The 57,671-nt window shown below is 64.6% G+C and carries 43 protein-coding genes (1 of these 43 running past the window's edge); 21 read left to right on the top strand and 22 right to left on the bottom strand.

Translation table 11 applies throughout. The features are described 5' to 3' along the window. Positions 1-1,012: the 5' portion of an efflux RND transporter periplasmic adaptor subunit gene (locus tag BGP00_RS10915; RefSeq protein WP_292689290.1), read on the bottom strand. The gene continues 161 nt to the left of window position 1, outside the view; 1,012 of the gene's 1,173 nt are visible here — the first part of the coding sequence; it begins with the start codon at positions 1,010-1,012; the stop codon falls past the left edge of the window. Next, positions 1,005-1,850, bottom strand: coding sequence for a hypothetical protein (locus tag BGP00_RS10910; RefSeq protein ID WP_292689289.1), 846 nt, complete (start codon positions 1,848-1,850; stop codon positions 1,005-1,007). The genes BGP00_RS10915 and BGP00_RS10910 overlap by 8 nt, the downstream gene beginning before the upstream one ends. A 172-nt stretch (positions 1,851-2,022) precedes the next feature. Here BGP00_RS10910 and BGP00_RS10905 point away from each other — a divergent pair, with 172 nt between their 5' ends. The 3 genes from BGP00_RS10905 to BGP00_RS10895 are packed head-to-tail and all read left to right on the top strand — an operon-like array spanning position 2,023 to position 7,467. Next, positions 2,023-2,814, top strand: coding sequence for a hypothetical protein (locus tag BGP00_RS10905; RefSeq protein WP_292689288.1), 792 nt, complete (start codon positions 2,023-2,025; stop codon positions 2,812-2,814). Next, positions 2,699-4,279 carry a DNA polymerase Y family protein gene (locus tag BGP00_RS10900; protein WP_310013187.1) on the top strand — a complete coding sequence of 527 codons (1,581 nt, stop codon included), beginning with the start codon at positions 2,699-2,701 and terminating at the stop codon, positions 4,277-4,279. Before BGP00_RS10905 ends, BGP00_RS10900 begins: the two co-directional genes overlap by 116 nt. Further along, the gene (locus BGP00_RS10895) at positions 4,276-7,467 is read left to right on the top strand and encodes an error-prone DNA polymerase (protein ID WP_292689287.1); all 3,192 of its coding nucleotides are present in this window, start codon (positions 4,276-4,278) and stop codon (positions 7,465-7,467) included. Before BGP00_RS10900 ends, BGP00_RS10895 begins: the two co-directional genes overlap by 4 nt. On the opposite strand, the gene BGP00_RS10890 is transcribed toward BGP00_RS10895, so the two are convergent. Then, positions 7,450-8,328 (bottom strand): LysR substrate-binding domain-containing protein, encoded by an 879-nt coding sequence (locus BGP00_RS10890; RefSeq protein WP_292689286.1) that lies wholly within the window; start codon positions 8,326-8,328, stop codon positions 7,450-7,452. The two genes, BGP00_RS10895 and BGP00_RS10890, sit on opposite strands and share 18 nt — an antisense overlap. A 75-nt stretch (positions 8,329-8,403) precedes the next feature. Between BGP00_RS10890 and BGP00_RS10885 the strand changes: the two genes are divergently transcribed. From BGP00_RS10885 to BGP00_RS10860, 6 genes are all read left to right on the top strand, one after another. Beyond that, positions 8,404-9,396, top strand: a complete 993-nt coding sequence (locus BGP00_RS10885; protein ID WP_292689285.1) for a putative sulfate exporter family transporter — start codon at positions 8,404-8,406, stop codon at positions 9,394-9,396. A 48-nt stretch (positions 9,397-9,444) separates the two neighbouring features. Further along, positions 9,445-10,122, top strand: coding sequence for a response regulator transcription factor (locus BGP00_RS10880; protein WP_168602482.1), 678 nt, complete (start codon positions 9,445-9,447; stop codon positions 10,120-10,122). A 2-nt stretch (positions 10,123-10,124) separates the two neighbouring features. Further along, positions 10,125-11,510, top strand: a complete 1,386-nt coding sequence (locus BGP00_RS10875) for a HAMP domain-containing sensor histidine kinase (RefSeq protein ID WP_292689284.1) — start codon at positions 10,125-10,127, stop codon at positions 11,508-11,510. 125 nt (positions 11,511-11,635) lie between these two features. Continuing rightward, entirely contained in the window at positions 11,636-14,827 is a 3,192-nt protein-coding gene (locus BGP00_RS10870) for an efflux RND transporter permease subunit (protein WP_168602480.1), read from the top strand. Then, complete coding sequence (locus tag BGP00_RS10865) at positions 14,820-15,974, top strand: efflux RND transporter periplasmic adaptor subunit (RefSeq protein ID WP_292689283.1); 1,155 nt, start codon at positions 14,820-14,822, stop codon at positions 15,972-15,974. Before BGP00_RS10870 ends, BGP00_RS10865 begins: the two co-directional genes overlap by 8 nt. Further along, positions 15,961-17,364: an efflux transporter outer membrane subunit gene (locus tag BGP00_RS10860; RefSeq protein ID WP_292689282.1), complete on the top strand. Its 1,404-nt coding sequence runs from the start codon at positions 15,961-15,963 to the stop codon at positions 17,362-17,364. Before BGP00_RS10865 ends, BGP00_RS10860 begins: the two co-directional genes overlap by 14 nt. Here BGP00_RS10860 and BGP00_RS10855 read toward each other — a convergent pair. From BGP00_RS10855 to BGP00_RS10785, 15 genes are all read right to left on the bottom strand, one after another. Beyond that, positions 17,361-19,133: a chemotaxis protein gene (locus BGP00_RS10855; protein ID WP_292689281.1), complete on the bottom strand. Its 1,773-nt coding sequence runs from the start codon at positions 19,131-19,133 to the stop codon at positions 17,361-17,363. The two genes, BGP00_RS10860 and BGP00_RS10855, sit on opposite strands and share 4 nt — an antisense overlap. Positions 19,134-19,143: 10 nt before the next feature. Beyond that, a complete protein-coding gene (locus tag BGP00_RS10850) occupies positions 19,144-20,214 on the bottom strand; it encodes a chemotaxis response regulator protein-glutamate methylesterase (RefSeq protein ID WP_292689280.1) in 1,071 nt (356 codons plus the stop codon). A gap of 5 nt (positions 20,215-20,219) precedes the next feature. Further along, positions 20,220-21,098: a CheR family methyltransferase gene (locus tag BGP00_RS10845; RefSeq protein ID WP_282599683.1), complete on the bottom strand. Its 879-nt coding sequence runs from the start codon at positions 21,096-21,098 to the stop codon at positions 20,220-20,222. Next, complete coding sequence (locus BGP00_RS10840; RefSeq protein WP_168602475.1) at positions 21,095-21,592, bottom strand: chemotaxis protein CheW; 498 nt, start codon at positions 21,590-21,592, stop codon at positions 21,095-21,097. The genes BGP00_RS10845 and BGP00_RS10840 overlap by 4 nt, the downstream gene beginning before the upstream one ends. Further along, positions 21,589-23,400 carry a methyl-accepting chemotaxis protein gene (locus BGP00_RS10835; RefSeq protein ID WP_292689279.1) on the bottom strand — a complete coding sequence of 604 codons (1,812 nt, stop codon included), beginning with the start codon at positions 23,398-23,400 and terminating at the stop codon, positions 21,589-21,591. Before BGP00_RS10835 ends, BGP00_RS10840 begins: the two co-directional genes overlap by 4 nt. Before the next feature lie 54 nt (positions 23,401-23,454). Further along, the gene (locus BGP00_RS10830) at positions 23,455-23,928 is read right to left on the bottom strand and encodes a chemotaxis protein CheW (RefSeq protein ID WP_292689278.1); all 474 of its coding nucleotides are present in this window, start codon (positions 23,926-23,928) and stop codon (positions 23,455-23,457) included. Further along, the gene (locus tag BGP00_RS10825) at positions 23,925-25,901 is read right to left on the bottom strand and encodes a chemotaxis protein CheA (RefSeq protein WP_292689277.1); all 1,977 of its coding nucleotides are present in this window, start codon (positions 25,899-25,901) and stop codon (positions 23,925-23,927) included. The genes BGP00_RS10830 and BGP00_RS10825 overlap by 4 nt, the downstream gene beginning before the upstream one ends. After that, positions 25,898-26,266: a response regulator gene (locus tag BGP00_RS10820; RefSeq protein WP_168602471.1), complete on the bottom strand. Its 369-nt coding sequence runs from the start codon at positions 26,264-26,266 to the stop codon at positions 25,898-25,900. Before BGP00_RS10820 ends, BGP00_RS10825 begins: the two co-directional genes overlap by 4 nt. After that, positions 26,263-26,571: an STAS domain-containing protein gene (locus tag BGP00_RS10815; protein ID WP_292689276.1), complete on the bottom strand. Its 309-nt coding sequence runs from the start codon at positions 26,569-26,571 to the stop codon at positions 26,263-26,265. Before BGP00_RS10815 ends, BGP00_RS10820 begins: the two co-directional genes overlap by 4 nt. Positions 26,572-26,736: 165 nt before the next feature. Then, positions 26,737-28,935 (bottom strand): EAL domain-containing protein, encoded by a 2,199-nt coding sequence (locus BGP00_RS10810; protein WP_292689275.1) that lies wholly within the window; start codon positions 28,933-28,935, stop codon positions 26,737-26,739. Then, a complete protein-coding gene (locus BGP00_RS10805) occupies positions 28,932-30,842 on the bottom strand; it encodes an ATP-binding protein (RefSeq protein ID WP_292689274.1) in 1,911 nt (636 codons plus the stop codon). The genes BGP00_RS10810 and BGP00_RS10805 overlap by 4 nt, the downstream gene beginning before the upstream one ends. Positions 30,843-31,010: 168 nt before the next feature. Further along, positions 31,011-31,736 (bottom strand): phosphatase PAP2 family protein, encoded by a 726-nt coding sequence (locus BGP00_RS10800; RefSeq protein WP_292689273.1) that lies wholly within the window; start codon positions 31,734-31,736, stop codon positions 31,011-31,013. Between the two features lie 14 nt (positions 31,737-31,750). Next, a complete protein-coding gene (locus BGP00_RS10795) occupies positions 31,751-32,776 on the bottom strand; it encodes a PQQ-binding-like beta-propeller repeat protein (RefSeq protein WP_292689272.1) in 1,026 nt (341 codons plus the stop codon). Positions 32,777-32,908: 132 nt separating this feature from the next. Further along, a complete protein-coding gene (locus BGP00_RS10790; protein WP_292689271.1) occupies positions 32,909-33,538 on the bottom strand; it encodes a response regulator transcription factor in 630 nt (209 codons plus the stop codon). Further along, positions 33,535-35,145 carry an ATP-binding protein gene (locus BGP00_RS10785; protein WP_292689270.1) on the bottom strand — a complete coding sequence of 537 codons (1,611 nt, stop codon included), beginning with the start codon at positions 35,143-35,145 and terminating at the stop codon, positions 33,535-33,537. The genes BGP00_RS10790 and BGP00_RS10785 overlap by 4 nt, the downstream gene beginning before the upstream one ends. A gap of 305 nt (positions 35,146-35,450) precedes the next feature. On the opposite strand from BGP00_RS10785, the gene BGP00_RS10780 reads away from it, so the two are divergent. Together BGP00_RS10780 and BGP00_RS10775 are read left to right on the top strand one after the other, a co-directional pair. Next, the gene (locus BGP00_RS10780; protein WP_292689703.1) at positions 35,451-37,781 is read left to right on the top strand and encodes a TonB-dependent receptor; all 2,331 of its coding nucleotides are present in this window, start codon (positions 35,451-35,453) and stop codon (positions 37,779-37,781) included. A gap of 215 nt (positions 37,782-37,996) precedes the next feature. After that, on the top strand, positions 37,997-38,266 hold the full coding sequence (locus BGP00_RS10775) for a hypothetical protein (protein ID WP_168602464.1): 270 nt from the start codon (positions 37,997-37,999) through the stop codon (positions 38,264-38,266). A 16-nt stretch (positions 38,267-38,282) separates the two neighbouring features. Here the strand turns inward: BGP00_RS10775 and BGP00_RS10770 are convergent, their stop codons facing one another. Continuing rightward, on the bottom strand, positions 38,283-40,298 hold the full coding sequence (locus BGP00_RS10770) for a hypothetical protein (protein ID WP_292689268.1): 2,016 nt from the start codon (positions 40,296-40,298) through the stop codon (positions 38,283-38,285). 99 nt (positions 40,299-40,397) lie between these two features. Here BGP00_RS10770 and BGP00_RS10765 point away from each other — a divergent pair, with 99 nt between their 5' ends. Together BGP00_RS10765 and BGP00_RS10760 are read left to right on the top strand one after the other, a co-directional pair. Next, the gene (locus tag BGP00_RS10765; protein WP_292689266.1) at positions 40,398-40,751 is read left to right on the top strand and encodes a hypothetical protein; all 354 of its coding nucleotides are present in this window, start codon (positions 40,398-40,400) and stop codon (positions 40,749-40,751) included. A gap of 322 nt (positions 40,752-41,073) precedes the next feature. Further along, entirely contained in the window at positions 41,074-41,991 is a 918-nt protein-coding gene (locus BGP00_RS10760) for a LysR family transcriptional regulator (protein WP_292689264.1), read from the top strand. Here the strand turns inward: BGP00_RS10760 and BGP00_RS10755 are convergent. After that, positions 41,981-43,195: a cation:dicarboxylase symporter family transporter gene (locus BGP00_RS10755; protein ID WP_292689262.1), complete on the bottom strand. Its 1,215-nt coding sequence runs from the start codon at positions 43,193-43,195 to the stop codon at positions 41,981-41,983. The two genes, BGP00_RS10760 and BGP00_RS10755, sit on opposite strands and share 11 nt — an antisense overlap. Before the next feature lie 167 nt (positions 43,196-43,362). On the opposite strand from BGP00_RS10755, the gene BGP00_RS10750 reads away from it, so the two are divergent. From BGP00_RS10750 to BGP00_RS10730, 5 genes are all read left to right on the top strand, one after another. Continuing rightward, a complete protein-coding gene (locus tag BGP00_RS10750; protein WP_292689260.1) occupies positions 43,363-44,235 on the top strand; it encodes a substrate-binding domain-containing protein in 873 nt (290 codons plus the stop codon). After that, a complete protein-coding gene (locus BGP00_RS10745; protein WP_292689259.1) occupies positions 44,232-45,542 on the top strand; it encodes an MFS transporter in 1,311 nt (436 codons plus the stop codon). Before BGP00_RS10750 ends, BGP00_RS10745 begins: the two co-directional genes overlap by 4 nt. Before the next feature lie 35 nt (positions 45,543-45,577). Then, entirely contained in the window at positions 45,578-48,439 is a 2,862-nt protein-coding gene (locus tag BGP00_RS10740; protein WP_292689257.1) for a TonB-dependent receptor, read from the top strand. A gap of 59 nt (positions 48,440-48,498) precedes the next feature. Further along, complete coding sequence (locus BGP00_RS10735) at positions 48,499-48,708, top strand: hypothetical protein (RefSeq protein ID WP_292689255.1); 210 nt, start codon at positions 48,499-48,501, stop codon at positions 48,706-48,708. 85 nt (positions 48,709-48,793) lie between these two features. After that, positions 48,794-50,167, top strand: coding sequence for an MFS transporter (locus BGP00_RS10730; RefSeq protein WP_292689254.1), 1,374 nt, complete (start codon positions 48,794-48,796; stop codon positions 50,165-50,167). Positions 50,168-50,586: 419 nt separating this feature from the next. Here the strand turns inward: BGP00_RS10730 and BGP00_RS10725 are convergent, their stop codons facing one another. Both BGP00_RS10725 and BGP00_RS10720 read right to left on the bottom strand, forming a co-directional pair. After that, the gene (locus BGP00_RS10725; RefSeq protein ID WP_292689252.1) at positions 50,587-53,520 is read right to left on the bottom strand and encodes a TonB-dependent receptor; all 2,934 of its coding nucleotides are present in this window, start codon (positions 53,518-53,520) and stop codon (positions 50,587-50,589) included. 174 nt (positions 53,521-53,694) lie between these two features. Beyond that, positions 53,695-55,089 carry an MFS transporter gene (locus BGP00_RS10720; RefSeq protein ID WP_292689250.1) on the bottom strand — a complete coding sequence of 465 codons (1,395 nt, stop codon included), beginning with the start codon at positions 55,087-55,089 and terminating at the stop codon, positions 53,695-53,697. Positions 55,090-55,344: 255 nt separating this feature from the next. On the opposite strand from BGP00_RS10720, the gene BGP00_RS10715 reads away from it, so the two are divergent. From BGP00_RS10715 to BGP00_RS10705, 3 genes are all read left to right on the top strand, one after another. Further along, positions 55,345-56,358, top strand: a complete 1,014-nt coding sequence (locus BGP00_RS10715) for a TauD/TfdA family dioxygenase (protein ID WP_292689248.1) — start codon at positions 55,345-55,347, stop codon at positions 56,356-56,358. 40 nt (positions 56,359-56,398) lie between these two features. Further along, positions 56,399-57,313 carry a fumarylacetoacetate hydrolase family protein gene (locus BGP00_RS10710; protein ID WP_292689247.1) on the top strand — a complete coding sequence of 305 codons (915 nt, stop codon included), beginning with the start codon at positions 56,399-56,401 and terminating at the stop codon, positions 57,311-57,313. Positions 57,314-57,377: 64 nt separating this feature from the next. Further along, positions 57,378-57,671, top strand: a 294-nt coding sequence (locus BGP00_RS10705) for a hypothetical protein (RefSeq protein WP_292925750.1), incomplete at its 3' end; no start/stop codon positions are given.

Below are 57,671 nucleotides of genomic sequence, written 5' to 3'. Positions count from 1 at the left end.
GGCTGCGTTCCTCGCCATGCAGGCTGAAAGTCAACGCGGCATTGGGAACCAGCAGGACATTCTCGCGCTCGGCCAGATCGATTTGCGCCAGCGCCTCAAGGCCGGGCAGCAACCCCTCGCCCGCTTTTTCCGGCGGCGGCAACGCGAATACCGCCTCGCGCCCGCCATGGGGCAGACGGTCAATGCGGACCAATGTGGCCTTGCGCTCAACGTCGCTTTTGCCATCGACCAGCACCCGCGCCCCGGCCTTGGCCGCCATGCGCCCGGCATCGCTTTCGGTGATCGGCACGGATATGCTCAGCTTTTCGGGATTGGCCGCGATGGTGCAAAGCGGTTGCCCGGCATGGACCCATTGCCCCGGCCCCACCGAACAGCTCACCAGATAGCCCGCGAAAGGCGCCCGCGCGATCGCATTGGCCATGGATGCCTGATCCATCTCGATCTGCCGCTCGCCCTGCGCAATGGCGTCCTGCGCGCGGGACAGGTCGATCTGCGCGCGTGAAACGTCGGCGCGCGCACCCTCCATCTCGTTGAGCGAAGGCACCCGCCCGCCCGATTTGCGCCACACGCCCTCATAGCGATCCAGCCACGTCTGATGCTCGCGCAGGGTGATCTGGGCGCGCTGTGCGGCCTCCTTGGCGCTCTCCAGCGCGGCCTGATTGCTCTCCAGACTGCGCGCCAGCGCCTGCGTGTCGAGCACCACCAGTTCCTGCCCCGCCGCCACGCGCATTCCGCCCGGCGAGGCAAGGCTGACCACCACACCATCCTGCGCGGCGGCAATCGTCACTTCGCCCTCGCCATGCAATGTGCCGCGCAGCGAGAGTGTGGGCGTCAGATCGCCGCGCTCAACGGGGGCCGAGAAATAGGGCGAATCCGTCCCCACAAGAAAGCGCGTGAACAACCAGAGCGCCGCAAACCCGGCCAACACCACCAGCAGCAGCACGGTCAACCCGCGCCGCCGCCGGGGCGTCTGCGCGCCCAACAGGCTGTCGGTCGGCGATAATTCAGCCACAATGCGCCTCCTCGGCCAGGGCCTTTTCGCTCCATTGGCGGATGGTGGCAAGGGCGGCGGTGTGATTGGCCATGATCTGCGCCTCACGCGCGGCCAAGGCATTGGCCTCGGCCACATAGAGCGTGGCGAAACTGGCCGCCCCGCCGCGATAGGCGATGCGGGCATTGGTCAAGGCCGCCTCGGCCTGCGCCAGCAAAAGATTAGGAGGTGCCGGATTGCCGATCGGCATGGCCGAGGTCTTGTCCAGCCTTGCGCGCAGAGCCGCGCCGTCCTGTCCGGTCAGACGCGCCAGATCAGCCAGCGCGCGCTCCAGCCCGGCGCGGGCGGCCTCCTCGTCGCTGGCATTCAGGCCCACCATCACGCCTGCCATATCCTCGTCCAGCGCGGGCACCAGACCGGCCTCGCGGCGGAAACGAGCGATTTCGGCATTGTCGGCCCATGGCGCCAGCATCGCATGGCGCGCGGCCAGACGGTCGGCCCAAGCACGCAGCCGCAGATAGGCCCCGGCCACCGCCTCGGCCTTTTGCAGGCGCTGCACCATACGCTCATGCTCCTGGGCGCGGCGTTTTTCGGCGCTTTGGTGATGCAGCACGGCCCGGATGCCGCCGCCGATGCCCCGCTGCGGCGCGTCACAAACCGGCGGCAGGGCGCTCAACGCCTGGGCCACCATTTCATCCAGCAGCGCATCGCCCGATTGATGCCACCAATCCCCCGCCGCCGATGGCTCAGCCTGGGCCGGGGCCTGCGTATGAAGCCCCGCCTGCGGCGTACAGGCCGCGCAGGCGAGGAGGAGCGCCGGAACCAGCCCTTGGAAACGGGTCCGTTCGTGAAGAAACATGAACTTGTGCACCTTCGCTGCTTAGCAGAAGCGGGGATGGACCGTAGGGAAAGCCCGCTCCATCCATCGCGCGTAGGCAACGCTTTAGCGGTCAACCTGTGGCAAATCCTTGGTTTGCAATGGGGCAAGCGGGGGCTTGATCTTCATCCTGATTGGAACATAATAAGAACATATGAGAATCATAAACGCCCCCTCTCCCTTGCCCGATGCGCCGCCCATCCGCCGGTGGAGCAGCGGCATGGAGGCCATGGACGCCGCGCTGGGCGGCGGGCTGGCCCATGGCTGCCTGCATGAAATCTATGCGGCCGAGGTGGGCGATGGGGCGGCGGCGGCGGGTTTCACACTGGCCGCCGCGATGGGGATGTGCGGAGGCGGCATGGACGGGGCGCGGCCCCTGCTCTGGCTGCGTTCGCGCCGGGCGGTGGGCGCGCTGGGTGTGTTTCAGGGTGCGGGCTGGGCCGAGCTGGGCGGCGCGCCCGATGGCGGGCTGGTCGGCGTGGTGGGCGATACGATGGGGCTGCTGCGCGCTGCGGTCGATGGCTTGCGCTGTGCAGCGCTGGGGGCGGTGGTGGTGGAAAGCTGGGGGACGATGCGCGAGCTGGATCTGACGGCAAGCCGCCGGTTCGCGCTGGCGGCGGAGCAGTCGGGCGTGCCCTTGCTGCTGCTGCGCGTGGATGCCGCCCCATCGCCCAGCGCCGCGCGTACGCGCTGGCAGGTAAGCGCCGCGCCCTCCTGCGCCCTGCCACAGGCCGGGCCGGGCGATGCGCCGGGCGCGCCCTGTTTCGATGTGACCTTGTTGCGCCAGCGTTCCGGCCCCTCGGGCCAGAGCTGGCGGCTGGAGTGGGACCGTGAAAAATGCCAATTCCGTGACGGGCAATTCCGTGAAGCGCTATCTGGCGCTGTGGTTCCCGTTCCTCTCGACAGACCGGCTGGTGATCGAGCAGGAAAACGGCACGCTGCATGACGCGCCTTTGGCCATGGTGGCCAAGGTGCGCGGGGCCTTGCGGCTGGGCGCGGTGAATGGCGCCGCGCGGGATCGGGGCATGGCGGTGGGCATGGCGCTGGCCGATGCGCGGGCGGTTTTGCCCGATCTGATCGTGGCCGAAATGGATGAGCAGGCCGATGCGCATTGGCTGATGCGTCTGGCGCGGCGCTGCGGCGCGTGGTCGCCCCATGTGATGGTCACGCCGCCCGATGGGCTGGTGATGGAAAGCACCGGGGTCGATCATCTGTTCGGCGGCGAGGCCGGTCTGGCCGCGCAGGTCGAGGATGCGATGGCCGATATCGGCATGACCACGCGGGTCGCCATGGCCGCCACATCCGAGGCGGCGCAGGCTCTGGTTCGTTATGGGGTGCATAATGGCCAGGGGCCGGTGGATGATGAAGGCGGCGCCATCCGCGCCCTGCCGATTGCCGCGCTGGGGCTGGAGGATGAGGCGGCTCTGGCGCTGTCGCGCGCGGGGCTGAAAACGGTAGGCGATGTGGCGGGGCGCTCGATGGCCGCCATCGCCGCGCGTTTCGGAGGCGAAGCCGTAACCGCCCTGCGCCGCCTGCTGGGCGAGGAACAGGCGCCGATTGCGCCCATCATCCGCCCCCGCCCGCTGCGTTTCGAGCGGCGTTTTCCCGAGCCCATCGGCCTGCAATCCTCCATCGCGGCCTGTTTCCTCGACCTGATGCATCAGGCCGCGGGCGAGATGGCGCAGCGCGATCTGGGCGGACGGCGCTTTGCCCTCACCCTGTTTCGCAGCGATGGGGCGCGGCATCGGCTGATGATCGAAACCGGCCTGCCCACGCGCGATCCGGCGCTGGTACTGCGCCTGTTCGATGAACGGATCGCGGCGCTGGCCGATCCGCTCGACCCCGGCTTTGGCTATGACCGGATCACGCTGCTGGTGCCGCTGGCCGAACCGCTGTTGGCCAGCCAGAGCGCGCTGGATGGCGAGGAGAAGCAGGAAGCCGCGCTGGCCGAATTGATCGACCGGCTGAGCACGAGGCTGGGGCCGGATGCGCTGCGCCGCCTTGTGCCGCAGGACAGCCATATGCCGGAACAGGCGCAATATGCCGTAGCCGCGATCCATCACGCGCCGATCCCATGGCCCGCCCCCGCGCAGGGAGAGCCGCCCTTGCGCCCCCTGTTCCTGTTCGATCCGCCGCAACAGGTTGATGTCATTGCCGAAGTGCCCGACGGCCCGCCCCATCGTTTCCGCTGGCGGGGTACGCTTTATGAGGTGAGCCGGTTTGAAGGGCCCGAGCGCATCGCCGCGCAATGGTGGCGGCGCAAAGAGGGCGAGATCCCCGGCATGGGCGGATTGACCCGCGACTATTACCGGGTCGAGGATCGGCACGGGCGGCGCTACTGGATTTTCCGCCATGGCTTGTATGAGGAAAAGCCCGATCCGCATTGGTATATGCATGGGCTTTTCGCATGAGCGCGCCTGCTTTTGCCGAGTTGATCGCGGCCAGCAATTACAGCTTTCTGCGCGGAGCCTCGCATCCGGCCGAAATGGTGGCGCGGGCCGTCAAACTGGAGATGGCCGGACTGGGCATCGCCGACCGCAACAGCGTGGCGGGCGTGGTGCGCGCGCATAAGGCGTGGAAGGATCTGGGGCGCGAGAGTTGCGGGCTGAAACTGGTGGTGGGCGCGCGGCTGGTCTTTGCCGATGAAACGCCCGACATCATTGCCTATCCGGCCACGCGCCATGGCTGGGGGCGGCTGACGCGGCTGCTGACTTTGGGCAATCGGCGGGCGGAAAAGGGCGATTGCATCCTGCGCCTGCCCGATCTGCTCGATCATGCCGAAGACCTGCTGCTGATCGCGACAGGTCAGGATCGCGGCGTGCTCGAACGCTTGCAGGAGGCGCGGCCCGGCGCGGTCTGGCTGGCCGCGCATATGCTGCGCGGCGGGGCCGATGCGCGGCGACTGGCGGCGGCGCAGGCTTTGTCGGCGGCCACCGGCGTGCCCCTGCTGGCCAGCAATGATGCGCTTTACGACAGTCCGCAGGCGCGGCCTCTGCACGATATCCTCACCTGTATCCGCGAGGGCGTGACGATCCAGAGCGCCGGCCGCCGCCTTGCCATCAATGCCGAGCGCCATCTGAAAAGCCCCGCCGAAATGGCGCGTCTGTTCCGCGCCTGTCCGGTGGCGGTGGAGGCGAGCATGGACCTGCTCTCACGCGTGCAGTTCAGGCTGGATGAGCTGCACTATGAATATCCGCATGAGCCGGTGCCCGATGGGTGGCAGCCGCAGGGTTGGCTGGAACATCTGGTGATGCGGGGCATCAAAAACCACTTCGCCAATGGCCTGCCCAAGAAGTATTTCACTGTATTACAGGAGGAATTTAGCCTCATCCGATCACGCAACTACGCGCCCTATTTCCTGACCGTGCATGATATCGTGCATCACGCGCGCAGCCTCGATCCCCCCATCCTGTGTCAGGGGCGCGGCAGCGCGGCCAATTCGCTGGTCTGCTATTTTCTGGGCATCACGCCGATTGATCCGGTGCGCGAAAAACTGCTTTTCTCGCGCTTTCTGTCCGAAGCGCGCAACGAACCGCCCGATATTGACGTCGATTTCGAGCATGAGCGCCGCGAGGAGGTCATGCAATATATCTATGCCCGCTATGGCCGGGATCGCGCCGGGATCGCCGCCACCGTCATCCATTACCGCCCGCGCAGCACGATCCGAGAGGTGGGCAAGGCGCTGGGCATGAGCGAGGATGTGACCGCGCGCCTGTCCTCGACGATCTGGGGCAGTTGGGGCGGCGATGTGCCGCAGGCGCGCGTCGAGCAAGCGGGCTTTGATCCGGCCAATCCAGTGATCGCGCGAATGAAGAATCTGGTCGATCAATTGCTGGAGTTTCCGCGCCATCTTTCGCAGCATGTCGGCGGCTTCGTGCTGTCGCAGGGGCGGCTGGACGAGATGGTGCCGATCCACAATGCCGCGATGCCCGACCGCACCTTCATCGAATGGGACAAGGACGATATTGAAGAGCTGGGCCTGATGAAGGTCGATGTGCTGGCGCTGGGGATGCTGACCTGTATCCGCAAGAGCTTCGACCTGCTGCGCCAGCATGGGCTGGGCGATTTCAGCTTGCGCAATGTGCCGCTGGAAGACCCAGGCGTGTACCAAATGCTGTCAAAAGGCGACAGTATCGGCACGTTTCAGGTCGAAAGCCGGGCGCAGATCGCGATGTTGCCGCGCATGAGGCCGCGTAAACTCTACGATCTGGTGATTCAGGTGGCGATCGTGCGGCCCGGTCCCATCCAAGGGGGCATGGTCCATCCCTATCTGCGCCGCCGCACGGGGGAGGAAAAAGCGACCCTGCCCAGCCCCGGTCCGGGATATCCTCAAAAGGAACTGGAGGAGGTGTTGGCCAAAACAGAGGGGGTCCCCCTGTTTCAGGAACAGGCCATGAAGCTGGCCATCGTGGCGGCTGCCTTCACCCCGGCCGAAGCCGACGGATTGCGCCGCGCCATGGCCGCCTTTCGCCACAAGGGCACGGTGGACCGTTATAAGGAAAGACTGGTGGGCGGCATGATGGCGCGCGGTTATGACCCTGAATTTGCCGAAAGATGCTTCAAACAGATCGAAGGCTTCGGCGACTATGGCTTTCCCGAAAGCCATGCGCAGGCTTTTGCCTGGCTGGCCTATGTGTCCTCATGGCTGAAATGTTGGCATCCGGCGGCCTTCACCTGCGCGCTGCTCAACAGCCAGCCGATGGGCTTTTACGCCCCCGCGCAACTGATCCGCGATGCGCTGGAGCATGCCGTGGTGGTGCGCCGCATTGATGTGAGCCACAGCGCATGGGACTGCACGCTGGAGGAAGGCGGGCTTGTGCTGCGGCTGGGTTTTTCGCGGCTGGACGGGTTTCGCCGCGAATGGGCCGATGCGATTGCCGATGGGCGCGATCATGGCCCTTATCAATCGGTGGAGGATATGGCCCTGCGCGCCGCCCTGCCGCCTGCGGCCTTGCGCAAACTGGCCGATGCCGATGCGCTGAAATCTCTTGGCCATTCGCGGCGCAGCGGTTTGTGGGAAGTGCGCCGCAAGCCGCCCGCCCAATTGCCGCTTTTTGCCCATGCCGGGGCGCCCGAACTGGGGCGGGAAACCGATACCCCCCTGCCCAAAATGCCCAAACAAGAGGAGATCGTGGCCGATTATCAGACCTTGCGCTATTCGCTCAAAGGCCATCCGATGCAGTTCCTGCGCGATGCTTTCAAACAGGAGGGCGTGTCGCCTTGCTCGCACACGCTGGATCGGGCCGATGGGCGCAAGATCCGCGTGGCGGGCGTGGTGCTGACCCGCCAGCGGCCCGGCAAGGGCAATGCCGTTTTCATCACCATCGAGGATGAAACCGGCATTGCCAACGGGCTGCTCTGGGCGCGCGATCTGGAAAAACAGCGCAGCGCGGTGATGGCCGCGCGGCTGATGCTGATCGAGGGGGTGATCCAGCGCAGCAAGGAGGGCGTTGTGCATGTGATGATCGACCGGGTGATCGACCGCACCGCAATGCTGGCCGGGCTGTCGGGAATGACCGGGGGTGAAACGCACCGGCCATCGGCGCACCGCCATCCGCGCAATGTCCGCATCCTGCCGAAATCACGCGATTTTCATTGAGGCGACAAAAGCCTCGCCGGCCGCGCTCAAACGCCGCGCGCGATGGGTCAGCATGGCAAAGCGGCGCGGGGCAAAGGGCCAGTCGAGCCGCACCACGCGCCCCGCCGCCACGCGCGAGGCCGCCGCATATTCCGACACCGCCGTGATCAGATCGCCCGCCTCCAAGGCTTCGAGCACCGCGCCATTGGCGGGCAGTTCGAGCCGAATGTCGAGATCGCCCCAATCCAGCCCCGCCTGCGCCAGGGCCAGCCCCAGATGCGCGCGCGTGCCCGACCCCTGTTCGCGCAGCACCCAGACCGCCGCGCGCAGGGCATCGCGGTCCAGCGCCCGCCCGGCCAGCGGATGATCAATCCGCGCATAGAGGCCCAGCCGGTCCTCGCCCACCGGCTGCACCCGGAGCAGATCCGCACCCGCCTCGCCCTCGACAAAGGCCAGATCGGCCTCGCCCGCTAGCACGGCCTCGGCGCTTTCCTGCGTGTTGCCAAGGGCAAGGTCGAGCGTGATGCCCGGATGGCGCGCGGCAAACCGGGCCATGCGCGCGGGCAGCCAATAGGTCGCTACGGTCTGGCTGGCCGCGATACGCAGGGTGCCCCGCCGCAATCCGGCCAGATCGTCGAGCGCCTGCGCCGCCTCTCGCGCCCGCGCCAGCACCCCGCGCGCCTCGGGCAGAAAGGCTCGCCCCGCCTCGGACAATTCGATCGAGCGCCCCACCCGGTCGAACAGCCGCAGCCCGTGCCGCCCCTCCAGCGCAGCAATCGCCGCGCTGACCGAGGGCTGGGTCAGGTTCAGTTCCTGCGCCGCGCGCGTCATGTTCAGGCTTTGCGCGACGGCGACAAAGATGCGGAGTTGTTCGAGAGTCATTTGATAGATTTACTCTATCATAAATACAGATTCAATTGATTGGATCATTGAATGGCGCGGGCGCAAAAGCCGCCCATGCCAATACGCTCTCTCCTCCCCGGCCTTGCCTTTGCCTCGGCCATCGCCCTTGCCGCTTTCGCTCTTGAACAGGTTCAGCTTGCGCTGCTGGGCCGGGTATGGCTCGATGCGCTGGTGCTGGCGATCCTGCTGGGCGCCTGCGCGCGCAGCCTCAGGCCGGTGCCCGATGCCTGCACGCGGGGCATCACCTTTGCCGCCAAGCCGGTGATGGAATGGGCCGTAGCCTTGATGGGCGCCACGGTCAGCCTTGGCGCGCTGGCGGGGATGGGGCCGGTGCTGGTGGGGGCGATTGTCGCGCTGATCGCGCTGACCATCGCGCTGGGATATGCGCTTGGCCGCTGGCTGGGGCTGAGCGGGCGGATGGCGCTGCTGGTGGCCTGCGGCAATGCGATTTGCGGCAACTCGGCCATCGCCGCTGTTGCCCCCACCATTGATGCCGATGGCGATGATGTAGCCGCCTCCATCGGCTTTACCGCAGTGCTGGGCATTGCGGTGGTGCTGATCGTGCCTGTGCTGGCGGGGGCCTTGCATCTCGATGCGGTGCGCGGGGGGATGCTGGCGGGGCTGACGGTCTATGCCGTGCCGCAGGTGCTGGCCGCCGCCCATCCGCTGGGGCCGATTGCGGTGCAGGTGGGCGCGCTGGTCAAGCTGGTGCGCGTGCTGATGCTGGGGCCGGTGGTCGCGGTGCTCTCGCTGGTCCATCGCGGCGGGGGCGGACGCGGCGTGGCCAAGGGGCGCTTCTTCCCGCTGTTTATCCTTGGCTTTCTGGCGCTGGCCGTCGCGCATACGGCCGGAATGATCCCGCCCGCGCTGTGCGATGCCGCCCATCATGCCAGCCTGTTGCTGACCGTGCTGGCCATGGCGGGGCTTGGCCTCAGCGTCGATCTGGCGCTGGTGGCCCGCGCCGGGCTGCGGGTCAGCGCCAGCGCAATTCTGTGCCTGATGGTGCTGTTTGCCATGGCGGTGCTGATCGTGCGCGTGCTGGCGTAAATTGCATTTCACTTGCCCCTCCCCGCGCCGAGGCACTAGGGAGCAGGCATGACCCAGATCATGGTGGTGGAAGACGATGCCGAAGTGGCGCAGGTGATCGCCGATCGCCTGCGGGCGCAGGGCTATGACGTGCTGCACGCCACCACCGGGCGCGAGGCGCTGGCCCATACCCATGCCGCCCGTTTCGATGCAATCACGCTGGACCGGATGCTGCCTGATATGGACGGGATGGCACTGGTCGCGCGGCTGCGCGCCGAAGGGGTGACCACGCCGGTGCTGATGATTTCCTCGCTGGGCGATGTCGATCAACGCATCGCTGGCCTGCGGGCGGGCGGCGATGATTACATGGTCAAACCCTTTGCTCCCGACGAAGTGGCGATGCGGGTCGAGGTCCTGCTGCGGCGCGGACGCGACTATCCGGCCGAAGGGCGGATCACGGTCGGCCCGCTGGAAATGGATCTTATCAAGCGCAAGGTCTGGCTGCATGGCGAGCCGGTGGCCCTGCTGCAAAAGGAGTTCCGCCTGCTCGAACTTCTCGCCCGCCATCCGGGCCAGATCCTGAGCCGCCAGATGATCTTTGAACAGGTCTGGGGCTATTTCTTCGATCCGGCGGACAATCTCATCAATGTCCATATCGGCAAATTGCGGCGCAAGCTGGAAAAGCCGGGCCATGCCCCCATCATCGAAACGGTGAAGGGCGAAGGCTATCGGCTGGTGGTGGGCTGATCTTGCCGGCCACGCGCCCTTCCCTGCGGCGCCCGTCGCTGCGCCATCCCTCGCTTCGCTGGTCGGAATTGCGGCGCACGTCCACCTTTCGGCTGATGCTGGCGCTGGGGGCGGTGTTTCTGGCGGCGGTGGCCCTGCTGCTGGGCGTGACCTATCGCTTGACCCAGCGCGAGCTGATCAGCCGTTCGGATCTCATCCTCGCCTCGGAAACCGCGCGGCTTGGCAGCGGGGCCGCCGACGAACGCGCGGGTCGGGTGCAGGCCGCGATTGCCGCCAGCACATCGGGCCTCAACTATTTCGCACTGATCGACGCGCAGGGCCGCGAGATCGCGGGCAATCTGCATTGGCAAGGCCCCCCGCCCGCCGAAACCATGAAGGAATGGCGCGCCGGAACGCTGGCCCCCAGCCCGCTGCTGACCATGACCACGCGGCTGCCCGACGGGCAAAGCCTGATCGTGGCGCGCGACATTACGCCTGCGGTGGAATTTCGCGCCCGCATCCTTGCGCTCTCGCTGACAACCGGGGCTGTCGTGGTGCTCTCGGCGGTGGTGGCGGCGGTCGCGCTGGGGCTGGGGCCGCTGCGCCGCATCGGGCAATTGCGCGCGGATGCCAAACGCATCGCGGCGGGCGAGTTTGCGCACCGGATGCCGGTATCGACGCGCGGTGACGAACTCGATCTGGTGGCCACCACGATGAACGGCATGGTCGAGGAAATCGAGCGGCTGATGGAGCAGGTGAAGGGCGCGACCGATGCCATCGCTCATGACCTGCGCAGCCCGCTGGCCCGATTGCGGATGCGTCTGGCCATGATCCAGCCAAGGCCCGAAGGGGTCGATCAGGCGGTCGAGGATATTGATGCGCTGCTGGCCCGTTTCGACGCGCTGTTGCGCATTGCCGAGCTGGAAGCGGCCAATCGGCGCGCCGGTTTCGGCCCGCTCGACCCGATGATGCTGATGACCAGCGCGGCCGAACTCTACGAACCGCTGGCCGAGGAGCGCGAGATCGAAATCGCGCTGAGCGGCAGTTATGGCCATCAGATCATCGGCGATGAAGCGCTGCTGGTCGAGGCGGTCGGCAATCTGCTGGACAATGCCATCAAGTTCACGCCCCATGGCGGCAGGATCCGCCTGTGCCTGATCCGGCGGGGCGAAGAACTGGCGATCGAACTGGCCGACAACGGGCCGGGCATTGCGCGATCCGAACGCGATGCGGTGCTGCGCCGTTTCTATCGCGGCGCGGCCAGTCGGCAAACGCCCGGCTCCGGGCTGGGCCTCAATCTGGTGGCCGCGATTGTCCATCTCCACGGCTTCGGGCTGGAACTGGACGATGCCGGGCCGGGTCTGATCGTGCGGATCCGCGCGCCCGAATATCGCGCCGCCGGGGCCTGAACGCCGGCCTGCGCACCCTTGCGTGCAACCTAAAATCCAATTCATTTGAATCCTGACCCGCGCGGTACGAAACGCATGATCGCAACCGGCGCATCCCCCTACCGCGTCGTCAAGATCGGGTATTCATGCTCCAACTCGTCAAAATCGCGCTTGGCAAACCATACACATTCGTGGTCATGGCCATTCTCATCGTGCTGGGCGGCTCCATCGCCTGGCTGCGCTCGCCCACCGATATTTTCCCCGATATCAAGATGCCGGTCATCGCGGCGGTGTGGACCTACAAGGGTCTGCCCCCCGAAGACATGGCGGGGCGCGTGGTCTATTATTACGAGCGCCAGCTTTCCACCACCGTCAACGATATCGACCACGTTGAAAGCCAGTCCTATGCGGGCGTGGGCGTGGTCAAGATCTTCTTTCACCCCGGCGTCGACATCCGCACCGCCACCGCGCAGGTGACCGCGATTTCGCAGACCGTGCTGAAACAGATGCCGCCGGGCATGACCCCGCCGCTGGTGATGAATTACAACGCCTCTACCGTGCCGATCCTGCAATTGGCGCTGTCCTCGCCTTCGCTGGGCGAACAGAAAGTGTTCGACTACGGCATCAACGCCATTCGCCCAGGCCTGGCCCAGGTGGAAGGCGCCGCCGTCCCCACCCCTTATGGCGGGCGCGAACGTCAGATCCAGATCGACATCGATCCCGCCGCGCTTCAGGCCCACCACCTGTCGGCCACCGATGTCGGCTCGGCGCTTGCCGCGCAGAACCAGATCGTGCCGCCCGGATCGGCGCGCATCGGCACCTATGAATATAACGTCCATCTCAACAACAGTCCCAGCGCCATCGACGATCTCAACAAGCTGCCCATCCGCACGGTGGGCGGCACGACGATCACCATCGGCGATGTGGCCCATGTGCATGACGGTTCGCCGCCCCAGCAGAATATCGTGCGCGTCGACGGCACCCGCGCGGTGCTGATGACGATCCTCAAGGCGGGGTCTGCCTCGACGGTGGCGATCGTAGACGGGGTCAAGCAGATCGTGCCGCAACTGGCCGTGACGCTGCCTTCCGATCTCAAGATCTCCTATCTGGCCGACCAGTCGATCTTTGTGAAAGGCGCGGTTTCGGGCGTGATCCGCGAAGGCGTGATCGCCGCTGTGCTGACCAGCCTGATGATCCTGCTCTTCCTTGGCTCGTGGCGTTCGACGGTCATCATTGCGGCCTCGATTCCACTGGCGGTGCTGGCCGCCGTGATGGGCCTTGCGGTCAGCGGCGAGACGCTCAACATCATGACGCTGGGCGGCTTGTCGCTGGCGGTGGGCATTCTGGTGGACGATGCCACCGTCACCATCGAGAACATCAACTGGCATCTTGAACAGGGCAAGGGCGTGCAGGACGCGATCCTGGACGGCGCGCAGCAGATCGTTCAGCCCGCGCTGGTCAGCCTGCTGTGTATCTGCATCGCCTTTGTGCCGATGTTCTTTCTGCCGGGCGTGGCGGGCTTTCTCTTTGCCCCCATGGCCAAGGCGGTGGTCTTCGCCATGATCGCCTCCTTCATCCTCAGCCGCACGCTGGTGCCCACCATGGGCAATTTCCTGCTGCGCGCCCATGCCCCCGAACATATCGGCGAACAGATGCGCGAGCATGACGCCACCGTGGGCCACCCCCAGACACACAACCCCCTGCGCCGTTTCCAGCATGGTTTCGAAGTCCGCTTCGAAAAGGCGCGCAGCTGGTATGTCGGCGCGCTCAGCCTGGCGCTGGCCCGGCGCAAACAGGTGGTGATCGGCTTTGCCGTCATCGTTGCGCTTTCGCTGGCGCTGGTGCCGTTTCTGGGGCGCAATTTCTTCCCCTCGGTCGACACCGGGCAGATCGGCATCCACGTCCGCGCGCCGGTCGGCACCCGTATCGAAGAGGCCGCCGCGCAATTCGACCGCATTGAGGCCCGCGTACGCGCCGATCTGCCCAAGGGCGAGATCGCCAGCGTGACCGACAATATCGGCCCGCCGGTTTCGGGCATCAACCGCGCCTATTCGAACACCGGCGGCATCGGCCCGCAGGATGGCGACATCCTGATCTCGCTGAAGGAGGATCACGCCCCCACCGACGAGTATCTGCGCAAGCTGCGCGCCGATCTGCCTCGCGCATTTCCGGGCACGGTGTTCTCGTTCCTGCCGGTTGATATCGTCAGCCAGATCCTGAACTTTGGCGCGCCCGCCCCCATCGACGTGATGATCACCGGCCCCGACGCCAAGGCCAATGAAGCCTATGCCCATATGGTGGCGGGGCGGATGGAGCGACTGGGCGGCGTGGTGGACGTTCGCCTGCAACAGGCGTCGAACTATCCCCAGATCGGCGTCGATATCGACCGTGCGCAGGCAGACCGTCTGGGCATCACCGAAAACGATGTGACGCGTTCGCTCTCGGTGGGCCTGTCGGGGTCCAGCCAGATTGCGCCAACCTTCTGGCTCAACCCCAAGAACGGCGTGTCCTACCCCATCGTGGTTCAGGCGCCGCTGTGGCACACCGACAGTATCGCCGCGCTGCAAAATACCCCCGTCAGCGGCAGCACCGGTGCGTTCCAGACGCTTTCCGCGCTGGGCACGCTGAAGCGCGGCCCCAGCGCGGCGGTGATTTCCCACTATGCCGTCCAGCCCGCCTTCGACATCTATGCCGCCACGCAAGGGCGCGATCTGGGCGCGGTTTCGGCCGATATCCAGAAGATCCTGGATGCCACCAAAGGCGATCTGCCCAAGGGGGCCAAGGTCACGCTGCGCGGCCAGACCCAGACGATGAACACCGCCTTTGTCGGCCTGATTGCCGGTCTGGCTGGCGCCATCGTGCTGATCTACCTGCTGATCGTGGTCAATTTCCAGAGCTGGGCCGATCCGGCCGCCATCGTCTCGGCCTTGCCCGCGGCGCTGGCGGGGATCGCGTGGATCCTGTTTGCCACGGGCACCACGCTTTCGGTGCCTGCGCTGACAGGCGCGATCCTTTGCATGGGCGTGGCCACGGCCAACTCAGTGCTGGTGGTCAGCTTTGCCCGCGAAAGGCTGGCGGCCTGCGGCGATGCGCTTCAGGCCGCGCTCGAAGCCGGTTCCACCCGTTTCCGTCCCGTTCTGATGACGGCGCTGGCGATGATCATCGGCATGGGCCCGATGGCGCTGGGCATGGGCGAAGGGGGCGAACAGAACGCCCCGCTTGGCCGCGCCGTCATCGGCGGTCTTATCTTTGCCACCATGGCCACGCTGGTTTTCGTGCCTGTGGTGTTCAGCCTGATCCATCGCGGCGATCAGAAGGAGCTTTCCCACAATGACTGATTTTTCCTCAACGCAGGCCACCCCTCCCCCCCCCCGGGGCCTGCGGTCGGCGGGCATCGCGGCCGGCATCGTCGCGATCGCCGTGGTGCTCGCCGGCACCTATTGGCGCATGCATGAAAATGCCGAGGCGCATGAATGGGCCGACACGCAAAGCACGCCCACCGTGCGCCTGATCACCCCCAAGCCCAGCGGGGCCAGCGACGAGCTGGTCCAGCCCGGCACGATCGAGGCATGGACATCGGCGCGCCTGTTCGCCCGCGTGCCCGGCTATGTACGCGCATGGTATGCCGATATCGGCGCGCATGTGGCCGCCGGTGCGCCGCTGGGCGCCATCGACACGCCCGAACTGGACCAGCAGATCATTCAGGCCCGCGCCACGCTTGTCCGCGTCAAGGCCGAGGCCACGCTGGCCCGCACCACGGCGGCGCGCTGGACCGACCTGCTCAAATCCCATTCGGTCTCGCAACAGGAAACCGATGAAAAGAACGCCAATGCCGCCACCCATGTCGCCGCCGTGGCCGAGGCGCAGGCCAATCTGGGCCGGTTGCTGGCCATGAAGGCCTATGCCACGATCCGCGCGCCTTTTGCGGGCACGGTGACGCTGCGCAATGCCGACATCGGCGATCTGGTCGGGCCGGGAGCAACCAATCAGAACCCGATGTTCGCCATGGCCGACGGCCACCGGCTGCGCGTCTATGTCAGCGTGCCGCAGCAATATGCGCCGCTGATGCATCCGGGCCTGTCGGCGCGGCTGACCGCGCCCGCATGGCCGGGGCGCAATTTTGAGGCAAAGCTGGTCGATCAATCGGGCGCGATCAATCCGCAGACCGGCGCGCTTCAGGTGCAATTGGTGATGGACAATAGCGATAGCGCGCTGCGCCCCGGCGGTTTTGCGCAGGTGCATTTCGATGTGCCGGTGCCCGCCGGACGGCTGAATGTGCCGTCGAGCGCGCTGATCCTGCGCGGCGGCGGGGTCAAGGTGGCCACCGTGGACGCATCGGGCCATGTCCATTTCGCCACCGTCACCATCGCGCAGGATCAGGGCAATTCGGTCGAGATCAGCTCGGGCCTGAAGCCGGGCGAGAAGGTGATCGACAGCCCGCCCGATTCGCTGCTGGAAGGGGAAAGCGTGCATGTTGCGCAATAACAAGCGCTGGATCGGGCTGCTGCCCCTGCTGGCGGCGGCATGCAGTCAAGCCCCCGCCTATCATCCGCCGGTCGCCCCCCTGCCCGCCAAATTCGCCGATGCCGACAAGGTATGGGGCGAGGCCCAGCCCGCCGCGCCGCAGGTGGACAAGACATGGTGGCGCGCGCTGGGGGATCCCGGTCTGGACGCGATGGAGGACCGGCTGGAGCAGGACAATCCCAGCCTTGCCGTCATCCTTGCCAAGCATCGTCAGGCCATGGCCGCGCTGCGCCAGAGCAAGGCGGCCACGATGCCCGATGTGGAATCGAGCGGCACATTGACCCGCAACCGGCAATCGGACGACCGTCCGTTACGCGGCGGAACCCAGCCCGCCTATTACGAGGCCGATACGGTGGGCGCCAGCGTCAGCTATGAACTGGACCTGTGGGGCCGGGTGCGCGACAGCGTGAAGGCCGCGCGCGCCAATGCGCAGGCCAGCGCCGAAGACGCCGCCGCGCTGCGCCTTGCCCTTCAGGCCGATCTGGCCAGCACATGGGCGGCGATGCGCGGGGCCGATCTGGAAATCGCGATCCTGTCGGACGCCGTGGGCGCCTATCAGCGCGCCGATGATGTGACGCATCACCGCTATGACGGCGGCATTGCCACCGGCATCGATGTGGGCCGCGCCGATGCGCAATTGGCCGATGCGCAGGCGCAATTGGCGCAGGTGCGCGCCCAGCGCGCGGTGCTGGCCCATGCGGTGGCCACGCTGGCGGGCATTCCGGCGGGCGAGGAAAAGATCGACACGCTCGACCATCCGCTCTCGGTGATCGGCGCGCCGACGGCCCTGCCCGCCGCCTTGCTGCAACGCAGGCCCGATATCGCTGCGGCCGAAAGGCGGATGTATGCCGCCAATCGTGCCATCGGCGTGGCCCGCGCCGCGCGTTTCCCCCAGATCTCGCTGGGCGGCAATGGCGGTTTTCAGAGTATGGCGGTGTCCAGCCTGATTTCAGCGCCCAATGCTTTCTGGGCGCTGGGGCCGCAATTCTCCCTGCCGATCTTTGACGGCGGCCGGATCAAGGCCCGCATCGAATCCGCCCGCGCCGATTGGGATGCCGCCGCCGCCAATTATCGCGGCAGCGTGCTTCAGGCCATGCGCGAGGTCGAGGACGGTCTGACCTCGATGGACCAGTTGCAGCAGGAAAGCGCCGCGCAAAACCGCGCCGCCGACGCGGCGGGCAAGGCGTCCAAACTGTCCTATGAACTTTATATCAAGGGCGCGAACACGCTGCTCGACGTGGTGACGGCCGAGACCGCCGAACTGGCCGCCCGCCGCCGCGCCGCGCAGGTCGCCACCCAAAGGGTGCAGACCAGCATCGCCCTTGTCCGCGCGCTGGGAGGAGCGGCCTAAAACAGCGCGTCATCGAACAGGGCGTCATCATCATCCGGCGGCGGACTGATGGCGCCCGAAGTCCCGGCATGGCCCGTTGAAGCCCCCGTCAACGGCGCCATGCCGGGCAACAGATGGCGGTCATGCACCCGGCGCTCGCTGCTCATCGTATAGCGGCGGGCCAGATCCTCCATCAGCGCGGCGGCGGGATGCGGGGATGCGGCATCCGGGTCGGCCTGATCCGCCCCGGCCAGCACGGCGAAACTGTCCGTCATTGCGCGCAGGCTTTCCGACAATTCGCCGCAGATCGACAATTCGTCGCAGGCCACATCGATCATGCCCGCAATGCCCTGGGCGCGCCGATCGACCTCGGACATTGCCTCCTCGCTCTGGCCCGCGCCCTGCTGGATGATCGAGAGCGCATTGGTCAGCATCGTGTCCACGCCCGATTGCGCACCGGCCTCATGACCGATTTCAAAGGCCTCGCTGCGAACGCCCAGATCATCGGCCACCTTGGCAATGCCCAGGATCAGCTCGGCCAGTTGCTGGGAGCAGATGCGGATTTCATCGGCGATCACCGCGACAGGCCGCCCGATCTGGGCATCCCGGCGAGCGCGGATGTTCACATTGATCGCCATATAATCGACATCGAAACGCAGGCTCTCGATCGTCTGCACCCGCTGGCGCAGAGCATGGACCACCTGCACCACGACATCGGCGATCTCGACGGCCTTTTCATTGGCGCGCTGCAACTGGCTGGTCATGCCACGGGCGCCCGCGATGCAATCGCCCAAATCGCGCAGGAAATGGCCGTTTTGCTGCATCATGTCATCGCGGTGGCCATGGCTCAGCAATTCCGCGCAATCGGGCCCCAGCGCCCCCAGCGCGTCGAGCAGATCGCCGGTCTGGGCGATGAAGTCCCCGGCCAGATCGCCCAGTTGGTCGCCATAGAGGCGCAGCATATGGCCGCGCGTTCCGGCGGCATCGAGCGCGGCCGGATCGGCCAGCACCTGTTCCAGCGCACGGCAGCCATCGAGCACATGCTCGAGCCGCTGGCGGGTGATATCGCCGATTTGCATCGCCCCCAGCGCATCGCCCACCCGCGATTGCAGGCGCAGGATAATGTCGCGCGAAAAGGCGGCCACCTGCGCCAGCCACATCTGGCGCGAGCGCAATTGATCAACCTCGCGCACCAGCCGGTCGGGCACCTGCGGGATCACGCGGGCGCATTCGCGCGCCAGCACATCGTCCACCCGCCGCATATCGGCCAGACTGGACTGCATCAGCTTGATCTGATTGTTGAAAGCCTCGACCTCGCGGCTGCCCGATTTCAGCTTCACGCTCATATCATTGGCAAATTCGACAAATTCATCGGCACCCGCCGCCGCGATCTTCAGATTAACCGTATAGAATTCCAGCACGGTCAATATGCGCGCAATTTCCGCCGAATGGGTGCCCAACTGCTGCATCACGGCGGCCAGAGCGGTGACCTGACGCGACCTTTCGGCCTGCCGCGCGGGGGCCTCGCGCAATTGCCGGGCGGCGCAGAGCAGCGCCTCGGCGGCCTCACTGTCCTCGCCCGAATCCTCGCCCAGCACGCGGCTCATCGTGTCGAGGCCCGACAGGACCGCCCCCATCGCCTCGACCAGCCGCGCCAGCGTTTCGCCCGCCGGGATGAAGCGGGAATCAAGGCTGGCGACAATATCGGCCATGCCCGCCTGCGCATCGGCGGTCTGACCAGAGGCCGGGGCGGGGTTGTTCTCAACCAGCGTGAAGCGGGCGTGTTTCATGGCAATACCTTCACTTTGCCGCGGCGTGGAGCAATTCGCGCGCCACATTGCCCAGCGGCACGATACGATCGACCGCGCCGCGCGCGATGGCTTCCTTGGGCATACCGAAGACCACGCTGGTCGCCTCGTCCTGGGCGATGGTGCGCGCGCCGGCCTGCTTCATTTCCAGCATCCCCTGCGCCCCATCATCGCCCATCCCGGTCAGGATCACGCCCACCGCATTGCCCCCCGCCGATTGCGCGGCCGAACGGAACAGCACATCGACCGATGGCCGATGGCGGGAAACCAGCGGCCCATCGCGCACGCTGACGGTATAGCGCGCGCCCTGCCGCGTCAGCAGCGTGTGGCGCCCGCCCGGCGCGATCAGGACATGGCCGCGCATCACCGTGTCGCCATCCTCGGCCTCCTTCACATCGACCTCGCACAGATCGTTGAGGCGCTGGGCAAAGGAGCGGGTGAAATGCTCGGGCATATGCTGGACGACGACGATGCCGGGCGCATTGGCGGGCAAGGCCTCCAACACCTCGCGCAGCGCCTCGGTGCCCCCGGTCGAGGCGCCGATGCAGACGATCTGCTCGGTGGTCCGGCTCATCGCGCGCGATCCGGGTGGAGGCAGCACGGCGTCGGCGGTCAGCTTTTTCTGCGGCATGACCGGCTTGCGCTCGGTGCGGGCGCGCACGCGGGCGCGGGCCGCGCCCTTGACCACGTCGCAGATCCGCTGATGCTGCTCGGCCAGAAAATCGGCCACGCCCGCCTGGGGCTTCAGGATCACATCCACCGCGCCCGCCTCCAGCGCCTGCAGCAGCGTGTCGGACCCGCTCTCGGTCAGCGAGGAGCACATCACCACCGGCAACGGACACTGGCTCATCAGTTTACGCAGGAAGGTGATGCCGTCCATACGCGGCATTTCCACATCCAGCGTCACCACATCAGGCAATTCGTCCTTGATATAGCGCGCCGCGGCAAAGGGATCGCTGGCTGCGGCGATCACCTCGATCTGCGGATCGGCCGACAGGATGCGCGTCATCATCTGGCGCACGCTGGCCGAATCATCCACGATCAGCACCCGGATCTTGGCCATGGCCTCTATCCCTTCTTTTTGAACACCGTGTTGGCCACGGTGATGAGCGGCAGATCGAGCCCGTGGATCGATTCCGAATGGCCAAGGATCAGATGGCCTCCGGGGCGCAGATTGTCGCACAGCCGCGCGATCACCTTGGCCTGAACATCGCGTTCGAAATAGATCAGGACGTTGCGACAAAAGATGACATCCATCGGCTCGCCCACCGGATAATGGTTGTCCATCAGGTTGAGCCGGGCAAAACCCACCTTGCGGCGCAATTCGGGGATGATGCGCCCCTCCTTGCGCTGGGGGTCGCGGGCATTGACGACATAGCGCGCGCGCATGGCCGCAGGCACCGGGGCCAGAGCGACATGCGGATAAATGCCCCGCCGCGCCTCGGCCAGAACATTGGTGTCAATGTCGGTGGCCAGAATGAAATAATCCATATCGCGTTGTTCGGCCACGAAATCATCCAGCATCATGGCCAGCGTATAGGCCTCCATGCCGGTGGATGCGGCCGCGCTCCAGCAACGGATGCGGCGGCAACGCTGCTCCCGCAATGCGGGCAGGATATGTTGGGCCAGATAGTCGAAATGACCCGGTTCGCGGAAGAAATCGGTCTTGTTGGTGGTGATGGCATTGATGAAATCATCGACGGCTTCGTCGCTGGCATAGCCGGACAGGATATGCTCGCAATAATCGTCCATGCTTTCAAACCCGCCCTCGCGCACGCGCCTGACGAGGCGGCCCTCGATCATCTGGGCCTTGGTGACGGGCATCTTGATGCCGGTTTCGGCCTGGATATAGGCGGCCACGCGGCGAAACTGTCGGTCGCCGATCGCGGTCTTGGCCGGTTCGACGCCAAATCCCTTGCCCGCCTTTCTGTCGGAAGGGCCGCTCAAGGCACCTGTTCCCGCGTTTCGTCCGAGGACATGCCGATCATCGCGGCGTCCTGACTGGTCAGCACCTTGGCGATATCGATCAGCACGACAAAGCCGCCATCCTGACGGATCACCCCGGTTATATAGTCCGAGCGCCAGCGGATGCCGATATCGGGCGCCTTTTCAATGCTTTCCCGCGCAAAGGCGCTGACCACCAACGCCCGGTCGATCACCAGCCCCAGCAGGATGATCTCGCCATCGCGCATGACCTCAAGGATCAGGATGCGCGTCAAAGGCGTCGGCTCGGCGCGCGGCAGGCCAAGGCGCAGGCGCAGGTCGATGGTCGGCACGCCAACCCCGCGCACATCGATCAGCCCCAGAAAATGCTCGGGCGCACCGGGCAGGCGGAACGTCTCCTGATAATCGAGGATCTCGCGCACCTGCTCGACCGGCACGGCAAAGACCTCGGCGCCGATGCTGAAGGTGACCGCCTGCACAGGCCCCGCCGCGGTCACGCCACGCGCTCGAAATCAAGGTCGTCGCTGTCCGGCCCGCCCTGATCCATGTCCAGCGCAAAGCCGCGCAGGCGCTCCTGCTGATGGGCCAGCGAATGGGCGCGCGGCGCGGGTTTGGCCGGACGGGCCGCCGCCTTGCGCGCAGGCTGGGCAGGTTTGGCGCGGGTGGGCGCGGCGTGGGTGGGCGAAGCATGGGCCTGATCGCCGGTGCGGAAATAGGCCATGCTCGCCTGCAATTCCTCGGCCTGCGAGGCCAGTTCCTCGGCAGTGGCCGAGATTTCCTCCGACGAACCGGCGTTCTGCTGGGTCACCTTGTCGAGCTGCTGGATCGCGGTGTTGATCTGGGCCGAGCCGATATCCTGTTCGCGGCAGGCCGCGCTGATTTCGGCCACCAGTTCGGCGGTGCGGCGAATATCGGGCACCAGACGGGTCAGCATCTCGCCCGCTTCGGCCGCCGCCTTGACCGTGTCGGCCGAAAGCGTGCTGATCTCGCTGGCCGCTTCCTGGCTGCGTTCGGCCAGTTTGCGCACTTCGGAGGCAACGACCGCAAAGCCGCGCCCATGTTCGCCCGCCCGCGCGGCCTCGACCGCAGCGTTGAGCGCCAGAAGATCGGTCTGGCGGGCGATTTCCTGCACGATGGAAATCTTGGCCGCGATGGTTTGCATCGCCGCCACCGCCTTGTTGACCGCCGCGCCGCTGGCTTCGGCATCCTTGGCCGATTGGCGGGCGATCTTTTCGGTCTGGGCCGAATTGTCGGCGTTCTGCTTGATGTTGCCCGCCATTTCCTCGATCGAGCTGGAGGCTTCCTCGGTGCTGGCGGCCTGTTCGGTGGCGCCTTGCGAGAGGGTTTCGGCGCCCGATGCCATTTCCTGCGCGCCCGAGGCCACATTGCTGGCGGCAAACAGCGCACCACCCACAACATCGCTCAAACGGTCGGTCATCGCGATCAGCGCATGGCCCAGCTTGTCCTGCGAGGACAGCGCGGTGTGCTTGACCGTCAGGTCGCCCCCGGCGATCTTTTCGGCCAGATTGGCCGCATCGCGCAGATTGGCCGTCATGCGATTGACCGTATCGACCAGATCGCGGATCTCGTCCTGACTGGTCACCGCGATCTCCTGATCCAGATCGCCCAGCGCCACCGCATCCAGCGCCAACCGCACCCGCGCCAGCCCATGCGTGACGGTCCGCGAAATCCAGAACGCGCCCGCCATGCCCACGATCAGCGCCACAGCGGCGGTGATCAGCAGGGTCGTGCGCGAACTGTTGTACAGTTCGTCGGTTTGGGCATTGGCGCGGTCCATGTCCCTTTGCGCGGCATCGACCAACTGGCCGAGAACAGAGCTCATGGCATTGGCCATTTCGCGCGATTTGGTGATCGAAACGGCGCCCGCCTCGGCATTCTTGTTGGCCAGCCCAAGGCTGCGCACCTGATCCTCGATGGGGATGAAATCGGCCCAGCGGGTCTGGAGCTGCGCCCAGAGGGGGCGCGTTTCGGCCGTCGCACCCGCGCTGCCCTGCGCCAGCAAGGCCTGCGCCTCGTTGCGCGCCTTCAACAGGTCGCCGTCAAACTTGCGCGTCATCGCATCATCCGTGGTCAGCGCCATGTTCTTTTCCATGCGCAGCACGTAATTGATCTTGCCATCCAGCATCAGGGCCCGCTGCTGACGCTTGGCCGGGCCGGTGATCACATTGGAAATCGCATCATTCAACGCGCTCATGCGCATCACGCCGACCGTCACCACGGCCGCCATCAACAGGATCAGAACGGCAAAGACACCGATCAGTTTTGCACGAATAGTTGCATTCATCACACGCCACCTTTGGGCTAGATATTTATATCGGAATGGACGGAGTGGCCCCGCCTAGGGCGCCGCGCCCGCGCGCGCGGATTGCGCCAGACTTTCGGCAAAGATCAGTTCGAGATCGGGCAGGATCACGAATTGCCCCTGAGGCCGGGCGATGGCGCGGATGAAATCGGCGCGCCAGCGCATGCCTACAGGCGGCGCTTCCTCCACCGGCACGCCCTCCATCGCGGCCACATCCAGCACCTTGTCCGCGACCAGACCGATGGTGGTGGGCTCGCCCTCCACCTCGGCCTCGATGACGATGACGCGCGTGTCCTCGCCATGATCGGCGTGCGCCATGCCAAAGGCCACGGCCAGATCGGTCAAAGGCACAATCGCCCCGCGCACATTGATAAGCCCGCTGGCAAAACCGGGCGCGCCCGGCACGCGGGTGATCGCGGGCACTTCAAGGATCTCGCGCACCGCCTGCGCATCAATGGCAAAGATTTCGCCATCCAGCGCAAAGGTCAAAACACGCTCGGGAATGCTCATGCCACTTCCCCCGCTCTCTCGCCCAGCAGGCGCTGGTTCTTTTGCGCCGCAACGATCAGATTGCCCACGTCAAGGATCAGCGCGACATTGCCGTCGCCAAGGATCGTGGCGCCTGAAAAGCTGCCTTGCCCCGCGTGGAAGCGCGACAGGGATTTGATGACGGTCTGGGTGTTGCCGATGATCTGATCGACGACGAGGCCGACCCGGCCCCGGCCCTGCCCGACGATCACCACCTTTTGGAACAGGTCCGCCGGATAATCGGTGCCGAATGTGTCGCGCAGGCGCAGATAGGGCACCAGTTCACCGCGCACATCGAGGAAATTGCGCCGCGCGGTCGAAGTCACCTCGGCGGCGGGCAATTCGATGCATTCCTCCACCACGGACAGCGGGATCGCATAACGCCCCTCGCCCACGCGGACCAACATGCATTCGATGATCGCCAGCGTCAGCGGCAGATGCAGCGTCATGGTCGTGCCCATGCCCGGCGTGCTGGCGATGTCGATTGTGCCGCGCAGGGATTCGATGCTGCGCTTGACCACATCCATGCCCACGCCACGGCCCGACAGGTTGGTGATCGCCGCCGCCGTCGAAAATCCGGGGTGAAAGATCATCTGGAACAATTCGCCATCGCCAAGGATAGCGCCCGGCTGGATCAGCCCCTGCGCCTCGGCCTTGGCGCGCACGCGCTCGCGGTCGATGCCCTTTCCATCGTCGGTGATGGCGATCAGCACCTCGCCGCCCGCCTGCCGCGCCGACAATGTCAGGCGGCCCGTCACCGGCTTGCCCGCCGCCACGCGGTCATCGGCGGTTTCCAGCCCATGGTCGCAGGAATTGCGGATCAGATGGATCATCGGATCGGCCAGACGCTCGATCACCGTCTTGTCGACCTCGGTCGCCTCGCCATGCGTGACCAGTTCGATGGTCTTGCCCGTTTCGCGCGCCAGATCGTGGACAAGGCGGCGGAAACGGCCGAACAGATTGCCCACCGGCATCATCCGCATCGCCATCGTCGTATCGCGCAACTCGGCCGACAGGCGCTCGATATCCTCCGACACCGCGCGCAGCGTGAGTTCGTTGACAGGGCCGACGCTGGCGGCCAATTGCGCCAGACGGCTCTGGGCGATCACCAGTTCGCCCACGCGGTTCATCAATTCATCCAGACGTTCGGCGGCCACGCGCACGCTTTCCTGCGCGGGCGGCGCGGCTTTAGCCACCGGCTGAGGCGCGGCCAGCACTGTGGCGACGGGCAGAACCTCGACCGGCTCGTCGCTTTCGGGCTCCTCGATGAGAGGGGTGATCGCCAGATCCATGTCGTCGATGACAAAGATGAAGACATCCTCGATGTCCTCGCAGGTCACATCGCCCTCGATCACGATGTCCCAGTAGATATAGCATTCGGTGGGCACGAGAGAAGCCAGCGGCGGCAGTTCATCAAGGCGCGGCGTGATCCGGCAATCGCCAAGCTCGCGCAATTCATCCAGCAAGGGCAAGGGATTGGTGCCGTTGACCATCGCGCCGGGGGGCAGCTTGAAGGAAATGTGCCAGCCCTTGCGCTCGGCCTGAACAGGCCGGGGAACGGCCACGCCCTCGCTGTTGGCCACAGCCTTTTCCAGCGCGGAGAGGATCGCCTCGCCCGCCACCTCCAGCATGGGGTCGCCCTGCGTGCCCACATCGATCAGCGCCTGCATATGATCGCGCGCCGAAAGGACAACCCCGATCAGCGCCTGCGAGGCCTCGGCATGGCCCTTGCGCACGCGGTCAAAGGCGGTTTCGCAATGGTGGGTGAAACGCGCCAGCGCCTCAAAGCCGAACATCGCACCCGAGCCTTTAAGGGTATGGAGCCCGCGAAACACCTCGTCGACCAGCCCGGTGTTGGTCGAATCCCCGGCCAGATCGAGCAGCGCCGCCTCGACAGAATCGAGCAGTTCTGCTGCCTCCACCCGAAAGGCGGCTACCGGATCATCCTCGCTCATCGGCCAAGAACCTTGCGGGCGATCTTGACCAGTTGATCGGCGTTAAACGGTTTGACCAGCCAGCCCGTCGCGCCTGCCGCCTTGGCCTGTCCCTTGACGCCATCATCGCTTTCCGTGGTCAGAAAGATGATGGGTACGCCGGTCTGCTTGCCGCTCTTGCGGATTTCGCGGATCATGGTCAGCCCGTCCATGCGCGGCATGTTCAGGTCGGTGATGATCATGTCGAAACGCTGGGCGCCTGCCTTGGTCAATCCTTCCATGCCGTCGCCCGCCTCGGTGACGGTATAGCCCGCCCCCGTCAGCGCGATGCGCACCGCCATGCGCAGGCTGGAGGAATCATCAACGGTAAGAATGGACGCGCTCATGCGGGGATAACTCCGTGGAACCAGAAATCGATATCGGCATGGGTCTGGGGATAGAGCCCGGTGCGGGCCAGCAGCGAGATCAGCACCGGATTGGCAGGCGCGGTCAGGCGAAACTGGCGATGGTTGGCCTCGGCCTCGGTCCGTGCGGCAAGGATCAGTTGCACCACGCCCAGATCGCCCTGTTCCAGACGGTCCACGTCCAGATCGACATCCTGTCCGGCCAGAAAGGCCTCGCACAGCGCCTCATGCGCCGCGCCGATTGTCTGCAGCGTCACATCCTGTGCCAGCTTTACCAAAATCGCCATTGTCCAAGCCCGCCCTGCCAAGGGTCAACCAGAATGCCCTTGCGTCAGGTTGGTTTATCAAAAGCGTGTAGATGGTTGCTTTGGGAGGGACTGCGTAGAGTCACGCAGTCGCGGGGAAATCATAAGGCGCGCGAGGGGCAAAATCGGCGCGCGCCTGCCCGGTTCTCAATCGCGGTCCGACCGGCCGTCCCCGATCTGGCGCGGGCCGATCGCATGGGACAGCACCTGCGCCACATCCTCGGCCGCCAGTGGGCGGCTGAAGAGGAAACCCTGCATTTCCGAACAAATCTGGCGCTTGAGATAATCGAGCTGCTCGCGGCTCTCGACCCCTTCGGCCACACAGCCCAGTCCCAGATTTTGCGCCAGCGAGAGGATGCCCTGCACCACGGCGGCGGCATTGGGCTCGGTGGCCACCTCGCTCATGAAGGTGCGGTCGATCTTGATCCGGTCGAGCGGAAAGCGGCGCAGATAGGACAGCGAAGACCAGCCCGTGCCGAAATCATCGAGCGAGAGGGTTACGCCCAACGCCTTGAGATCATTCATGATCTGGATCGTCACCTCGGTATCGTCCAGCGTCAGGCTCTCGGTCAGTTCCAGTTCGAGCCATTGCGGGTCCATGCCCGAAATCTCCAGCGCGCGCCTGACGCTCCTGACGATATCGCCGCGATAGAATTGCTGGGCCGAAAGGTTGACCGCCATGCGGATCGGCGGATGGCCCGCCCTTTGCCACGCCACATTCTGGCGGCAGGCCTGTTCCAGCACCCATTCGCCCACCTCGACGATCAGCCCCAGTTCCTCAAGCAGCGGCACAAAGACCGAGGGCAGCACCAGCCCCTGCACCGGATGGTTCCAGCGCAACAGGGCCTCGACCCCGGTGACGTGGTAACCATCCAGGGCCACCTGAGGCTGGTAATACAGGGTGAACTCGCCGTTGACGCAGGCCATGTGAATATCATTGGCCAATTCCTGCCAACGCATCGTGGCCTCATTCATCGCCGGGGTGAAATGGCGGTGGATGCCGCGCCCGTTGCCCTTGGCGTCATACATGGCGGTGTCGGCCGAACGCAGCAGCTTGGCCGGGTCCTCGCCGTCCTGCGGGAATGTGCTGACGCCAATGCTGCCGCCGATGTGCAACTGGTGCTGCTCGATCAGGAACGCGCTTTTGAGCGCCTGAAGCACCTTGGCCGCCACCACATCGACATCGCCCGCATGGGCCACATCGCCCAACAGGATGACAAATTCATCGCCCCCCAGCCGCGCCGCCGTATCGCATTCGCGCAGGCAGGAGCGCAGCCGGTCCGCCACGGTCTGCAACAGCATATCGCCCACATGATGGCCCAGCGAATCGTTGATATGCTTGAAATGGTCCAGATCGAGCATCATCACGGCCACCTGCTGGCCGCTGCGCCGGGCCTGCGCCACGGCCTGTCCCAGCCGGTCGGTCAACAGCGTGCGGTTGGGCAGACCCGTCAGCGCATCATGCAGCGCCATATAGCGGATGCGGGCCTCGGCCTCCTTGCGGTCATTGATATTGCGGAAATTGAACAGGACCACCTGACGCTGATCGGTTTCATAGGTTCGCGCGATCACTTCGGCATGGGTGACCACACCGCTGGCGGCGGTCAATTCCCAATCGTCATATTTCACCATGCCGAGGCGCATGGATTCCCTCAGCATCGCCTCGCCAAAAGTCATGCGGGCCGAGGCGGCCAGTTCCCAGATCGTTTTGCCCAGCACATCGGCCGGGTCATGGCTGAACATATCCATGGCGGCGGGGTTCGCGTCAAACACCTCGCCGGACTGCGCGTCGACCAGCATCAGCCCATCGGGCGCCGTTTCAAACAGGCGGCGATAGCTGACCTCGGAGCGTTTCAGGTTCACCTCGGCAATATGGCGCGCGGCCATTTCCATTTCGAGCCTGGCATTCCTGGCGGCCAGATTCCTCTGGGCATTGCGAAGGCTCAGATGCGTGCGCACGCGGGCCAGCATTTCCTCGGTCTGGAACGGCTTGCTGATATAATCGACCCCGCCCGCCTGAAAGGCCGACACCTTGTCATTCACATCGGTCAGCGCCGTCATGAAAATCACGGGAATTTCGGCGGTCAGCGGATTGGCCTTCAGTCGCCGGCAGGTTTCAAACCCGTCGATGCCCGGCATCATCACATCCAGCAGGATCAGGTCGGGCTGGCCCAGTTCGGCGCGTTTCAGGCCCTCCATCCCGTCCTGCGCGACGGTGACATTATAGTTGTTGTCCTCCAGATGCTCGCCCACCACGCCCAGATTGACGGGATTGTCATCCACCACCAGAATGGTCTGAACCTGCGCGCCCGCATCGGCAACGAAAGTGCCCGACATGTCGCTCATGGCCGTTTCTCCATGCTGGCCTCGACCATTGCGAGCAGGGCCTGCGATTGAAACGCGCGGGCCATGCGCGTGATCGTTTCGGCAAAGACGCGATAGGCCGGATCAAGCGCGGCAATCCTTTCGGCCTCGCCGCGCACCGCGCGCATATTGCCCGCCGCCGCCGCCTGATGCAGCGCGCCGAGCACATCGGGCGCGGGAATGGTCATGGCATCATCCTTGGCCTCAGCCTGTTCGACCACCCATTCCAGCCCGATCGCCTCGCCCACCAGCCGGATCATCTCGGCCCGGTCCAGCGGCTTGGGCAGGAAGGAGCGCGCGCCGGCCGCCAGCGCGGCGGCCTGATTTTGCGGCGAGATGCCAGAGGATACCGCGATGATCGGGACATGGCGCAAGCCCCTGTGCTCGCCCAGCGCGTGGATCGCCTCCAGCCCATCCATGCCCGGCATACGGATGTCCATCAGGATCAGATCGGGCGGCGAGGCGATGGCCTGCGCAATCCCATCCTGCGCATTGGGCGCCTGTTCAACGATAAAGCCCAGATCGGCCAGCAGCGCGGCCAGCACTTCGCGATTGGCGGTGATGTCATCGACGATCAGCACCCGGCGCCGGTCGCCGCGATAGCCGGTGCATTCGGCCGGATTGACCCCGCCGTCCGCCTGGCGGTGCGACACGGCCAGATCAAGGTCGAACCAGAACAGGCTGCCCTCACCTACCGCGCTTTCGACCTTGAGCGTGCCGTCCATCAATTCGATCAACTGGCGGCTGATCGACAGGCCAAGCCCGGTGCCGCCCGAACGCTTGTCATTGGCGCCCACCTGTTCAAAGGGCATGAAGATCGCGGACAGATCCTGCGCGGCGATCCCCACCCCGGTGTCACGCACCGCGAAATTGAGCCGCACGCTCTGACCGCTGATCATCAGCACGCTGGCGCACAGCGTCACCCGGCCCCGGTCGGTGAATTTGACCGCATTGCCCAGCAGGTTGAGCAGCACCTGACGCAGCCGCTTTTCATCGGCCAGCACGAAATCGGGCAGATCGGGGGCCAGATCGCAGACAAAATCCAGCGCCTTTTCCTCGGTCCGCACGCGCATGATCGCCGCGATCCCATTGAGGAATCCGCGCAGGTCGATGCTGGCGGGATAAAGCTCCAGCTTGCCCGCCTCGATTTTCGACAGATCCAGAATGTCATTGATCAGCGTGAGCAGGTGCTGGCCGCTGTCATGGATGGTGCGGGCGGCGTGCTGGTGGCGCTCCTCGATGCCCTTTTCGCGCATCAGCAATTGGGCATAGCCCATCACGGCATTGAGCGGCGTGCGCAATTCATGGCTCATATTGGCCAGAAAATTCGACTTGGCCTGGCTGGCGCTTTCGGCCACGGATCGGGCAATGTCCAGTTCGCGGCTGCGGTCGGCCAGTTGGGCCTGAATGCTTCGGCGCTCGGCGATTTCGGCCTGCAATTGCTCGATGGCCGCATCGCGCTCCTCGACCCGCGCGGCCAGCGCCTCATTGGCCAGCCGCAATTGCGCGGGCGATGGAATGGCCAGCAGCTTGGGCATCAGCGGCCAGAGCGCGGCGGCCGTTGCCACCGAAACCACGGCGGTCAGCGCCTTGACCAGCGCCTGAATGCCGTAAATCGGATGCCACAGGGTGATGATCGAAATGACATGCGTGGCCCCGCAGGCCAGAATGAACACCGCAAAGCAGATGAACACCCAGCTGAACGCGATATCGCCGCGCTTGCGCACCAGCATGACCAGCGCGACCGGGATGGTGAAATAGGCCAGCGCCGTGATCGCATCGGCCATCACATGCGTCCAGATCAGTTCCGGTTGCCACAGCAGGCAGAAGCCATGCGGGGCATAACCATGATCATTCAGAATATTATGAAAATACCGCAGCAAGGCCATGCCTTTCATCCACCCAAACGCAGATGATTTAACACGGCATCTTTTTATATATTGCGGACCGCACCTCAGGCAAAATAGAGAAAACCACCTATGCTTTCGTATTAGGCAGATTTACCCATAACAGGCCCGCCGCCCCGCTCGGGCGCAAGCGACAGGCCCCGACAGGCGTCAGATCCGGTTCAATTCCACCCTTGCCGCCGCCACCTTGTCGGCCAGACGCGGATCGTTGAGCAAGAGCGTGGCCGCCAGCGTGCCGATCACCTCGCTGGCCTGAATGTCGCTGGCGTAATGCGCGCCGCAATATTCGCGGCTCATCGCATAATCCTGTGCGCGGTCCATGATCCTGTCCGCCTTGGCGGGCAACAGCCGCGCCAGAGCCACACCCACCGCATAGCCCAGCGTCGAATGGCCCGAGGGATAGGAGCGATAGGCAGGCTTGGCCGGATCGGCCTTGCCTTCGCAAAAAGGCAGCGAGGCATCCGCGCTGTAGGGCCGCATGCGATGGAAATGATCCTTGGCAATGCTGGCCACGACAGCGGATTCATGGTTGACGATTTCCAGCAATTCCCACGTCGCGGGCAGTTTTTTCAGATCGACGCCCAGCGTTTCGTTAAAGACCGCCGGGTCCTCGTGGATCGCATCCTGATAGGCCTGCTTCAAACGCTGAGGGCTGGCGCCGGCGATCAGCTGGTGCAACATGGCCAGCTCGCGCGCATTGGCGGGCATATCCTTGGCCACCGGCGCGGGCAGGATCAGCACCGGCTGGAACAGCGTGGCATCCAGATATTGCAGTGTTTTGGGCTTGGCAGGCGCGCTTTGCGCCAAGGCGGCCGTGGGCACCATCGCAGGCATGGCCACCGCCAGCAGGGCAGCGCTCAGTATCGCTTTCATCATCGCGAATTCCTTCCTCAGGCTTTGGGCGACACAACCAGAATGACGAAACTGCCCGGCACCGGCTTGCCGCGCTTGGCTCCGGCCTCGGGCGCGGCCAGCGTGGCGGCGGGCAGATAGACCCGGCCATCGCGCGGGTCCACAGCGCCGGTCTTGGCGCCGATCTGGGTGGGGATGACCTGCGCCACGGCGATATGATCGGCGCGGCGGATGTCGAGCGCGACCAGCGTGCCGCTGCCGCCGCAGGGGATGAAGGCCAGCCCGCGCGCCTCGTCGGCGATCACCGCGTCGGCGTCCTTGCCGATGGGCAGCTTGGCCACGGCCTTGCCGCTGGCCACATCGGCCACCACCGCCACGCCATTGGCGCAGGCCGAGATCAGCCGCTTGCCCCCGGCCACCATGGCCAGGCCCGTTGGGCCGACGCAACCGGGCATGGCAATCTTGCGCAGCACCCGGCCAGCTTTGAGATCAACTTCGGCAATCCTGTTCTCATCCTCAAGATTGACAAAGGCCCCGCCGCGCCCGTTGCTGACCGCAAATTCCAGACCGCCCGCCAGCTTCATCGTGGCCGTCACCGCATGGGTCTTGGCGTCGATGCTGGTGATCGTGTCGCTGCCCGGGCTCATCACCGCAATCTGGCCGGTGGCGGCATCGTAAAACGCCGCATCTGGCTTCTTGCCGCTGGGCACCTGCGCGATCACCTTGCCACTGGCTACTTCAACAAAGCGGGTCAGGCCGCTCTTGCCGTCGGTTTCCACAAGGGTCGCGCCATCGTCGATCAGGATCACCTGATGCGCGCCCTCGGCGCTGGTGACCGCATCGGTCACCTTGCGCGTGGTCAGATCGAGCGCCATCACCGCATTGCTGCGCGCGACATACAGCACGCCGCGCGGGGCATCGACGCGCGCATAATCCCAGCCGCCATCGGCCCCGGCGATCCTGTCGGTCACGCTGTAATTCACGCGGGTCTGCGCGGCGACGGGCGCGGCCGCGATCATTGCGGCCAAAAGGCCGGCGCCTGCCCATTTCGTTCCGGTCATCATTGTCGGTGTCCTGTCCGGCCGACAGTCCGATCCTGCCGCGCTCGATAGGTGGCGGGTAGGAACCATTTATGACAGATAGATGACAAGCCGCCCCCGGCCCCGCAGAATGCCGCAAATGACAAATTTAGAATGTCAGCGACCGCCCTCTCCCCCGCGCACCAGCAGCGCCAGTTCGGTGCGATTGCCCACATTCAGCCGGTCGAAGATGCGGTGGAGATAGACCTTCACCGAGCCTTCGGAAATGGCTAGGTTTTCAGCAATTTCGCGGTTGCGCAGGCCCGCCGCCACCCCTTCGACGATCCGCCGGTCACGCTCGCCAAGCGCATCGAGCGGGTTGGCTGGCGAGGGCTGCGAGGCCAGCATAAAGGCCCGCTCCATCATCGCCATCGAGATCGCCCGCGTTCCGGCCATCACCGTGTCGATGGCCTCCTTCAAGGCCGAGGCATCGCTGTCTTTCAGCAGGATGCCGTTGACGCCCAGCCGAATCGCGGCAACCAGACTGGCATCGTCGATCTCGGCCGCCAGCATCAGCACAGGCCGGGTATCGCCCTGCTCCCGCAGCGCCTCCAGCACCGCCACCCCATTGCGCCCCGGCATCCGCAGATCGACGATCACCAGATCGGGGTCCTTTTCCGCCACCGCCGCCAGCGCCGCATCGCCATCGCCCACCGAGGCCACAATCGCAAAACCCAGACTGCCCAGCACCTGCTCCAGCCCGGCGCGCAAAAACGCATGATCGTCGGCAATGACGATGCTGGTCATCCGGCAGGCTCCATGGGCAGAGTTACAAGCACGCGCGTTTGCCCGTGGATCAGCCCGATGGTCAAGCCCCCTCCCAGCCTTGCCACGCGCGCGGCGATGGATTGCGGGGGATCGCCCAGCGCATCGGGGGCAAAGCCGATGCCATCGTCGACAATGGCCATGCTCAGCCCGCCGTCGGTGGTGTCCAGTTCGACACGGACATGGCGCGCCTGTCCATGGCGGGCGGCATTGGCGGTGGCCTCGCGCAGGATCTGCTGGATCTCGAAATTGAGCGCGGTGGGTACGATGACCGGCCCCTTACCCTCCGCCGACACCGATACCGACACCGCCACCAGCCATTGCGCGGAAAGCTGGTCGGCCAGCGGGATCAGTTCCTGAAGCAGGTCGCGCTGCCCCGGCTGGATCTGCCCCTGACGCAGGCGTTCGATGATGGCGCGCACATGGCCCTGTTCGGCCGCCAGCCCGGCGCAGAGCAGGTCGATGTCATCAGGCGCGGCCGTCCCCTGCGCCAGTTTATAGCGTAAGGCCTCCAGCCGGAATTTCGCCCCGGCCAGCGTTTGCACCACGCTGTCATGCAGATCGGCGGCGATCTGGGTGCGCAGGCGCGACATGGCCACTTCGCGCGCCATGGCCTCGGTTTCCTCCTCATCCATCGCGGCGGCCACTTCGCGCACCACGCTTTTGGCGGCAAAGAGATCGTCGCAATTGAGGCCCGCTATGCCCGTCAGCACCAGTTGCCCGCGCCCGGTGCGCCCGATGATCGGCAAGGACAGGCCCTGCGCCCCCGCAAAGTCCGCGATCAGCCCCTCCATCGGCGCGGGCGCCATGGCCACCATGCGATCCTGATCATTGAGGACCAGCGCGCGGCGACGCGGAGCATCGAACACCATACCACCCGCCGGCAAAGGCAGATCCAGAGCGGCCAGTTCCGCCCCCTCGCCCATCTTGCCGCAAGTGCGGATGATAGGGCGGCTCTCACCCTGCGCCATCCATGCAATGGCGCCCCCTGTGGCGCCATAGGCCCCCATCGCATAATCCAGCACCCCGGCCAGAGGGTCCTGCGCCACATCGGGCCGTATATAACGGGCCACGGGCAGATTCTGTCGGTTGAAGGCGAACCAGCCCAGCATCAGCGAGAGCAGCGCCAGCGTGCTGAAGCGGCGGATGAATTTGGTCGTGTCGAAATGAAACTCGCCCCATTCGACCAGCAGCCCCGCCAGCAGGAAACAGGCCGCCAGCCCCACCGCGATCAGCAGGATGCTCCGCCTGTTCCACCGCGTGGCCGAATTGAGCATCAGAAAGGCGAAGAAGGCCATGAAGGAGCTGAAGAAATCCAGCGTCACCGCCTCGGTCAGATAGAGGCCGACAAGGAAGGTGGCGACATCGACCGCGAAGGCCGCCCGCGCCAGCCGGAAATCATACCACCAGCTTTGCGCCGCCACCGCCAGCATCACCAGCGCAAAGACCAGATAGGCGCCAAACAGCCACACCGTTTCGGCCCCGCCCTGCGCATGATGATGCGGCGCCATCCAGAGCCACACCGCAAACAGGGCCGCCATCAAACTGCGCATCACGGCCAGAACCAGACCAGAACGCGATCGGGTCAAACCCGGTTCCTTTCCTGATGTTGCGGCATGGCCTTCTTCCTTGGCATGAATTTCGGCCCAGTCAATGCGGCCCTTTCATCAGGGTGTGCACGCACCAGGCCCCAGGAAAGGGCATCTGCGAAGAATGCTTCCGAATCGTCACAAAAGTGCAAACATCGATGGATAGAGGGCGCTGTAACTTACCGATTAACTAAAGTTACTGCCAACAGCAGCCATCCTCTCCAACCCGGCTGCACCCCTCGGAGGAATATCAGGTGAAACATTCCAAGGCCCTTCTGGCCCTGCCGTTGAGCGCGCTTGTGCTGATGAATGCGGGCGTTGCCCATGCAGCCGACGCCGCCCCGGCAGAAGGCAACGGCACCGGACTGACCGACATTGTCGTGACCGCCACCAAGCGCGAAACCAACCTGCAGAAGACCCCGGTGGCCATCTCGGTGGTCAGCGAGCAGGTCATCAAGGACCGCCATGTTCAAAGCCTGATCGACCTGGCCGATGGCGGCGTGCCCTCGCTGCGCGTGGCCACCTTCGAAGCGCGCCAGTCGGCGCTGACGGTCGGCATCCGCGGCATCGTCCCCTTCGACCAGAACCAGACCGCCCGCGACAGCGGCGTCGGCGTCTATATCGACGGCGTGTATCTCGCCCGCTCGCAGGGCCTGAACGCTGCGCTGTTCGACGTTTCGCGCATCGAAGTGCTGAAAGGTCCGCAGGGCACTCTGTTTGGCCGCAACACCGAAGGCGGCGCCGTCAGCATCGTGACGCGCGACCCCAGCGGCCAGTTCGGCGGCCGCTTCTCGGCAGGCGTGGGCAATTACGGCAGCCACACCGCCGAGGGCCACTTGGACCTGCCCGAATTCAACAATATCGCGGTCAAGATCGACGCGGTGGAACAGCATCAGGACGCCACCGTCAAGAACCCGCTGGCAGGGCAAGCCGGGTGGAACCAGTATGAGCGCGTGGGCGGCCGCATCAGCGCCAAGTGGACCCCAATTCAAGGCTTCTCGGCGCTGGTGTCCTATGACAAGGGCCGCGACGAAAACACGCCCAATTTCAGCCAGCTCATCAACTACAACCCCAATGGCCTGCCGGTCGGAACCTACAACGGCTCCAGCCTGACACTGAACGGCGCCAACTGCACCGCTGGCAAGACCTGCATCGCCCCGCTCTCGCCGCTGGTCACCCCCACGGGCGGCAACCGCCTGTCGACGGCCCCGATCGGCGTGCCCCAGCAGCCCAGCGTCGACCGCACCGAAGGCACCTCGCTGCACCTGAACTATAAGGTGATGCCGGGCATGGAGCTGCGCTCGATCACGGCATGGCGCCGTGTTTCGACCGAGCAGTGGGACAATTCGGGCGGCGCGGCGCGCACCATCTTTGCCCCCAACACCGCTTTCAGCCGCTACAGCCTGTCTTACCTGAACCAGCGTCAGTTCAGCCAGGAACTGCAACTGGTCGGCAGCATCCCGCAGGTCGACTATGTGCTGGGCGGCTATTACTTCAATGAACGCGCCCAGGAACAGGCATCGACCCCCAGCTCGAACACCTGGAATGCGGACGGCACCGGCTATACGATCAACAGCGAAACGGTCTCGGGCGCTGTCACCTCGAAAAATCAGGGCTGGGCCATCGGCCAGCAGTTCCTGCAGCGCGCCAGCGAAGCCTATGCCCGCAGCTATGCCGCGTTTGGCCAGATGACCTATACGCCCGAATGGCTGGACAACAAATTCCACCTGACGCTGGGCGGCCGCTACACCAATGAAAAGCGTCACGGCACGCTTTACTTGGTGCAGGGCATTTCGTCGAACTTCCTGTTCAACGAAAGCGTCAGCCGCTTCGACCCGCTGGCGGTTGCCGCCTATGAGTTGACGCGCAACGTCAACCTCTATGCCAAATATTCGACCGGCTATCGTGCGGGCGGCGCCAATGACCGTTCGCAGACCTTCAACTCGTTTGGCCCCGAAGTCGTGCGCTCGTATGAAATCGGCACCAAGATGGACCTGATGGACCATCACGTTCGCCTCAACCTGGCGGGTTACATGATGGACCGCACCGGCACGCAGACCGACTTCGACAATGTCGACACCAACCCCAACAGCCCGACCTTCAACCTGCACACCGAGGAAACCCGCAACGCGCCGGGCACGTCCAAGATCCGCGGGATCGAGGCCGACCTGACGGTCAAGCCGGCCGAAGGCGTCACGCTGGGCGCGTCCTACGCCTACACCTACACCTTTGTTCCGCCCACGGCCAATCCGTTCCTGAACAATGCCCTGTATCAGGTCTATACGGTCTATACGCCGCGCAATGCCGCCTCGGCCTATGCCGATTACGTCATGCCGGTGAACGCCAATGGCAGCGAGGTGCGCGTGCATCTGGACGCCAACTATGCCCAGTCGCAGTACAGCTTCCAGAACGAGCCGGTGAAGACCGACGCCAGCTTCGTCGTCAACGGCCGCATCGCTCTGGCCTCGGTGCCGATGAGCGGCGCGACCAAGGCGACCTTCTCGGTGTGGAGCCGCAACTTGTTCAACACCACCTACATCTATCGCCGCTCGGGCGCGAATGATGCGGTGCTGGGCGATTACGGCAACTTCAACCCGCCCCGCACCTTCGGCGGCGAGGTGCAGATCACCTTCTAATCGGCATTACCCCACACGAGGTGCAGACTCCCTCGTGGTATAAAGAGAAAAGACCCCCATCCTGGACGGGCGGCCCGCAAGGTCGCCCGTCTTTTTGCGTCCGCCGATCATCGCCGGCTTTTATGCAGACTTCACGCAATTGCGCCCAGCTTCGCGTAGAGGCTTAACGCCCATCAGGCTTAGGGATGGCCCTGCTCAAAGGCAGGAATTGTCCGATGTCGCCCATCTATCGCTTTTTGAAATTCGCCCCCGGCCCGCGCGCTGATCGCGCCTTGCGGCTGACGGGGCTGGTCTTGCTGGCTTTGGCGGCGGGGCTGGCGCGGATGCTCTTTATCGGGCGCCATGCCCTGCCGCCCCACCCCGGTTCCCCCTGGGAAATGGCCGTTGCGATGGGCGCGGTGCTGCTGTTCTGGGCGGGCAATGTGCTGGCGATGGCGGGCGATGCCCTGCTGCGCCCCATGGCGCGCCCTCCTCGCCCGCTTTGAACCCGCTGTCCGATCCTCAACTCTTGGGCTTGATCACTTTGACCGTGTTTATATTGCCTGGGATGACAAAACGCACGAAATCGCTGCTGGCGCTGCATGCCGCGCCGCGTTCGGGGCGATAGCTGGACTGATAACGCACCCCGGTAAACATATCGCGCGCCGCATCGGTAAAGACAAAGGGCGGATAGGCGATCACCGTGCGGACTTGCGCGGTATGGCCATCGGCCTGAATGTCGAATTCGGTGCGCGCCCATCCCTCGAAGCCATAGCGCAGCGCCTCGGTCGGGAAATGCGATGGCGCGCTGTTGCTATTGGTCAACGCCGGGCGCGGGCCGATCAAGGCGCACTGCTCCTGTGTCAGACCGGTGGTGGCGAACCATTGCCCGGCCTTGTCCAGATCGCCGCTGCGCGCCGCCTCATTGGCCAGCCGCAATTGCGCGAACTGGCGCAGGGGGTGATGTTCGGCAAGCCGCTGGTCCTGGGCCACGCGGATCAGGGCGACCTGGATGCGCTCGGCCTGACTGCTGCGTGCGCGGGCAGGCGCCCCTATCAACAGCGCGGTGTCCTGCGCCAGAGCATCCTGCGCCAGCGCCGGATCATCGGCCAGCGCCAGCAACTGATCCATCGCCACCCGCTCGCTATCCTCCCCTTTATGACCCGTTTGGGGCCGCGAGGATTCGAGCAGCACCAGCGCAGCATGTGCAGCCTCGGCAGGAATGGCCCGCGATCCGCCCCGCGCCAGCACCAGCCCGCGCTCAATCGAAGCCTGCCGGTCCTGTGCCCCGCGCAGATCGACCAGCGCCAGTCGCACAAGCGCCGCCAGTTCGGCATCCTCCTTGCCCGCCTTCTGCGCCGCCTCGGCCGCCGCGAGCCAGCGCGACCATGGCAGCCCATCCGACGCAGGCGCCCATTGCGAAAACCGGGTCAGCAGCGGGTTGAGCGCGGAAATACCGCCTGTACCTTCCGCGCGGGTACACACGATCTCGACCCGCGTGGCGATGCGAAAGAACTCAGGAATGCGCGCGGCATCTTCGCGCGGCCATACCCATTGCTGTACCGCACGGGCAAAGGCGGAGGCTTTGGCATAGGAGCCATTGGCATAAACGGTCCGCGCGCTTTCCACCTGCCCCTGACCGCTGATGGTGAATTCAACCACGGCGCGATCCTCCGGCTCCAGCCCGGTGTCGGGGCCGCACATCGGGGGTTCCATTTGCCCCGCCTTGGTAAAGAGGGACTTTTCCAGCCTGCCTGCGCCGGATGCGGCCATAAAGCTATAGGCCGTCTCGCGGTCCTTCGTCAGCATAGCCGCCTGCGCCAGATCGGCGCGCAGCAGCGCCTCCTCGACCGAAAGGCGGCCATTGGTGCCGGGGCTGAGCTTGAGGGCCTGCTCCAGCGCCGCCCGCCCTTCCTTGACCCGGCCATGATTGAGCAGGATGCGCCCCTTCATCATCTGCCACATCGCCTGTGCATGCTTGTCCGGCTTGGCCTCGGCCGAGGCCAGCGCATAGCCTTCCTCCACCGTGTCCAGCGCCTGATTTCCGCTGTCGAAACTGGTCAGTTGCGCCAGCCACATCAACGTCTGCGACCGCTCCTGACCTTTCAACAGCGCCAGCGCGGCCTTGTAATGGGCCAGCGCCGTATCGTGGTCCCACCGCGCCGCAGCCAGATTGCCCAATCTTTGTTCGACGCGCACCACCTCATTGGCGAATTCCTCACCCGCGCGGGTCAATTGAGGCAGGCCTTGCTGCACCATAAGCTCGCCCTGCGCGGTTTGCCCTATGGCGATCAGGCAATCGCCGCGCCGCACGGCAATCGCGGCATAGGGCAAAGTGCCCGGCCTGATGCGCGGATCATCGGCCAGTTGCGCAAAGATCGGCAAAGCCTTGACGCAATCATTGTTCACCCATGCGTCGGTGGCGGCATTGAACAGCGATTGAAGGTCGGGCTTGGCAGCGGGTGCGGTTTGCGCGCAGAGCGGCGCCCCCATTTGCAGAACCAGCGCAGCGCCCAGAGCAATACGTGAGATCTGCAAGACATCCTCCCGATTTACACAACTCATTCATGGGCATAGTAAGTAGCGATGCGCAAACTGTCTATCGCCCTATGCGGAGCTTTTCTGACTGCCCTCCCGGTGAAAGCGCAGCCGCCATCGGGCGGCGGACAGGTCATTTTGCTGGGTGCGCGCTGGTGTGCGCCCTGCATGGCCGAATGGCGCGATCTGGCCGTTTTGGTGGCGGCAGCAAAGCCCGATCAGGTGGTTCTGGCATGGGTGGACCGGCCGATTCCACCGCCTCCCGCGCTGGCCGGTCAGGTGGCCGTCATGCCCCACGCTCAGGCGCAGGAACTGGCGCAGCGTCTGGGCGGCGAGGGTTTTGGCCTGCCCATGGCCGCCTATGTCCCGGCGGGCCAGCGCCCCTGCGCCCCGTGGCGCGCGCCTCTGCGGCCCAAGGATCTGGAGTCGCTGCGCAAATTGTGCGGCCGATGACCGGAATTCATCAACCCTCGCCGTCAAGCTGCGCCTGCGCTGGCGGGCAGGCCCAAACATAAAGACGCAGCATCCATAGGTTCCCTGCGGGGAAAGCGGGGGCGGCCTGGCCGACATTGAAACGCGCAGATTCCGGTCGACCCGTCCGCAAGTCTCCCACTTTTCTAGAACCTTGGGCAAGGATCCACCCCTGCCCCTACCCCATGCATGACACGCGGGCTCTTCAATTGAGCCAAAGACTGGCCCATAGAAAGGAGGAACCGCCCTGTGAGGCTGTTCACAGTTTCTCGATGCGCGCAGCACCATAATCAGACAGGCCGGTATGACCTTTCCAATCCCGATGAACTGCGAATTGCTGGACCTGCGCGCGCTGGTGGCGGTAGCGGATGGACGCAGCTTCATGCGCGCGGCGCAACAGTTGAACCTGTCCCAGCCCGCGCTCAGCCGCCGGATCCAGAAACTGGAACAGGCGGTCGGCACGGTTCTGGTCGAGCGGACCACGCGGACCGTGCGGTTGACAGCGGCGGGTGCGCAGGTGGTGCCGCTGATACGCCGGATGCTGCAGGAAATCGACGGCTCGCTCGTTGGCCTGATGGCGCAGGGCGAACGCGCGGCGGGCCGCATCACATTGGCCAGTATCCCAAGCGCCACGGTGCAGTTCCTGCCCGAAGTGCTGCAACGCTTTTCGCTCGATTATCGCAATACCCGCGTGCGCATCCTCGACCTTTCCGCCGGGGAATGCGCCGAAGCGGTGCGCACCGGCGAGGCCGAATTCGGCCTGTCTTTGCCGGTCGGGCCGGATTCCGATCTTGCCTATACAGCGCTGCATGACGATCCCTATGGGCTGGTGTGCCGCAAGGATGATCCGCTTGCGGCCAAAGGCGAGGTCGGCTGGGCCGATCTGGTGGATCGCCGGTTGGTGACGGTCCACCGGGCCAGCGGCAACCGCACCACGCTGGAGGCGGGATTGGCCGCCCAAGGCATCAATCTGAGCTGGTTTTACGAAGTCACGCGCCTGACATCGGCGCTGGCGCTGGCGGATGCCGGACTGGGGCCATCGGTGCTGCCGCAACTGGCCTGCGCGGGGCCTGAGGCGGGCAATCTGGTCTGGCGCCCGCTCAGGGACCCTATAATTTTCCGGAGCATCGGGCTGCTGCAAAGGCCCGGCGCGCAATTGTCGCCCGCCTGCGCCCGGCTGGTCAGCCTGCTGTCCGAGGCTTGGACAAAGGCTAAAGCGTAAAGCGCCCGCCGTTCCATCGCGCCACCAGCAAGGTAGCGCTGATATTCGCCACGCCGCTGGTCAGGGCGCGCAGGGTAGAGAGAATGCGATCCACCGCAATCAGCATGGCCGCCGCCGCCACGGGCACGTCGGGCAGCAGCGAAAGCGTGAGCAAAAGCGCGGAAAAGCCGCTGCCGATCACCCCGGCGGCGGCCTTGGATGTCACCAGCATGACCAGCAGATAGAGCGCGATCCGCTCGGGCGGCAGGGGGATATTCAGCGCCTCGGACAGAAACAGCGTGGCGACGATCAGATAGACCGCTGTCCCAGCCAGATTGAGCGTATAGCCCACCGGCATCACCAGGCCGACCACCGCCGGATCGCCGCCCATGCCTTCCAGCTTGGACATCAGACGGGGCAGCACCACCTCGCTTGACGAGGTGCCCGCGATGATCAGCATTTCATCCCGAAAATGCCGCAGCAGGGCAAACGGGCGCAGGCCTGTGCGCGCATGGACCACCAGCAGCAAGGCCGCCATCAGCCCAAGGCAGGCCAGCGCCAAAGTGGCCACCAGCAGGCCCAGCGAACTGATGAAACCAATGCCATAGGCCCCCACCGTATAGGCGATCGCCCCGAAAGCGCCGATGGGCGCCACCCGCAGCAGGAAACCTACGATGGCAAACTGCAATTGGGCCAGAACGCGCAAGCCCCGGACAATGGGCTCGCCCGCCGCGCCGATATGGATCAGCCCAAAGCCTACCAGACCCGCGATGAAGAGCACGGGCAGGATGTCTCCGGCGGTAAAAGCGGAAAAGAAGGTTTCCGGCACCATGCGCAGCAGAAATTCGCCCGGCCCATTGATGGGCGCTCCGGCCAGTTGGTGATGCAGATCGACGCCGCCGGCCACCAGCGGGGGAACCTGAAGACCGGCGCCCGGACGCAGCAGGCTGGCCACCAGCAGGCCCATCAGCAGCGCGCCGACGGTGATCGCAGCAAACACGATCAGCGCCCGCGCCACCGTGGTGCCCGTGCGCACCGCCCCGCCATGCAGCACGATGCCATCCACGATGGTGCAGAACAGGATCGGGGGCACCATCATCCGCATCGTCTTGACAAAAGCAATGCCCAGCGGCCCCAGCTGCACGCCCAGCCGCGGCCAGAAATAGCCCACGACGATACCGGCCAGCGCCCCCAGCACAACCTGCACATAAAGATGACGCAGCACTCTTCATCCCCCGGCTATTTATGCGCCTAACACATTACGTGCGCCAATAATTGCATTTGATAAATATATGTCCGGTTGCTTCTATAGTCAAACACAGGCGGGCGCCATCTTGCGTCCGGCCATAGGCAAAAACGCCCAAAGAGGCGATCCAAGGGAGCGAGGCTGTCATGCACCGGCTGATGAATAGCGATGCGCGGACCGGCGCGGGCGAACCTGCCTCGCGGCTTCGCCGGGGCGTCGTGCTGGGGCTTGTGCTGGCCCCGCTGCTGGCCGCTTGCCACAATCCGACCGCGCGCGCGCCATCCGCCGTGCCTGTCGCCGCAAACGAACTGCATGTGTTGACCTCGGGCGGGTTCAACGCCGCCTTTGACGTGCTGGCCGCGCAATACACGGCCCAAACCGGCACAAGGATCGCCATTGGCCATGGCCCCTCGATGGGCGCAACGGCCAATGCCATCCCGGCCCGGCTGGCCCGCGGCGAGGATGCCGATGTCGTTATTCTCGCCCGCTCGGCCCTCGACGCGCTGACCGCGCAGGGCAGGATTACACAGGGCACCTCGGTGGATCTGGCGCTGTCCAAAATCGCCGTGGCGGTGCGGGAAGGCGCCCCCGCGCCAGACATTTCCACCCCGCAGGCCCTGCGCCAGACGCTGATCGCGGCCCCCTCGGTGGCATGGTCCGACAGTGCCAGCGGCGTCTATATCCAGACCACCATGCTCGACAGGCTGGGCGTGGCCGACATTGTCCGGCCCAAGGGTCGCATGATCCCCGCGACGCCCGTGGGCGAAATCGTGGCGCGCGGCGAGGCCCAGATCGGTTTTCAGCAATTGTCCGAACTCAAACCCGTCAAAGGCATCCGCATCATCGGCCTTGTGCCCGACGAGCTCCAGAAAGTGACCGCTTTTTCGGGTGGCGTCGTGGCCAGTTCGCCCCGGCAACAGGCTGCCCGCAGCCTGCTCGATTTCCTGTCCTCTTCCAAAGCCGAAGCCGCCATCCGCGCCAGCGGCATGGAGCCGGCATCGCAGAAGGTAACGCCATGAACACGTCATCCACCCTCTCGGCAGACCGTATTGCAGATGCCGGGGCCGCGCGCGGCAAATCGGCCTTCAAATCGATCTTCATCGTGGCCAGCGGCAATTTCCTTGAAATGTTCGATTTCATGGTTTTCGGCTATTACGCCACCTATATTTCCAAGGCATTTTTCCCCACGGGCAGCGAATTTGCCTCGCTCCTGCTGACGCTGATGACCTTTGGCGCGGGCTTTTTGATGCGGCCGGTGGGGGCGCTGGTGCTGGGGGCCTATGTTGACCGCCATGGCCGCCGCAAGGGGCTGCTGCTGACGCTTGGCCTGATGGCGGTGGGCACATTGGCCATTGCCGTCACCCCCACCTATGCCCAGATCGGTCTGGCCGCACCACTCATCATTCTGGCCGGGCGACTGGTCCAGGGTCTCTCGGCCGGGGTCGAGGTGGGCGGGGTTTCGGTCTATCTCAACGAAATCGCCCCACCCCATCGCAAGGGTTTCTTCACCGCGTGGCAATCGGCCAGCCAACAGGCGGCGGTGGTCTTTGCCGCGCTCATCGGGCTGCTGGTTTCCTCCAACCTGTCGCCCGAAACCATGCAGGACTGGGGCTGGCGCGTGCCCTTCGTGATCGGCTGCGCGATGATCCCCTTCCTGTTCCTGATCCGCCGCCATGTCGAGGAAACCGACGCCTTTCTCAACCGCAAGGAACATCCGCAGATCGGCCAGATCATGCGCATGATCGGCAGCAACTGGGGTCTTGTCCTGCAGGGCACGTTGATGGCGGTGATGACGACGGTGTTCTTCTATATGGTCACCGCCTACACCCCCACCTATGGCAGCAAGGTGCTCAAGCTTGGCCCCGGCGAAAGCCTGTTCATCACGGCCTGTGTGGGCATCACCAATTTCGTGCTGCTGCCGGTTATGGGGGCGCTGTCGGACCGGATCGGCCGCCGTCCTCTGCTGATCGGGGCCACCGCGCTGGCGGCTGTGATGACCTATCCCCTTATGCTCTGGCTGGTGGCCAGCCCCAGCTTTGGCGGGTTGCTGACCGCCGAACTGCTGATGGCGGCGGTCTATGCCACCTACAACGGGGCCTTCATCGTCTATCTCACCGAGGTGATCCCCGCCCACGTCCGCACGGTCGGCTTCAGCCTCGCCTACAGCATGGCCACGGCGATCTTCGGTGGCTTCACCCCGGCGATCTGCACCGCATTGATCGAGGCGACCGGCGACAAGGCCATTCCGGGCGCATGGTGCGCGGCGGCCGCTCTGCTTTCCCTGCTGGCCTTGCTGATCGGTGGCAGGCTCAATCGTCAGGCATAAAATTTCAATAATTATATAAGTTTAGGGAGATGAAAGTGACCAACACCAACGCGAAAAGCAAATTCATCCAGGGGGCGGCGCTGATGCCGGTTGCCATGGTCCTGCTGATGGCGGCCCCCGCGCTGGCCCAGCAGGCGGACCCGGCGCCCGCCGCAACCCTCCCCGCCGAAACGCCCCCGGCGGCCGAAACCGCCCCCGCCAGCCCCGCTGACGCCGCGATCGTCGTAACCGGCAGCCGCGTCGCCACCGGCTTTAAGGCACCCACCCCAGTCACCATCACCACCACCGAGCAGTTGCGCGCCTCGGCCCCGACCAATCTGGCCGATGGCCTCAACCAATTGCCGGTCTTCAACGGCAGCACCAAGACATCCAGCCCCTCGACCACCAACAGCCGGGGCGGCAACAGCGGCCAGAACCTGCTCAACCTGCGCGGACTGGGCGCCCAGCGCACGCTGGTCCTGCTGGACGGCCGCCGCATGCCCGCCACCAACAGCGGCGGTTCGGTCGATATCAACATCCTGCCCCAGGGCCTGATCAGCCGGGTCGATGTGGTGACGGGCGGCGCATCGGCGGCCTATGGCTCGGACGCGGTGGCCGGCGTGGTCAACTTTGTGCTCGACACCAAGTTCAAGGGCTTCAAGGCCGAGGTGCTGGGCGGTGTGTCGGGCCATGGCGATCTGCCCTCGGTGGGCGGATCGGTGGCCTATGGCGTATCGGCGGCCGATGACCGCCTCCACTTCATCGCGGGGGCCGATTATTTCCATCAGGATGGCCTGCGCGCCGATCAGAACACCGGGCGGGCATGGTTTGACAACAATGCGGGCCTCATCGCCAACCCCGCGACCGGCGCCTTCCCGCGCAACCTTGTCATCCCCTCGATCCGCAGTTCGGCGGGCACCTATGGCGGGCTGATCTCGTCCGGGCCGCTCAAGGGCACGCAGTTCCTGCCCGGCGGCGTTTCGGCGCCCTTCAATTACGGGACCAACACCGGCACAGCCTTTCAAAGCGGCGGCGATGGCGCGAGGGCGAATATCGGCCTGATGCCCACGCAAACCCGCTATAATGCCTTTGCCCGTGCCGAATTCGACCTTTCCCCCGCCACCACTATCTTTGCCGAGGGGCTTTACGCCAACAGCCACACCACCCAGGGCGCCTTTGTCAGTCAGAACACCGGATCGAGCGCGGCCTATACGATCTATCGCGACAATGCCTATCTGCCGCCTGACGTTCTGGCGCGGATGGTGACGGCCGGTGTCCAGTCGTTCCAGATGGGCCGGTTTGAGGGCGAATTGCCGCTGTCGGAAAATGAATCGAAGATCAGCGTTTATCACGGATCGCTGGGCGTGCGCGGTGCGCTCGGCGGATCATGGAAATATGATGCCAGCTACACCTTCGGCCAGACGGATCAGGAACTGCGCTCCAACCACCTGACCATCGCGCGCAATCTCTATGCCTCGGCCGATGCGGTGCGCGATCCGGTGTCGGGGCGGATCGTCTGCCGTTCAACGCTCGCCGGGCTCGATCCGGGCTGTACGCCGCGCAACCTGTTCGGTCCGCAGGCCGCCAATCAGGCCATCACCGATTATGTGACGGGCGACAATGTGCTCAACCTGCGCCTGCGCCAGCAGGTTGTGTCGGCCAACATTCGCGGCGATCTGGGCGACAAGATCCAGTTGGCCGGGCCGATCGCGGTGGCCGCCGGTGTGGAATACCGCAAGGAAACCGCCAACCAGACCACCGACGCGCTGTCGCCCACTCGCATTGATTTCACCGGCATCCGGGGCGGCCCTTCGGCGCTCAACGGCCGTCAGGGGCCCTATCGCTTCTTCAACCCCCTGCCCTTTTCCGGCCAGTATGACATCCGCGAAGGCTATCTCGAAGTCGCCGTGCCGGTGCTCAAGGATGTGCCCTTTGCCCGTTCGCTCGATCTGAACGGCGCGGTGCGCTATGCCGATTACAGCACCTCGGGCGGGGTGACGACATGGAAGCTGGGCGGCAGCTGGCAGATCAATCAGGCGCTGCGTTTGCGCGGCACGGTTTCGCGCGATATCCGTGCGCCCAATCTGCTCGAACTCTACAATCCGGCCACCCAGCTTAACGGTAATGTGGTGTATAACGGCGTCCAGACCGCGCAGGTCAATTTCGCCACCGGCAACCCCAACCTGCGGCCCGAAAAGGCGCTGACCACCACCTTTGGCGCCGTGTTCCAGCCCGACTGGCTGCCCGGCTTCTCGGCTTCGGTCGATTATTACAAGATCAAGCTGGACGATGCCATCACCACCCTGACCGAACAGCGCGTGGTGGATGAATGCGCGGCGGGCAATCAGGTGCAATGCGCCAATATCACCGTGCTGCCCTCCGGTTCGCTCAGCATCCAGCGCCCCAACCTCAATCTGGCCGCGCAGACCGTGGCCGGGATCGATTTCGAACTGGGTTACAAAACCACGCTGGCGGGCGGCAAGCTGAACCTGCGCCTGGTGGGCAACCATGGGCTGCAGAACAACTCGCAATCGCCCGGTTCGCCGGTGCTGGAAGGGCTCGGGGAAACCACCACGCCCAAATGGAGCGGCGTGGCGCAGGCCACCTGGACCAAGGGCGATCTCTCGCTCTTCGTGCAGGAGCGCTTTATCAGTGCGGCCAAGCTGCGCGCGGATTGGGTTGAAGGAGTTGACGTGAACATCAACCACACGCCCGCCGTGTTCTACACCAATGTGACGGGCACCTATAATCTCCATCTGGGCGGCGGCAATCAGCAGATCTATCTGTCGGTCGCCAATCTGTTCGATCGCGATCCTCCGCTCTCGCCGCCCCCCGTCACCACCTTCACCACGGCAGCCAGCAGCGCCTATGACCCCATCGGTCGCTATATGACCATGGGTGTGCGGGTCAGCTTCTGATGAGCCGTCGGCGGGGGCCGGCCCTCACCGGCCCCCGCCATACACATGGGAGGCAAGCGATGAATGAGCCTTTGCCCAAGCATCAACGGGTCGTGCCACTGGACCTGGTGGAGCGCATGGCACAGCATCTGAACCGCCAGTCGCGCGATGAACTGATGGATCGCTATGGCATCAGCTACAACACATGGCGCAAATTGCGGGCGGGCGATCCTATCCGCGCCTCGGTGGCAGAGCGGCTGGAGCAGCGGGTCAGGCAGAATTTGGCCTGATACCGCCCTCTCATGTTGACGTGCGGGGTTGCGCATTGCAGGCGAACGCGATCATACGGTCCGCTTGATCGAAAGGACATGCAGCATGGACCTGCCGGCGGGCAAGCCGCGCAACTTTCGTCTGATCGCGCTGGTGATCGCCTCGGCGCTGTTGATGCAGCAACTGGATGCCACGGTGTTGGCCGTTGCCATGCCGGCGATGGCGCGCGATTTGAAAGTGCCTGCCTCGTGGCTCAGCGTGGGCCTGACGTCCTATCTGGTGGCCTTGGCGATTTTCATACCGGCCAGCGGCTATCTGGCGGACCGCTGGGGCGCACGGCGGATTTATTGCGCGGCCATCGTGGTGTTTCTGCTGGGGTCGGTTGGCTGCGCGCAGGTGCAGGGATTGGGCGCGCTGGTCGTGGCGCGCATGGTGCAGGGGTTGGGTGGTGCGCTGATGATGCCGGTGGGGCGTCTGATCCTGATCCGCTGTACCCCGCGCGAAGAACTGATGGCGGCTCTGTCATGGCTGGTGATGCCCGCGCTGGTGGGCCCCATTCTGGGGCCGCCGCTGGGGGGCTTCATCATCACCTGGCTGGACTGGCGCTGGATTTTCTACATCAACCTGCCGGTCGGCGTGTTGGGGCTGGTGCTGGCCCTGTGGCTGATGCCGCCTATGCCCAGTGGCGTCGCCATGCGTTTTGATGGCAAGGGCTTCGTGCTGTCTGGAGCTGCGCTGGGCTGCGGGGTGTTCGGGCTGGAGCTGGTGAGCCGCGCGTGGGGCGGGCCGTTGGCTTGGGCGCTGCTGGCGGCCGGGCTGATGTGGGGATGGAGCTATGTCCGCCATGCGCGCCGGGTTCCGGGCGCCCTTCTGGACCTTTCACTGTTGCGCATTCCCTCGTTTGGACTGTCGGTGGCGGCGGGCAACCTGATCCGTATTGCACAGGGAGCGCAGCCTTTCCTGCTGGCCTTGATGCTGCAGACCGGGTTCCACCGTTCCGCAGCCGCTGCAGGCGTGATCGCCATGGCGGGTGCGGTGGGAGCCGTAGTGATGAAGCCGCTGGCACCGCGCATCATCGGCCATTTCGGTTATCGCACCAGCCTGAGTGTGGCGGGCATCATCTCCAGCATCGGCTATGGCGCGCTGGCCTTTTGGCAGGAGGCCTGGCCAAGCAGCGGGATGATGGCCGTTCTGGCGGCGACCGGCTTTTTCACGTCGCTGGGGTTCACCGGATACAACACTGCGGCCTTCCTCAACGTTCCTGCCGAGAGGATGAGTGCGGCCACCAGCCTTTATGCCACGATCCAGCAATTATGCTTTTCGCTGGGGATCTGCATCGCGGGCGTGGTGCTGGAAGTGGTTGGGCAGGTCGCGGTGACGGGTGCAAGCGTCATTGGCTATCGCGCCGCCTTCCTCGCCGTCGCTGTGGTTTCAGCTTGGGCGCTTTTGTTCAATATCAGGCTTCTGAACCGGTATTGATCATGAATTGCAGCGAGGTTGGCGTCCACGGCGGCGGGATTGCCGCCGCAAGAGCAATATTCCCACGGCGAATTGGCCTTGTCGGAAGGCATCGTCCATTCACCTTCCAACTGGCAATCCTGACGGCCCCAGGCTGGAACAGACCGTCATATGGGCGCAGACATTCGCGCGCAGGCGGTGATGCGCGGTGGCGCATTGGTCCATGATTTCTGATCCGGGAAACGCGGCGTTGCCTGCAAGTGTACAATGCGCCCGCCCCGCCGCGATTTCGGCAACCCCATCGGCAAGCATCTGGCGCAAGCTTTTCTTGAATTCACCACCCGGCCGCAGTTTGGCAAAATGGAGTAAAACGAAGCCCCGGTCCGCCTGTGATGGCGGACCGGGAGCATCTTCCGGCTCATGCCCAAGGCAAGGCGGGATCAGTAGCTGAAGCGGACACCTCCCGTGACACGGGCACCGACCAGATCATAGAAGCTTCCCGAATTGGCGATGGGATTGATACCTCCCTGAACAACAATCGGTGGAGACTTGTCCAAAATATTATCGCCACGCAGGAACAGTTCCACCTTTTTTCCGGCCGTCGAGATGATTTTATAGGACACCGCCAGATCGAAATAGGAAATCGACGCGATGCTGTTGTTCTCAATGTAATTCGCAACACCGGGCGTGATCGTTTGCGCCGTCACATCATAAACACCGGGGCCGACATAGCGCCATTGCCCAAACAGATCGAACGGCCCGCGCGAATAGTTGACGTTGAAAGTATGGCGCCACTTGGGGCTGCCATTGGGGACGCCGTTGAAACCGTTCTGGGAAACTTCGCCCGCACGATCCACGACTGCGCTGGCAAGCCCGGTGCCCTGATCGATAATCATGGCATTGAGCGCATTGCCCAGAAAACGAAATCCGATCCGCCCGCTGCCCAGCGCCCGGTTATAAGCGACCTCCACATCGAGCCCGCGCGTCTTCAGCCTCTGGAGGTTGAAATTGGTGGCAATGATGTTCTTCAAGGAACCATCCGCATTGCGGTTCACATAATTGCAATAGCTGGTGTCCTTGTTAAAGCCGCCCTGACCATAGCAGAAGTTCAGGATCTGCTGTGCGGTCAGCGAACCGATCACCCCGCCGACCTTGATGTCATAATAATCAAGGGCAATGCGCAGCCCCGGAATGACCGCCGGCTGAAGCGTGACGCCTGCGGTAAACGTATCGGCCCGTTCCGGCTTGAGCGCGGCATTGCCCTGCACCAGCCGCACAGCCTGCACCGAAGCATTGCCATTGCCATAGTCCGTCACGCCTTCGACAAAGGTCTGGGTGGAGAGGAACAATTCGTTGATGTTGGGCGCGCGGATATCGCGTGAGCGGGTCACGCGGAACATCACCCCTTCGATCGGCTTGACGGTGCCGCCCAACTTCCATGTGGTGACGGTTCCGCTGGTGCTGTAATCGGTCAGGCGGACGGCACCGTTCAGCGCGATGGCATCCGTGCCATGCGATTGCAGCAACGGCACGGCGGCTTCGACAAAGCCCTCCTTTACATCATAATGGCCGTTGATCGGCTTGGGGTTCCCGTAATTGAAACCGCCCGAGGGGAATGTTGCGGTCGACTGGTTCGAGATCGGGTCACTGTTGCCGACGAGGGATTCGCGGCGGATCTCGATGCCGCTCGACATGGCCACCGGCCCTGCCCAGGTCGAGAACGGCTCGCCGCTCAATGAGGCATCGGCAAAGGTTTGCCCCGTGTGGAAGTCGAAGGTCTGCGTGCCCATCACATAGGCCGCCGCCGCGCTGGAGATCGAATTGGTCCCGAACACATTCACCGGAACGCATCCGGCCCCGGCGCCAAAACCCGCATAGGACGGGTTCGAGGTCATGGCCACATCGGCGGGGTTGGTGGAATTGATACGGCAGATGATGGTGTTGTTCGGGCCAAGCACGGCATCCTGCGCCGCTTTCCAATTGGCCGAAATCAGGTGATTGACGATTTGCGAATGGTTATCGGTGCGCCCGTAACCGGCGGCTACATTCCATTTCCAGCTCGTGCCGAATTTGCCGTTGAAGCCGCCCACGATGCGCCACGTCTGGTTGTCCGCCGTCAGCGTGGTGCGCCCCAACTCACTGTTGAAACGGCCGATGTTGTAAGACGTCGTGCCCGCCGGGGTAATCGCCAGCAAGGCTGCGGGGACATAAGGATTGGTCGTCAGGATGTTGATCCCAAGGCCCGCGTTGGGCGAAAACACGTCCAAGGCATTGGTGGACGACTTGGTGCGGCCATAGGACGCCTGCGCCGAAAAATGCACGTCGCTGCCGAGGTCATAATCCAGCGTGCCATAGAGCGTGCCGCGCTGGAGCGGGCTGTTCATGGCCTGTGTGATACCGGGGTTCACCCCCTGCCCGCCGACCTGAAGGTTGGCGTTGTTCTGGATGGGATTGCCCAGCGCGTCGGTACCATAGGCAAATGGAAGGATGGTGCCATTCGCACCAAACTGGATTCCCCGTAATGGATTGCCGACCGGCAGCAGACCGCCAGCGCCGGAAATGACCGTGCCGCCGGGCGCCAGAATGGGCGAGGTCGTGCCCGAGCGCAGATAACGCCCGGCGCCAGCAGCCGGATTGGCAGTGGGGCCGACCACATAGCCCCAACCCTGCGATGCCCAACCGCGGCTGGTGCCATAAAGGTAGTCATAGGATTTGCTGAGTTCGCCCGCCAATTGGACATGGCCTTTGCCATTGGCAAAATCGCGGCCTCCGGCCAGCGAGAAGGCATATTCGCGGGAATCGCCATGGGTCGATTGGCCATATTGCGCCGTTCCGGTCAGGCCCTGCAGGTTTTTCTTGAGGATGAAATTGGAAACGCCCGCAACCGCATCCGACCCCCAGGCAGCCGAGGCGCCGCCCGTCACCACCTCGATGCGCTCGATCAGACTGGTCGGGATCAGGTTGACGTCGACCAGATTGTTCACCGTCGTGGCAACGAAACGCTGATTGTCCACCAGCACCAGCGTGCGTACCGAACCCAGCCCGCGCAATTGCACATAATTGCCGCCCTGCTGCTGCGAAACGGTTGAGGGTGAAGTGGTCTGGCGCAGCGCTGGCAAAGTGTTGAGAACATCGGTGATGCGCACTGCGGCCTGATGCTCAACCTGTTCGCCGCCCACAACCGTGACCGGCGTCGGCGAGACAAAACCCTGACGCGAGACACGGCTGCCCGTGACGATGATGGAAGGCGCATCATCGTCCGCCTTGGGCGCTTCGTCGGCGGCCATGGCGGGAGCGGCGGCAAGGGCCAGTGCCAGCAGCGATGTGGAAAGCGCAAGGCGGCGAGCCCCGCGAAGCGTGGTGTCTCGTGTCATCGATTTTCTCCCCTGCAAATCCGCCAGTTTTCTTATGTCTGGCATTATCGGGCGGCCGATCCGTGGCCGCGGGTTACTCAACTCAAACGGCGTAAATCCCCCGGCTTGCCCCCATCTGCCGGGCAAGCAGCCGATGCATGGGCACCGGCATCGGCAATTCCAATGCGCTCCATCTCACTTGTTTCCTTCGAGTACGTCGTCCCACATGCGCTGGCCGCTGCGATCGGGGATCCAGCGCCAGTAAATCGCGCCGCCCAAGGCCAACACCGCGATGGGCCACAGGATGCCGCCCATGCCGCTGGGCGTCAGGCTGGATAGCAACAGGGCGGCGCCGGGCGAAAAGCCGCCAATCACCCCGCCGACGGAAAAGGCCAGCGCCACCGATGTCGCGCGGCGCCGGGCGGGAAAGGCCTCGGTCATGGCGGCAAAGCCGGGGCCCACGATCATCGCGCCGGGCAACTGCATCGCACAGGCCCAGAACCACAGATCCATCCGGCCGCCGCGCGCGGCATCAACCAGCATGGCATAGATCGGATAAAACAGGACCACGCCCGCCAGCATGCCGCAGATCTGAACCCGGCGGCGGCCCAGCCGATCCGACAGAGCCCCGAAACAGACCGTGGCCAACGAGCCGAACAGGCTGCCGAAGGCAACCACCAGAGTGGCATAACCGGTATCCACATGGGCCAGCGTCTGGAGCGAATAGAGCGTGAACATCGACCCGGTCAGCCCGGCGGTGATCTGCGGCGTACAGATGCCAAAGGCCACCGCCATGCAATCGCCCAAGGCCTGCCGGTTGGTCAGCACGTCGCGCAGGGGCGACTTGGCCACGCCCATCTTCGCCTTGAGGTGAAGGAAGATCGGCGATTCTTTAAGCTGGGACCGCACGAACAGGGCGAAAACCAGCATTACCGCCGCAAATAGGAAGGGAATGCGCCAAGCATAGTCATTGAAAGCCGCCGGGCCGAAAACCCGCGAAGTGATGCTGACCGCGACCAGCGAGAGCAGCAGCGAAACACTGGTCATGGCCCCCAGCCAGCCGGTGTAGAAGCCGCGCCGAGCGTCCGGCGCATGTTCCACCACATAGGTTGAGGCCGCGGCATATTCACCGCCGACAGCCAGGCCCTGAACGATGCGCAGGCCCAGAATGATCAGCGGCGCGGCCATGCCAATCGCCGCATAAGGCGGCACGACGCCCATGAGGATGGTGGCAAGGCTCATCAGGATCAGCGTCACCATGAAGGTGAACTTGCGCCCCACCGTGTCGGACAGGATGCCAAACAGCATACCGCCCAGCGGGCGCACCAGAAAGGCCAGCCCCGTGGACCCCACCGCCAGAATGACGCCTGTTTTGGCATCCTGCGGCGGAAAGAAATGCACGCCGATCTGTACCGCCATCGAGGAATAGATGCCGAAATCGTAATATTCGATCACCGTGCCGATAGAGGCGCCGGTAACAACCTTGACCAGCGGAGGAGAGGCAGGCGCCACGGGATGCGCGCCATACGGCGCTGCAGTGCCTTGCCGGTGGTCATCGCCGCCCGTTTCGCGAACCGATGTCACGTTCATTCCAGCTTCTCTCCCCAGACCCGGGCGGTTTGCCGCCGTGGTGCGCCATTTGCGTCGCTACCGACCTCGCATTTTCGGAAGGATCGACAAAATGCCAAAATGCGATAGCTGTATAAGCTGTGGCGATGGCCCTGGTGTCCGCCACAGCCCCTCGCCACATCGCCGCGTGCGATAGCCCCTTCGTCATCCGGTATTTCCCAGCCCCGTGCCCATGATGGCAGTCGGATGCCATCAGGAATTATGGGAGCAAGCCAGATGGCCGACGAAATGCTGTGCACTCCGATCACCGGGCGTGCATTGTGGGGGCCCGGGGACTTCAAGGGAGACGGGTGGATCTGGAGGATTACACCCGAAGAGGCTGACGAAATCGAGCAAGCCTTGCGCGCCGTTCAAAAACTAGGCCTTGGCGTGGGCCAATTCAGCCGTGAACAGTTCGCCCTCCCCCTTTTCAGCGTCAAGCTGGCCGCGATCCGCAAGGAACTGATCGAAGGCATCCGCTTTGCGCTGGTCCGCAAGCTGCCGGTCGAGCGTTTCAGCGTGGCCGAGCTGGAAATCATCTATTGGGGCCTTGGCCTTTATCTGGGCACGGGCATCGGGCAGAACGCGGCGGGCGCCCTGCTTTCGCATGTCACTTTTCATGGCCTTGACGCGTCGACCGGGCGCGTGCGCGGTTATCAGGACCGGCGCCATCAGGAACCGCACAATGACCTGGCCGATGTCGTCGGCCTGCTCTGCGTGCGCAAGGCAAAGTCGGGCGGCGCCAGTTCCATCGTCAACATCCCGGCGGTCTATAACGAGCTGTTGGCGACGCGCCCCGACCTGCTGCCGGTGTTTTACCGCGGCTTTCACCTCGACTATCGCGGCGAAGGCGATGATCCCAATGCGACGACCAGCTATCGCGTGCCCAATTTTGGCGTGGCCGATGGCAAGCTTTGCGTCTTCTTCGGGCGGCGCGGGATCGAGGCGGCGATGCACAAGCGCGGCGAAACATCCACCGCGCTGGAGGCCGAAGCCATCGACCTGTTGCAAACCTTGCTGGAAAAGCCGGAATACCGCGTCGATATGGAGCTGGAAACCGGCGACATGCAATTCGTCAACAATTACGCGGTGATGCATGCGCGCACCGCCTATGAGGATTACGATGATCCATCACTGTGGCGGCTGATGCTCCGGCTGTGGCTCAATCTCGACGATATGGTGCTGCCCGAACGTCTGGCCCGCTTTACGCGCGCAGGCTTTGCCGACGTGGCCGTATCCGGCGCCGGATAAAGCCTCCCCTCCCCCACAAACCAGAACCAAGGTGAATGCGATGCGGATCGTTCGATTTGGTGCGCCCGGCGAGGAAGTGCCGGGCCTGTTGCTCGATGCCGGCATAGTGTCGCTGGCCCCGCTGATCGGAGGACGGGATGTGGAGGCCATTTTGCCCGATTGGGCCGATGTTGCCGCCGAAATCCCGGCCTTTTGTCAGACCGCCACGGCTATGCCGCTGGCCGGGCAAAGGCTGGGGGCGCCGCTGGGGCGCCCGCCCAAGATCATAGGGGTGGGCGCCAACTATCGCTCTGCCGATGGAAAGGCCCCGCGTGGTCCCATCGACCCCATCCTGTTCTTCAAACCGACGTCCAGCCTTGTCGGCCCGGCCGATCCCGTCATCTTGCCCTATGAGGCAGGCGTGGTGGTCGCCGAAACGGAACTGGCCGTGGTGATCGGCCGCAAAGGCCACCGCGTTGCGCCGGAACAGGCGATGGACCATGTCTTCGGCTATACCATCGCCAATGACATCACCGCGCCCGAAGTCATGCTGGGAGACAGCAGCCAAAGCCCGCTGTTTTTCCAGCAGGGGCGCGGCAAGGGCTTTCCCAGCTTTTGTCCGCTGGGGCCGTGGATCGTGCCCGCCGGCCACATCCCCGATCCCAACGGGCTCCACATCACGCAGGAGATTGACGGCATCATCGAATTGGCCGGGCCGACCACGCTGATGATCCATTCGATCGCCATGCTGGTCTCGGAGGCCAGCCATGCTTTCGGGCTGGAGCCGGGGGACATCATCCTGTCCGGCTCGCCCCGCCCCGCGCCTGGCGCCGGGCGGCGTCCGCTGGCGGGCGGCTCTTTGCTGATCAGCCGCATTGACGGCATCGGCCGCATGGCCAACCCCATCATCGCCGAGGAGGACCGTTGGCCGGGCCAACCGCTTCGGCGTTGGGGCGCCAAAGCGGTCGGGTATTAGGCCGTATACCCATAAACTACGCCTTCGAGGTTTGAGGCCAACCGGCCCAGTGCAAGGAGGCGAGGTGAGGGAATATGTCGATATTTCGAGCCGAGCCGACGCCGCAATGGGCCGGTTGGGTCAAATCGCGGAGCGACGCCAAAATGGCTTCGATCTCGAACAAAAGCGTCCTTGGAAAGGCAACCAGCCTTCCCTGCGGCCGCTTCCGCCCGATCTCTTCGCCATTTTGGCGCCTCGAAGGCGTGGTTTATGGGTATACGGCCTAGCACTACTTTGGCAGAAAAGTGATTTTTGGGATTCCCTTTGCGGCGGATGCGTGATTCATGAGGAACCAGCTTTAGTGGAGGCTGGCGATGGA

This window comes from Novosphingobium sp. 63-713, assembly GCF_001898925.1.
Lineage (GTDB): Bacteria > Pseudomonadota > Alphaproteobacteria > Sphingomonadales > Sphingomonadaceae > Novosphingobium.
The sequence above is the reverse complement of the archived record's forward strand: the minus strand, read 5'-3'. Positions and strand labels throughout refer to the sequence as shown.

What these genes read in the sequence shown, in the direction of transcription:
- BGP00_RS10910 (WP_292689289.1), bottom strand. Translation starts at nt 1,850, where the DNA reads ATGTTTCTTCACGAACGGACCCGTTTCCAAGGGCTGGTTCCGGCGCTC.
- BGP00_RS10905 (WP_292689288.1), top strand. Translation starts at nt 2,023, where the DNA reads ATGAGAATCATAAACGCCCCCTCTCCCTTGCCCGATGCGCCGCCCATC.
- BGP00_RS10895 (WP_292689287.1), top strand. Translation starts at nt 4,276, where the DNA reads ATGAGCGCGCCTGCTTTTGCCGAGTTGATCGCGGCCAGCAATTACAGC.
- BGP00_RS10890 (WP_292689286.1), bottom strand. Translation starts at nt 8,328, where the DNA reads ATGACTCTCGAACAACTCCGCATCTTTGTCGCCGTCGCGCAAAGCCTG.
- BGP00_RS10885 (WP_292689285.1), top strand. Translation starts at nt 8,404, where the DNA reads ATGCCAATACGCTCTCTCCTCCCCGGCCTTGCCTTTGCCTCGGCCATC.
- BGP00_RS10880 (WP_168602482.1), top strand. Translation starts at nt 9,445, where the DNA reads ATGACCCAGATCATGGTGGTGGAAGACGATGCCGAAGTGGCGCAGGTG.
- BGP00_RS10870 (WP_168602480.1), top strand. Translation starts at nt 11,636, where the DNA reads ATGCTCCAACTCGTCAAAATCGCGCTTGGCAAACCATACACATTCGTG.
- BGP00_RS10865 (WP_292689283.1), top strand. Translation starts at nt 14,820, where the DNA reads ATGACTGATTTTTCCTCAACGCAGGCCACCCCTCCCCCCCCCCGGGGC.
- BGP00_RS10860 (WP_292689282.1), top strand. Translation starts at nt 15,961, where the DNA reads ATGTTGCGCAATAACAAGCGCTGGATCGGGCTGCTGCCCCTGCTGGCG.
- BGP00_RS10855 (WP_292689281.1), bottom strand. Translation starts at nt 19,133, where the DNA reads ATGAAACACGCCCGCTTCACGCTGGTTGAGAACAACCCCGCCCCGGCC.
- BGP00_RS10850 (WP_292689280.1), bottom strand. Translation starts at nt 20,214, where the DNA reads ATGGCCAAGATCCGGGTGCTGATCGTGGATGATTCGGCCAGCGTGCGC.
- BGP00_RS10835 (WP_292689279.1), bottom strand. Translation starts at nt 23,400, where the DNA reads ATGAATGCAACTATTCGTGCAAAACTGATCGGTGTCTTTGCCGTTCTG.
- BGP00_RS10830 (WP_292689278.1), bottom strand. Translation starts at nt 23,928, where the DNA reads ATGAGCATTCCCGAGCGTGTTTTGACCTTTGCGCTGGATGGCGAAATC.
- BGP00_RS10825 (WP_292689277.1), bottom strand. Translation starts at nt 25,901, where the DNA reads ATGAGCGAGGATGATCCGGTAGCCGCCTTTCGGGTGGAGGCAGCAGAA.
- BGP00_RS10820 (WP_168602471.1), bottom strand. Translation starts at nt 26,266, where the DNA reads ATGAGCGCGTCCATTCTTACCGTTGATGATTCCTCCAGCCTGCGCATG.
- BGP00_RS10815 (WP_292689276.1), bottom strand. Translation starts at nt 26,571, where the DNA reads ATGGCGATTTTGGTAAAGCTGGCACAGGATGTGACGCTGCAGACAATC.
- BGP00_RS10810 (WP_292689275.1), bottom strand. Translation starts at nt 28,935, where the DNA reads ATGAGCGACATGTCGGGCACTTTCGTTGCCGATGCGGGCGCGCAGGTT.
- BGP00_RS10805 (WP_292689274.1), bottom strand. Translation starts at nt 30,842, where the DNA reads ATGGCCTTGCTGCGGTATTTTCATAATATTCTGAATGATCATGGTTAT.
- BGP00_RS10800 (WP_292689273.1), bottom strand. Translation starts at nt 31,736, where the DNA reads ATGATGAAAGCGATACTGAGCGCTGCCCTGCTGGCGGTGGCCATGCCT.
- BGP00_RS10795 (WP_292689272.1), bottom strand. Translation starts at nt 32,776, where the DNA reads ATGATGACCGGAACGAAATGGGCAGGCGCCGGCCTTTTGGCCGCAATG.
- BGP00_RS10790 (WP_292689271.1), bottom strand. Translation starts at nt 33,538, where the DNA reads ATGACCAGCATCGTCATTGCCGACGATCATGCGTTTTTGCGCGCCGGG.
- BGP00_RS10780 (WP_292689703.1), top strand. Translation starts at nt 35,451, where the DNA reads ATGAATGCGGGCGTTGCCCATGCAGCCGACGCCGCCCCGGCAGAAGGC.
- BGP00_RS10775 (WP_168602464.1), top strand. Translation starts at nt 37,997, where the DNA reads ATGTCGCCCATCTATCGCTTTTTGAAATTCGCCCCCGGCCCGCGCGCT.
- BGP00_RS10760 (WP_292689264.1), top strand. Translation starts at nt 41,074, where the DNA reads ATGACCTTTCCAATCCCGATGAACTGCGAATTGCTGGACCTGCGCGCG.
- BGP00_RS10750 (WP_292689260.1), top strand. Translation starts at nt 43,363, where the DNA reads ATGCACCGGCTGATGAATAGCGATGCGCGGACCGGCGCGGGCGAACCT.
- BGP00_RS10745 (WP_292689259.1), top strand. Translation starts at nt 44,232, where the DNA reads ATGAACACGTCATCCACCCTCTCGGCAGACCGTATTGCAGATGCCGGG.
- BGP00_RS10735 (WP_292689255.1), top strand. Translation starts at nt 48,499, where the DNA reads ATGAATGAGCCTTTGCCCAAGCATCAACGGGTCGTGCCACTGGACCTG.
- BGP00_RS10730 (WP_292689254.1), top strand. Translation starts at nt 48,794, where the DNA reads ATGGACCTGCCGGCGGGCAAGCCGCGCAACTTTCGTCTGATCGCGCTG.
- BGP00_RS10725 (WP_292689252.1), bottom strand. Translation starts at nt 53,520, where the DNA reads ATGACACGAGACACCACGCTTCGCGGGGCTCGCCGCCTTGCGCTTTCC.
- BGP00_RS10720 (WP_292689250.1), bottom strand. Translation starts at nt 55,089, where the DNA reads ATGAACGTGACATCGGTTCGCGAAACGGGCGGCGATGACCACCGGCAA.
- BGP00_RS10715 (WP_292689248.1), top strand. Translation starts at nt 55,345, where the DNA reads ATGGCCGACGAAATGCTGTGCACTCCGATCACCGGGCGTGCATTGTGG.
- BGP00_RS10710 (WP_292689247.1), top strand. Translation starts at nt 56,399, where the DNA reads ATGCGGATCGTTCGATTTGGTGCGCCCGGCGAGGAAGTGCCGGGCCTG.